We start from the raw sequence: 57,671 nt of genomic DNA, 5'->3' as shown, positions 1-57,671 counted from the left end.
ACCAGCGTCACGCCTGCGCGGGTTTCAAGCGCCCGGCAGATCGCGCTGCCGACCATGCCGCGGTGGCCTGCGACGTAGATTTTCATCGCATCAGCCCTCGACGCTCACCGGGACATCCATGCCGTGTGTTTTAAGCATCGCATGGCGACGGGCTGCCTTGAGGTCCTCGGTCACCATCACCGCACACATTTCCTGGGCGGTTATCTCGGGTACCCAGCCAAGTTTCTATTTGGCTTTTGAGGGATCGGCCAAAAGCGCGTCCACCTCTGCAGGCCGGAAGTGGCACAGGTCGATGCGCATCACGACATCGCCAGGTTTTATGGCTGGGGCCATGTCCGAAGTAACGGCAGAAACGGTCGCGATCTCTTCTACACCTTCGCCGCTGAATTCCAGATCTATTCCCAACTCACGTGCGGACCGGGTGATGAACTCGCGTACGGAGTACTGTTTGCCAGTGCCGATAACAAAATCTTCGGGCATATCTTGTTGCAGCATCATCCATTGCACCCGAACATAGTCTTTCACGTGCCCCCAGTCGCGCAGGCTGTCGATATTGGCTATGTAAATAAAGTCTTCGAGCCCTTGGGCGATATTGGCCAAACCCCGTATAATCTTGCGGGTGACAAAGGTCTCACCGAGGCGCGGGCTTTCGTGATTAAACAGGATGCCATTGCAGGCATACATGCCATACGCGTCGCGATCTTTCACGGTGATCCAAAAGGAATAGAGCTTGGCCACCGCGTAGGGAGAGCGCGGATAAAACGGCGTCGTCTCGCGTTTCGGGGTTACAGTCAAATTCTTTTTTTCTGACCGTCACCCATGCTGGGAACCGCAAGTCAATCAGCCCTGACCTCATGTTATTCCATCTGATTGGTATCACGTATCCGATGAACTATCCGTCAGGCATCCACCCCCCTTTCTGGGGTACATATCTGCCGAACGCCGATTCGACGCAGGTGACGGTGGGCGTCACATGGCAGAGTCTTCAGCGGTTGGAAGCAAATGAACTAAAACCATGGCGGCACCAGCGCTGTTTGCTGAAGAATGCAGCCTTATGGGTCGGGAAGTCCTTCCATACCGACAGCCATTGCTTGTTTGGGCATAAATCATCCCGCTTGGATGAAACGCATACTTTTCCTTTGGAAGTGGCAGCGGGCAGACCCCCCTAGGTCCGCCCGTTAAGGACCGATTATTCGGGTAAATATTTTTCCGACCAACTTGTGCCTGCGGCCCCGGCAGCGATCAGTTTGTCAATCTGCGAGTTTTTAAAGCCCAGCCGCGCCAAAATGTTCCGTGTGTGCTGCCCGTATTTCGGCATGGGCCCTGGTATACTGATCTGCCCAGATTGCGGCCGCACCGCGTTTGGGGCAACCAGATCGCACCAGCGGCCCATAGGGTGTTGATCGTGCCGGATGACGCGGAAGGTCGCGTCTGAAAGATCGATGTCATCCGAGCTTTCAAGCTGCAGAGCTTTGTCGCGTGTTTCGTGCAGGGACGCGAGCGGAACAACCGTGCTCTGACCTGCCGAGAATGCCTTTTCCCAGTACGAGAGGGGCCGCGTTTTGAACCGCTCTGCCAAGGCTTCATGCAGATAGTCCAGCGGTACCTCTTCCAGGCCGGCCAGTTCTGGGACACGGGCAAGCGCAGTCCGCTGTTCTGTTGGTGCGGCGAAGAACAACCACTGGTCCGCCGCTTCGTAGCAGTGATAGAACGGCCCCCAACCTAGCGCCTCGCGGCCCGCGGGTTCGTCAAACGGCGCGCGGCCTTCATAGTCATACATGAACTGCGCCTGAATGAGGTTACCGGCCGCTGCCAGAGACGCGCGCGCAATGCCACCTTTCCCGGTCTCGCGTTGCCGCAGCAATGCACCACCCAGCGCCGCACAGGCGCAGAAACCAGTCAGAACGTCGATGGTTCCGAAATGAGCATGTTCTTCGGGTGTATCCATGCCGCCACCAAAGCGCACCATGACGCCGGTCGCCGCCTGCGCCAGGTCATCATAGCCCAGATGATCGGATTTCGGCCCCCGCATCGGCCCGCCAAACGCGTCCAGTTGAACAAGTATGAGACGCGGATTGATCTCGTTAAGACGTTCGAGGGAAAGCCCCAGCTTGTCGCGCTGCTCATCCGTGCCGTTCATCGTGATCACGTCGGCTTCGGCTATGAGCTTGGCCAGAATCTGCTGCCCTTCGTCACTGCGCAGGTTCAGCAGGATACTTTCCTTGCCGCGTTGTGCGTGGATGCCAAACACGACCGTGTTCCAGGGATCGACCGAGGGCTCAACCGGTTGTACCAGCGTCACTTCTGCCCCATAGCGCGCCAGAGTCGATCCGATGGTCGGGCCTGCAATGACATTGGTCAGATCCAGAACCTTGAGGCCGTCCAGCCAACCGCCGCTGCCGGTGGTGCCGCTGGGGCGCGGTGCCGCGGCCAGCAGCTCGTCCAAATCCGCAGCCGTCGGCCCGCTCTTGTCTGCCGCCGCGTCATCCCCTGACAGCCAAGCCACGTTGCCCATCTGGCGCATCTCGCCGTGGCGGGCATCTTCGACCCGCAGAACCAGACCCGAGGCCAGTGCGTGGGGATCGGCCAGCCATTCCTTGCTGAACCGCTGCGCCGTGGCCGGGGCTTTGGCTGTGCCGAACAGTTCTTCCCACTCGTTTGCGGGGCGGGTCAGAAATGCTTCTTTCATCGCCGAGGATACGCGTGCACGGTCAGAGGCCCCAACCGGGTAGTTTCGCATTGACCATTCAGCGGGCCAGTCCCTGGTGTCCAGATAAGCCGAGAAATCGGGCATCTCATCCGCCAGATCCTTGAGCCCCAGCGTCTCCAGAACGCGACGCGGGTGCGTGGAAACCGAGCCCGAGACCACATAGAACCCCCGCCCGTCGGCGCAGGTATATGTGCGATAGAACGGATCGAGGAATTCGGACAGTTCACCGAACTCGAGATTCATTGGCAAGCCTTCAGCCGCGCGCCGGTCCAGTTCGACCTCGCGCGGAGACTTGTAACGCTCTGGGTAGTCCTCGATCTGTTCGCAATTGTAGATAAGGCCTTCCAGCAATGCAGCGGCAAGCGGGACCTCGATATGATCCCCGCCGTTACGTTCACGCGCATTCAGGGCGAACAGAACCGACATGGCCCCAAAGCTGGCGCCATAGGCCGAGGCCAGCGTTAGCGGCGTGAAGGACGGGTTGATCCCCATCAGCCGCCGGTTCAGGCCCATATCGGTGAATTGCCCGGTATAGGCGGCGATCACGGCTTCCCACGCGGGCAGTTTGGCCAGTTCCGCATCGGTCGAGGCAAAGCCGGGCATGGAGAGATAAATCAGTTGATCATTGGCGGTCCGAAGCACATCTGGCCCCAGACCAAGACGATCCATCACCCCCGGTCGAAAGTTCTCGATCACCACGTCGGCACGTTTGGCCAATTCTATCGCGGTCTCTCGTCCCTGATCTGTTTTCAGATCCAATGTCAGGGTTTTCTTGCCGCGCGAAATCATCTGAAAGGCCGGGTCATCAAAGGCAGGGCCGTTTGGCGGGTCGATCCGAATGACCTCGGCCCCCATGTCGGCCAGCATCATGCCGACAAGAGGGGCGGCCAGATATTGCCCGAAATCAAGGACGCGAATGTGGGACAGGGGACGGTGGGTCATGAGAGCTTCACACAGACTTTTCGTTAGGGACTTACGAATCCGGCTCAGATGAACGGCAAACCCGCTGAAAGTACACTGGTCAAAACATGATGCAACGTATAACAAATTGTTATGGAAAGAGTGATTCGCCCAATCTCTGGCTCACTGAATGCCTTGCTGGTTCTTGAGGTCGCGGTGCGCCATGCCAGCTTGTCCCGCGCGGCCGAGGAACTTGGGCTAAGTCAACCTGCTGTTTCGAGGCACATTTCAACGCTCGAAAGCCGTCTGGGGCAGGCACTGTTCGAACGAAACAACAACCAGATTGTTCCCTCCGCCGCCGCCGCCCGGCTGGCCGACGCTGTGGCTCTGGGCTTTGGCCATCTGGATCAGGTCTGGACCGAGATTTCAGCGCCCCCCGACCGGCAGGAGGTGACGCTGGCCTGCTCTTTCGGCTTTGCCGACCAATGGTTGATGCCGCGATTCTCAGACCTTCGGGAGTATTTGGGTGGATCAAAAGTTCGGGTCGTCACAACCGACCAGTTGGGCGATATCGACCTGAGCCGATTGGACGCCGCCGTGGTCTGGGATACTGACGGATTGCCAGATCGGCCGTTCATTCCGCTGATCAAGTCCGAAGTGTTCCCCATCTGCAGCCCTGATTTTCTGGCCGCCCACCCGGAAGCAAAGGACAACATCTCACAGCTGCCGTCGTCGCTTTTCCTGCATTTTGATGTCAGGGAGTCAGGCTTTTTGACTTGGCAAGGGTGGTTTGAGCGTATGGGCCTGCAGGCACCGTTTTTCGACCGGAAATCCGAATTCGATGCCTATCCTTTCCTGTTGCAATCCGTCCGGCGCGGGGAGGGTGTCGGCTTGGGTTGGCATGGTCTTGTCGATCAAGCACTGGCTAAAGGTGAAATTCTACGGCTCGGGCCAGCCATTTCCGACCGGGACTATTCCTATTTTTTACAGCACCGACCTTTTCGCGATGAAAATGGCGCTTTGGCGCGTCTGACGGCTTGGTTCGAAGCGGAAGTATCCGACGGTTCCTAAATCGAAGCTTAAGGGGATTGCCGGTAAAAAGTCCCTTAAACATCTCTTGAATCCGCCCTTCGCAAGGGTTCCCCACCAATGTATTTGCACTGCCGTCCCAATCTGCAGTGGCCAGTCTACGAAACGTCGCAGGTTTCGTTAACTGTCGAGACACTCACCCGTGGAACTCATCACAGGAAATACTCTGCTCGTTCAACGACCCAGACCATTGCGATCAAACAGGCACAGGCGGCGACTGCAGCGCGAGAGCTGACCCAGATGCGGCCCGGTTGCCTACGCAAAAACAGCACCAGCGGCCAGACCAAGAGTACAATCATCAGCTGCCCAAACTCTACACCAACATTGAACGCCAGAAGGCTGTGCCAAACGTTCGGTGCGTCAACGCGCAGAATCTGATGCAGCATGAAAGAAAAGCCGAACCCGTGCAGCAATCCGATCCCGGAAGTGATGGCAAAGGCCCGCAGGTCTCCGTGGCCACGCTCTGGTGGTCGGACGGCCATCACCGCAGCGTAGATTATCGACAGCGCAATAGCCAATTCGACAGTGGGGATAAACCATGCACCACTTGGTGCGAAACCAAAGAAGCCAAGGATTAGTGTCACCGTGTGGCCAAGGGTAAATCCGGTGACGCGCGCCAGAAGACTGTGCAGGTTCAGAGCCCCGATGATCATGCAGAGTACAAACAGAACATGATCGGGGCCTTCCAGAATGTGGCGTATCCCCTCAACGAAAAACGTCGATGCAGCAGCGGTGACCGACCCGGATATATTTACCGGATCATGCATAAGGCCGGTGGCCCGAAATGTTCGGACGTCCTGTCCGTTGTAATCCAGGATCAGGTTGGCAGTATCCTCCTGTCCCTGCAGACCGGGGTTCGAGTTGTACGACACGCCGTATTCTTGGACTTGCCCCGTTACAAAATGCAGGTGCAGATCCACCATGACAGCACCGACATAGGTTTCTTCGGTCATGGAAAAAATGTCTCCGGCAGCCAATGCCGCGCGTGCTTCGTCCAACGACGCAAAGCCGGGTTCCTGACCCAAAGGATGCAGGCGGAGTGCAACAAGATTTGCGGCCTGTACCTGACCCTGAAACGTTAGTGAAAAGGCCTCGGTGGCAATGCGGGCCAGACCGCTCGGATCACTCCGTACCGCACTCTGATCTACATAATGCATCAGTACGCCGTCTTCGATCTGGTTGTATGTGTACGGCGCGGGCATGGGCAGCCCATCCGGACCTTCGGGGCCGACAAGTTCAGCCAGCAGATAAGGCATCGGCAACCGAAGATAGACGTCAAGACCATCGTCAGAATGAACCACGTGATGGATGCGTACGTTCTGATTCAGGTTGAAATGCGCCGCTGCCTTGTCAGGAGACACGAAGGTAAAGGCCACCAGTATAGCAAGAAGGAGAAACTTCAGGTTTCGCATGGGTTTATCCTTCTGCTTTGGCACTGATGATTGTGAGGCCATCGAGCTTCCACCGATCTCCAGACCTTGAGATGTCGAACATACCGCGGTAGAGCACCGCCCGCCTGTGCAGATGTCCCCAATGTCCTCCGCTAACCTCAGCTGTCCAATTGGCCAGGACTTGGTGCTGGTTATTGCCTGTGTCAGCAGAAAATCTCTCCACTTGCAGATCTGAAATATCGTCGACCCGTGCAAATGCGCCCGATGGGAGAGTGACCGACAGTCCGCGACGCATTTCTGTTCCGACATCGTTGCGATTGCTAACGTCAACAAAGGGCTCAAGCGCGTCTTTGAACTGCACATCCTGAGGTTCCAGCATCGCGGCGCTGATATTGGTCAGGAAACTATGCATCACTTGATGAGACGCGGCTTCGTCCGGGGTGGGTGCAGGTACGAATGGTAAGGGTTGTTTTTGAGGAAAGGTTACAATCGCAGCTGCGCTAGCAGCGCCGCACACGCCAATCAGAAACAGACGTTTTTTTGCCGTGCTCTGACTTGCAAGAGCGGCACAGATGAACGCTGCGATGCCCAATGCCATTGCGATTAGCGGCATCTCGGGTAAGCCTGCCGTTTTCACGATCACCGGACGCGTTTTTGGGTCTTCCCACTTCGTCAGGTGGTTTTGCCAAACCACTGTGGGATCCGAACGGTAAACCTGCGATGGTACGCCGCCTGCCGGGTCACTTAATGTTATTGGAATGACGTCCAAACCCTCGGGGAACAGCTGCCAAGTCATTTCAACGCGATTGGCCAGTGATCGGTTTGGATAGGATAAAACGACACCCAGTAGCATCGTCTTGCGCTTTGCTTCAGCCTCATCCGGTAGAATTCGCAAACCTTCCGCGCCGACTTTGATGCGTGACACTTTCACGGCCTCAGGCAGCACTAATCTCCCGTCGATGGTTACGGGGTTTTTGTTTTTGAAGAATGCAGCGGCTGCGGACTTGATGTTTGCCACATCTTCACGCGTCAATCGGTGCGTTCCACCAAAGTCAAGGCCGGACCACGCCTCAAAATCCTTGAGACGAAAGATGATCTCGTGCCGCACCTCTCTGGGTTCCATGGACAGAAATGACATTAGCGGGGACTTGTGGTGGCGGGTCAGGTTCGGGTTTTCAAATACGGTGAACCAGGGATCATCCCAATCAGGCAACATTGTTTCGGCTTGCGACAGATAACGGTAATCCGTCACCGGTACGCCGAGGTGCTCGGCGACTACGCCAATTGAAGCTAACGGAATCCCATCATTGTTGAGAGGCGGAGTAAATGTGATCCGTTCCGGAGGGCGCTCGAATGGAAACTCCATTTCCACAAAGACAACTTTTTCGCTGCGTGGTCGCGGGGCTACGAATGTGCTGGCCGCAGTTTGGCGCAGGAGCCGAGGGCGAACGTCTATTGTGTTGACTACACGCGGTAATTCAGAGCCATCCGCTTCAACATGGAAGTTTTGCGCTGTACGGTCGGCCAAAGACATGCCGGAACCATCATCGGCCACAACGAACAGAGGGTAGGAATTCAGATCAATTTCGAGGGCAACCCTGACATGGTCCGCTTCAACTGAAAGTTCAACAAAGTTCGGTGCTGTCTCACCACCGTATGGCGAAACAAGGTCAGCCAGGAGGGGCTTCGGGGTGAACGCCAAAAAGATCATGCTCGCGAGACCAAACAGCCCAGCTGAACTGCGCTTGGCAGCGTCAGAAATGAAACGCGACCGCAGCGTATAAACCGTTCTGATCAACATCATAGGCGAACTCCCCATCCGAGCGGTCAGTGGAATAGTCAATTCCATAAAACTGATAACCAAAACGCAGGGACGTGTTTTCCCAACCTTTCCAGTCGAAACCGGCCAGAACCAGGTATTGTAGGTCATCTCCGTTCACACCAAAGCCGCTCAGTTGGGCGCGGCTGGCAAAGCTCCATTTATCGTTGATTTCCACCGCATAACGCAGCGCGATCATTGGTTCGAACCAGTCTTCTGTTCCACCCAGCGTAACACCGGGGCCAGGACCAGTTATGTCGATCTCTTGTTTTAGACGGTTCCACTGAACACCGATTGCGGCGTCTGCTGCATAGCGCCGCCCAGACGCATTAGCCCCATGCGCGAACCGGTAAGCTCCCTGCACGTTGACAAAGGTTTGCCGGACATCAACATCGACGTCCGCCCTGCCGCCGGGCAGAGTTCCGTCATCACCAAGCCGAACATAGTACGCCTCGGAAATGATCCCGAAATCTCCGTTCCAACCCTCGTAACGGACCGAGGCTGCGCCTTGCAGCACGTCAAAAACTTCGCTCAGTTTCAGGTCCAGATCGACACTTGTTCCGGCTATTGTGGACGTGCCCCTAGTGCTGAGCGGCAGGAACAAATAAGGCGTAATCGAATGCCGCCAACTTCCTTCGTCTTCCTGTGAGCGTGCCAAAGACTGAGCACTTGCCATTGGGGCTGCAGTGATAGTCAGCCCAACAACAAACATCTGTAGTGACGCCAATTTCCTATTTGTTTGCATGGGTATATCTCAAACCAGAGTCCGATTGGCCGGCGCGCTTCAAAGTCGCGCGCCGGTTCTTAATCATCTTATTCGTCGCCCGGATACGGAAACTCTTGCCCTACTGCTTCAGAGGCTTCCTCGAAGATCGGGCGAAGGACATCGTCCACGTCATCATATCCTTGTTTCGTAAAGTCTGAAAATTGCATTGCTTCCAAAGAAATGCCTGAACGCTCTGCAAACTCCGCTTTGTCGTCCTGCGACGGTGTTTCTGCGGGGGCGGCCAACGGAGGTGACCAGGTACGCTCTTCAGTTACTGCCATACGAACCGTGATTTCGTCCTTGGTTACGTTCCAGACCATGAAATCGTCGGCCATGCTAAGGGGGCCATCATAGGTCGACCGAATGCGTTCATAGACGCCGGAAGATGTGTCGAAATCGTTGAAGAAGTGATAGGCAACCGCCATACGAGGTTGGATGTCGCTCATCACCTTGCCGAAAGCTTCGGGGGCTGTGTGCACCTGAGTCCCCACAAGCAAAGCGGACTCGGGCGTGAACTTCATCTTAGTAACCAGTTCGGGCACCGCTATAAAACACTCGTGAATCGCAAGGTCAGCGTTCTTCGCATATTCCTTGAACCACTTGTTGGGATAGGTGTCCGAACTGAAGACGAACTTCAAACCATTCCATTCCAGAGCATAGCTGACAGCACCGTCAATTGAGTGAATGGCCGGAAAGGTCCTGATCTGCACCCCATTTTCGTCGTAAATAACCTCGTTTTCCAGCTTGTAGTCAAACTCGGTCACGTCCATCGAATAGCCTCGGAAATCGACATTTCCTGCGCGGCCAGCAAGGTCCCAAGTCAACATTTTCTGCATGTGATCAAGCGCATATGCGGTACCTAGTTCTTCGGCTGGACCGCTCGGTCCCCAGACGCGAAGCGGTACGTTCCGGCCCATCAATGCACCGCCAATGAACAGATCGTGCAGCGCGCCGAAATGGTCGGTGTGCAGGTGACCAATAAAAACCTTGTCCAGATAATTATAGGGAATCTGTAGGGATGAGATCCGTTCGGCCGAACCGGAACCGATATCGAACAGGAACTTGTCTCCATTGCCCAGTTCAACAAGGAAACACGCCGCAGCCTGTGCCGCTCGTGTTGTGGGCATCCCGGTTCCGCATGCAATTACCCGCATCTCGTCTTCGGCGAGATCTTCTGTGTTCGGGTAATAGGCTTCACGCGGACGGTCGCGAACCTTGGTCGGAGAGACCTCTTCGGTCTCTTGTGCATAGGCCGCGCTTGGTGACAAAAGCTCAATAGCAGCCCCGGTGATGGATTGCGGGGCAACAGCCCAAGCGCCAAAAGCCATGCCAATCGCGAAATGTTTGCTGAATACCGGAAAGTGCGAAAGTCGTACCATAGTCTCTTTCCCCCTTTTGGACGAACAAGATGGCGGCATGAGCTTTTGTCGGAAATGTCACACCACCGGTGTAATCTCAGGCGATTGTGCGACTTACCCCGCACACACGTAAGTGACTCACGGTGAAAATTAAGGTGACTCACGCCAGTTTAATTGCAAAAATCAGAATGTGACAGTTTCTGTGAGCCAGTTTTCAGATCAACAAAAACGCGAAGCCCTCGCGCGCCTTTTGGATGATCCGCATTTGGAAGGTGCTGAGCGGCTGCGGGCGTTTTTGACATATATTGTCGAGGAAGAACTGGCCGGGAGAGGCACGGAAATTCGCGGCAAAACCATTGCACAGGATGTATATGGTCGGGACACTGCAGAAGGGGTAGATCCTGAGAATGTTGTCCGCGTTGATGCGCGGCGCCTTCGGCAGCTGCTGGAATTGCACTACGAAGGTATCGGCAAGCACGACCCCGTTCGTCTGCACATAGACACCGGCGGGTATCGTCCCCGGTTTGAAATGGCTCCTGAAAACCGGGAAAAGCCTGAGAAGGCAAACGTCAGGAACCCTTTGCTGCCCTTTGCTGCATTCACTTTGGGTGGGGTCGTTGGCGCAATCTTGGCGGTTTACTTGGTTCAGGACGAGCCAGCCGTGGTTTAGGCGCCTGTGTCGGAATACTCCGCTTCTTCCGAACCGAGCTTGGTTCAAAGAGCGGCGATCTATGAAAAGTCACCCGCGGCGTTACAAGCTTTTAATCTCGCCAATCAGGCGAGGTCGATGATTTTCCCGATCTTTGACCGACCACGCCAGCAACTTGTATTGTCTGTATTCGAGCGCGTGATTGAATTGGACCCTGACTATTTCGGAGGTTACGCGGGCGCCGCGCAGGCGTCGGCGACGCTGGCAGTTTTGTCCGCGCCATCTAATGAAAAGGACACCTATTCAAAGGCCGCCATGGAGTTCGCCGATGAGGCCGTAAGGCTTTCGCCAGATCAAGCCTGGAGCCAATCCGCTAAAAGTTGGGCTTACTTTGCGAACCGTGATTACGAAGCTGCCATCACGCTGGGCAGACGTGCGTCTAAACTGGATGCAACGGACGGTGCCGTTCTGGACTTTCTTGGTGCAGTAGCCCTGTTTTCCGGCGAATTTGAAGAGGCAGTTGAAATCGCGGATCGGCAGTCTTTGCTTGGGTCGAGCAATCAGAGGTTTGCAAACCGAAATCTATCCGGAGCAGCACATTTCCATCTTGGCGACTACCATCAAACAATTGAGAGCTTCGAAGCTGCAAAACAATTCGGAGATCCTTTGAGTGCCCCATCGCTCGCGTACGCTACCGCCGCAATGTCAGCACTTGGTCTAGAAAAGGAGGCCCGCGCAAAGCTTGCCGAACTCGAACGAGCCTGGCCTGGCGCGCCAGTAGACATGATGCTTAAGAACATTCATCGCGAAGAAGCAAACGCCGAAGCTGTCGTCCAACAGTTGATGCAATTGGGTTGGGAGAAATCCTCGGATCCGCGAAGCGACAATCAATAGTTCAGATTTCGCTGCTTGCCATGCATCTGATCAAACAATGACTGATCTCGAATTTGAGCGTTGAGGTAAACGCTCGTGCGACTGTATGAGGACCATTTCCTGTTTCAATATCCTGCTGCATGTGCCTTCTTTGGAGGGTAACTTTAACCGGGCGCAGCGTGGTTTTCGCAGGTTGCATTTCCTCTGACCCGGCTTGGATGACGTATTGCGATGAATAACATAACATCAGAGCACACGAGCTTGCGGGCGAAACTCTACTGGTGGTTAGAACGCCCTGATCGCAGTGCTACCGGTCCATGGCTGCTAGAGCTTGCCTTGATCCTTCTGATTTCGCTCAATGTAACGGCGGTCATTCTTGAGACAGTCGCATCCATATACACGCGCTGGCACACGGCCCTTGACTTGTTTGAAACGGTTTCGCTGGTTGTTTTCGTGTCAGAATATGCAGCGCGCCTCTGGGTTGCGCCGGAAGATCCGAATTACAAATCCCGTCTGGTCTGGATCAGATCTCCACTGGCCGTGATCGACTTGCTGGCGATTTTACCGGCGCTGCTCTACCTGATTTTCCCGATGGACCTTCGCATCCTGCGAACGTTCCGCATGCTGCGGCTGCTCAAGCTGACCCGGTATTCGCCAGCGCTTGGGATGTTGTTTGCGGTATTCGAGGAAGAGGCGGGGTCTTTCTTTGCTGGCTTCTTCATTCTGATGGTCATGCTGATTTTTGCGGCCAGCGGGGCATGGATTGCAGAACATGACGCGCAACCCGAAGCCTTCGGCTCGATCCCTGCAGCCATGTGGTGGGCCATGGCGACCTTGACCACCGTGGGCTATGGCGACGTAACGCCGGTCACAGTGGCGGGCAAAGTGTTCGGGGCTGCTATTACAGTGATCGGTATCGGGATGGCTGCATTACCTGCAGGGATCATCGCCAGCGGTCTCAACGATCAATTGCACCGGCGGCGGGCAAGGCTGGAACGTGAATTTCGAGCAGCCCTTGAAGACGGCGGTATCTGCGAGGATGAAGAAAAGGAAATCGAGACGCTGAGAAAGCAACTGGGTCTTTCGCACCGCGCCGCAAATCACATTCGCGAACATATCCATTCCGAGACGCAATCAGAAACTGGCCGATGCAAAACCTGCGGGCAATCCCTACCGATACCAGAAGAGAGGTAGGAATAATAATCCGGCATCACTTAGTGTCGATATCAACTCAAACGGGCATACCGTCTGATTAATCAAGATGCCCGAGGCGATACTGCGCGAGTGTGGACTGTTCGGATACGCGTGGATCAGAAAGACAAAATCCGCTCCACGAACCAAAAGGTTGCAACCGATCCGATCCCATAGCTGACGACGGTAGCCGTGATATCTCCGGGGCTGCGCCAGTGCGCGGCAAGGCGTGGCAGGGCAAAGCGCAGTGCCGTGGCGGCTGCCAGAACAACACCAACAAAGGCAAGTTGACCGGCCTCGACACCCAGATTGAAGGCAAGAAGGGCGGTGGCAATGTCCTGTTCCGGCAAGCCGATCTCGCGCAGGGCGCCGGCAAAGCCCAGCCCGTGCAACAGGCCGAAGGCAAACGCAATCAGCCATGGGTAGCGTTCGGACAGGCGGATATCACCGGCATTGGATTTGAGCGCCTCGACCGCCAGAAACACGATGGACAGCGCAATGATCGCTTCGACCGGAGGGCCGGGCACAGAAAGATGCCCCAGTGCGGCCAGCGCCAGAGTGATGGAATGCGCGACGGTAAAGGCCGTGATCGCGCCGACCAGACGCCAGAAATCCCGGATCAATACCAGCAGGGCAAACACAAACAGAAGGTGATCCCACCCCTCAAGAATATGTTCAAAACCCAGCGCCAGATAGCTGCCGAAAATTCCCCAACCTCCTGCTTGCTCAGGGATCCGGTGGCCAGGTTGGTCAGGCGTCAAACGGATTGTGTCCGTCGCTCCGCTTTGCATCTGAAGACGCAAAAGAACATCCGTGCGCTGGCTGGAGAGGCCTTCGATAAACACCCTGCTGCCAGCCAACCCCTCGGGACAGTCCGCAACCCAAACTGAAATCCAGGCAGACCCGTCAAATAGGGGCTCGGGACCGGTTTGCGGTGTGCAATTGTCGGGAAGCTGCAGTGCAATGGCCATAGGCTGGCCCGCAACGTCTGGTTTGCGCCAGAAGACCTGCCAGGTTTGAGAGGTCAGCTGACGGATATCCGCAAATCCAGGCTCCAACGCGTGACCAAAGGCCTGAATGGCAGGCAGCAGAACCAGCAATAGGGCCAGCAGCAGGCGTTTCGTCACTGGTTCAGCCTCCGAGTGATGTCTTCCGGCGACGGCGTGATCAGGTCATATTTCTCCTTCAGCGTGTCGAACTGGGCCTCTGATAGATCGGATTTCAGATTACTTCGCCAATCGAACAGAACCTCTTCGCGGATGTCGTCAAAAGCAGGGAGATGGGCCGGTTCACGGCTTTCGATCCACACCAGGTGATAGCCAAAACCGGACGGGACTGGGCCGACCCATTGGCCCTCGGGCATTTCAATCAGCGCGGCATGGAACCCGCGCCCCATTGTTGCATCAACCTTCTGCGGTGAGCTGAGCGGTAATGCGTTCGGTAGCATGCTCGGCCCAGCAAACAGTGCCGGGTCTGCGCCCCCGTTCAAAGCATCCAACACCTCGTTGATCCGTTCGGCATCGGGTGACGGACCCATCGCAACTTGTTGAAACGCCACCCTCTCGGGACGCAGGAAACGTGCGCTGTTTTCCGCCAGATGTGCCTGTAGGGTGGCGTCATCCGGTTCCGAGGCCTGAGCCAGTGAAAGGGACAGAAACTCCATCTTTTGAGCTAGCCGGCTGCGGATTATGCTGTCGCCCCAATCAAGACCAAGTGCGCGCGCTTCGCGGACCAGAACCTCTTGCCGCAGAAACGCCTCTTGTAGTTCCTCCAGTTCTTGCGGCGTGGGCGGGCGTTGCCACGTGGACTGAAACTGGTCGATAAGGCGGTTGATGTCTTGCATATCGACAACAATCTGATCTCCGCTGGCGGGTTCGGATTGCGATGGATTGAGGTAACTGAACCAGCCGAAGATCGCGACTCCCAGCAGGAAAAAGTGGAATAGTGGCTCTTTGAGAATGGACATGCGGAACCGTGTTTTGAGTTGAGGCTTGGGCAGATGAAACTCATCCACCCGCACGGGTTAACTTTGAGTGTACGAGATGGGCGACGTGTAGGCGCGGTCCTGCACCGAAGTCGGAATGTCGTCCGGAACCGAGACTCCAAAAACCTTGGCATCATAAGTTGTCCAGCGCGGCGTCGGAATCTCGGTTACCCGTACGTAATAAAAGGCGTGTTGGTCCGGGTCGAAGTCAGTATCCGACCAAAAGACCTCGAGCATCGGTGCGCCAATCGCATTGGCGTAGGTGGCATTTTCTGGATCGACTGTGTTGCCGACGGGAGCATCGCAGCGATGATCCGCAGCCGGGCCGCGATTGCCTGCGCCGGTGATCGCCTCTTTCATGCGGATGGGGTCGTTGGTGGGCTCCAGAGCGGAAACCTTGCCAAAGAAATTGTCCTCGGTCGATGTCGCAAGACCGGTGTGACTGTCGCTTGACCCAAGCATCCCGAATTTGAACGGGTTCTCGCCCAGATCGTTCTGATAGGCCAGCCCCCGTTTCAGCGCTTTGCGCGCATATTCGCGCGGTAGCATCTCGGGGGTTTTGAGCTGGGTTCCAAAGCTGCCCTTGTCCCAGGTTTCGAAATCCGCGAAGGCATCGTCGGGGGACAGGGTGGCCAGAGCAAGACCGGCATCGGCCGAATAAGCCGTTTGCAGGTGCGTGTCGCCGAACAATACCTGATTGGGAAAATCGTGATCCAAATAGGGCGAATACCCGGCGCTTTCCGGCGGAACCTGGATAAATTCCTGAGCAGTAACCGGCGAAAGCGCAAGAACAAAGGGGACGGTCTTCAGTATAAGTTTTCGACACATTTTGGCCTCCGCTGTCTAGATGTAAGCGCGCTGCACAAGAACACCGCGCTTAACATCCGGGTTCTTTATTATTCGCATGTTAGAATGAACTTAGCACTCTAATACAATGCGCCATTTCCAGCGGCGGGCGAGATTTGTGGCAAAGCCTTGGTCGTTTTATTCCTGCAAACGGTACTGCAGATCGATCAGGCACTGCTCTTCAACGTCTGAGGATGAAGGCCCCTTGCGCCTCCACTAATGGAAGAGTGTATCCCCAGCATCCATTGAGATGGTGGTGCCCTTTTCCCCTCGAACCGCTGCGGGGACATCGGCAAGAGCGCAGATAATAGACCGGCCACCCGTTGCTCGTACGAAATCCTGCGCGGCTTGCACTTTCGGACCCATGGAACCGGCTGGGAAATCGTATGCGTCCAAGGCGTCCGGCGTAATTGACCGGATGCCTTTCTGATCGGGCGACCCCCAGTTCAGGAACACGGCCTCGGCATCTGTTGCGATGACAAAGAAATCGGCGCCAAGGTTCCGGGCCAGCAGACAGGACGCGAAGTCTTTATCGATGACCGCTTCGACGCCCACAAGTTTCCGATCGGCTTCCTTGTCATACATCGTCGGAATGCCACCGCCGCCGGCGGCAATCACCGTGGCGCCTTTTTCCAGAATCCAGCGGATCGGCTCGACCTGAAAGATGCGTTTTGGCCGGGGCGAGGGCACGACACGGCGCCAGTAGTCACCGTCCGGTTTCACCGTCCAGCCTTTCTCGGCGGCTTCCTTTTTGGCATCGGCCTCGGAATAGACCTGACCGATGAACTTGGTTGGATCGTCGAAGGCGGGATCGTTGGGATCGACCTCGATCATCGTCAGCAGGGTGGCGATGTGATGTTCGAAGGGCAGGATGTTTCCCAGCTCCTGCTCGATCATATAGCCGATCATGCCCATGGTTTCACCGACCAGAACGTCCAGCGGGTATTCCTCGACATCTGTGTACATGATTTCCTGCAGGGCTAGCATCCCGACCTGCGGGCCATTGCCATGGGTGATGACGGTCTCATGCGCTTCGCACAGCGGGGCGAGGGCTTTGGCGGCAATCTTTGCGTTCTTGCGTTGATTGTCCGCCGTCATCTCCTCACCCCGTTTGAGAAGCGCGTTGCCGCCTAGGGCTACAACAACGCGTCCCATGGATCAGGCCCCCAGCGTGGCGACGAGGATCGCCTTGATGGTGTGCATCCGGTTTTCAGCCTGCTCGAACGCGATGTTCATATCGCTCTCGAAGACCTCCTCGGTCACCTCCATTTCTGTGATGCCGAACTGTTGGTGAATGTCCTGACCCACCTTGGTTTCCAGATTGTGAAAGGCTGGCAGGCAGTGCATGAATTTGACGCCAGGGTTTCCGGTGTTCTTCATCATGTCCATGTTGACCTGATAGGGGCTTAGCAGCTTGATCCGCTCGGCCCAGACTTCTTTGGGTTCACCCATCGAAACCCAGACATCGGTATGGATGAAATCCGCACCTTCCACGGCCGAGGTGTCGTCGGTGATCGTTACCCGCGCGCCCGATTTCGCCGCGCGTTCCATGGCCAGTTCCCGCACATCGTCATGGGGTTGTGTTTCTTTGGGTGAAATCATGCGGACGTCACAGCCCATGATCGCGCCCAGCATCAGCAGCGAGTTGCCCATGTTCGACCGGCAATCGCCTGAGTAGGCATAGACGATGTCCTTGCGGGGCTTGTCGGCGTGCTCGATCATGGTTTGCATGTCGGCCAGCATTTGGGTCGGGTGCCAGTCATCGGTCAGACCGTTATAGACCGGAACACCGGCGTAGTCCGACAGGGTTTCAACCATGTCCTGGCCGGCGCCGCGGAACTCGATCCCGTCGAACATGCGGCCCAGCACGCGGGCGGTATCCTTCATGGATTCCTTGTGGCCAATCTGCGACCCCGACGGATCCAGATAGGTGATATTTGCGCCCTGATCATAGGCCGCCACCTCAAACGCACAGCGAGTACGGGTCGAGGTTTTCTCGAAGATCAGACAGATGTTCTTGCCCTTCAGCGATTGCTGCTCGGCTCGAGCGTATTTTGCGCGCTTCAGGTCGCGGGCCAGATCCAGCAGGTACAGCATTTCACGCTGACTGAAGTCGGCGATTTTCAGGTAGCTGCGGCCTTTGAGGTTGAATGCCATTTTGTTTCTCCCTAACAAAAAGTCTTTGGACGCAGGGGGTTGCGCCCTTTGTAAATTCAATATGCGGGGTCACGGTCGATCGGGCAGGTCATACAGTGCCCGCCACCGCGTCCGCGCCCAAGCTCCTGACCCGAGATTTCGATGACTTCGATCCCAGCCGCGCGCATCTTGCCGTTTGTGAACGTGTTGCGCGCATAGCCCACCACCACACCGGGTGAGAGGGCCACGACGTTGTTGCCATCGTCCCATTGCTCTCGTTCGGCCTGGAATTCATTACCGCCGGTCGAGATGACATCCAGCGAGTTCAATCCTAAGGTTTCTTGGTAGACATCGAACAGATGTCCTTTTTCCACTCGGATATCCAAATCCCCGCGGTCGCCGGGGCGGATCGAGATGCAGGTGATCTGATCGGCGACCTCTTTGAACGCGGTTACCTTGTCGTGGTCGAGGCAGGTAAAGACGGTATCCAGATGCATGGCTGCGCGGCTTTTGGGCATCGCACAGGCCACCACACGCTCGGCCCCGCCTTTGCGGAACAAGGCTTCAGCAACTTGGGCCACCGCTTGCCGCGTAGTGCGCTCACCCATGCCGATGAATACAGTGCCGTTGCCGACCGGCTGCACGTCGCCACCTTCGACCGAAGCAAGCCCGAAATCCCCGTCACTGTCGCCCCACCAGAACTCGAACTCGGCGTCCTTGAACATCTTGTGGTGCCGGTAGACGGTCCGCATGATAAGGGTTTCCGGCTTGCGCGCGGGCCAATACATCGGGTTCGTTGTAACGCCGTTGAAAATCCAGCAGGATGGGTCGCGCTGAAACTGCGCGTTCGGAATGGCGGGCAGGATGAAATCACCAAGCGTCACCAGATCGCCAAACTGCTCATCGATCATGCCTTTCGGCAGGTCGGCGAAGATGATCCCGCCCAGCATGTGTCGTGCCAGCAATTTGGCGTCCATTTCATCCAGCCACGCGCGCATCTCGACTGAAAAGCCAAGTCCGACCATGTTCGGGGTGATCAGGCGGTCCAGCAGGAAGGCGCGCGCTGCCGGGTCCGTTGCAATCGCATCGGCCAGCAGATCCTGAATGTCATACACCTCAACCCCGCGTTCGCGCATCAGCGAACAGAACTCGGCGTGATCCTTGCAGGCCTGTTCAACCCAGATGACGTCGTCGAACAAAAGCTCTTCGCAATTGCGCGGCGTCAGGCGGTCATGGGCCAGCGACGGGCGCGAAACGATCACCTTGTTCAGCTTTCCAATCTCGGAATGAACGCCAAATTTCATGGCAAATCTCCTTTCGAGGCATCATTTTTCTGAAAGTCTTCTGCTTCTCTGGCTTGGTTCCATCGGACCCAGACATGGATCGGCACACCGGCCAGCAACAGAACCGTGCCGATCAGGACCGTTTCAGCGCCTGACCCGATGAAGGCCCAGACCGAATAGATGAACCCCAGCGCGCCAAGCACGACCACTTTTACCAGTTCAGGGCCGCGCAGCAACTCACCGCCTTTCAGACGGATCATGATCTCGGCAACGGAACATATAGCGTAGGGAAGAAGGCTTGCCACCACCGCCAGCAGAATGACGAAATTGAACGCCGCGACTAGGCCTTGGGCGTAGTTCAGAATGATCAGAACCGAGGCCAGCACGTTTGATAAGATCAGCGCTTTCGCAGGCGTTCCGAACTTTGACTTCTGCGCAAACGTGGCGGGGAAGACCCGATCCAGCGCCGCGCCATACGGGACCTGGCCGCTGAGCAATGTGAACCCATTGAGGGTGCCGAATGTCGAGATCACCGCACCGCAAGCAATGAGAATTGCCCCGAACGGGCCAAACATGACCTCTGCGACCGCCGCCAGAGGGGCCGCCGATTCCGCGAGGAGATGTGGAGGAAGAACCCCCATCGAAACGGCGGTGACCGAGATATAGACCGCCGCGGCGATGATCACGCCGATGACGGTGGCGCGGGGGATAGTCTTTTCCGGCTCGACTACATCGCCCGAGGGCACGGTTGCGGATTCCAGCCCCAGATAAGCCCAGAGTGTCAAAGCCGCCGCCGCCGAGATTGCCGAAAAAGCCGTTGTTCCGCTGTGATTGATCGGAGTGTAGTTCGCGGGCTCGATCCAGAAAACGCCCAGAATGCCGATCAGAAGTAGCGGTGCGAGCTTCAGAACTGTGGTCACGACCTGCACCGCTCCAGCACCTTCGACGCCGCGAATGTTGATTAGCGTCAGCGACCAGATCGCGACCAACGCGGTGGCCAGCCCATACATTGGCACTTCGACGATGATCGGGAACAGGAACCCCAGATACCCCACGAGTGCGACGGCGACGGCCGCATTCCCGGTCCAAAGCGCGATCCAGTACCCCCAGGCAATAATGAATCCGGCGAAATCCCCGAAGGCTTCTTGCGAATAAGCATAGGGACCGCCGGGTTTCGAGACGACGCGGGACAATCGCCCGAAAATGATCGCCAGCACAAGCGCGCCCGCTGAAGTCAGAACCCACCCGCCAATGGCAATCGGTCCAAGCGGCGCCAGTGAGGCTGGCAGCAAAAACACTCCGGACCCGATCATGTTCCCAACGACCAAGGCGATACATGCGGTCAGCCCGAGGGCGCCAGATGTCGTCTTGGCTGAGGTTTGATCGGTCATGGCGAAACCTCAGTTCGCCGTGCTTTCCGAGGTTTCGGTCGCGGGCCCGTCTATGCCCGGGTCGACCATCGCGCCGACCGTCAATGCTGCGCAGATGATCACGGCCAGAATGAGCAGCAGCGGGAACACGAAACGCAGCCAACGGTCATAGGACACGCGCCCGATGGCCAAGCCGCCCATGACGACTGCAAAGGTTGGGTTGAACAGGTTCACCCATCCGTTTGCCGATTGATATGCCGTTACGACCAAATCACGCCCGACACCCGCAAAGTCGGCCAGCGGCGCCATGATCGGCATCGACAACGTCGCCAGCCCCGAGGACGAGGGGACTAGGAACGACATCAGGATCTGAATGCCAAACATGGCATTGATAAAGGCGAACTCGCTGAGCCCAGCAACAAACCCCTCGGCGCTGGCCAGGATCGTGTCCGTGATCTTGCCCGCATCCATGATGACGACCACACCGCGGGCCACACCGATAATCAGCGCAACGGCCAGTAAATCGCGGGCGCCATCGACGAAGGTGTCGACAAAGGTCGCCTCATCCATCCGCGACCCTTCGTCCAGCTTGCCGACCCACCAGACGATGATCGCCATGACGAGAAACAGGCCCGACATCTCAGCCATCCACCACCCCAGCGCGACCACGCCATAGATCATGATAGCAAAGGTCAGACCGAACAGCATCAAGATGACCGACCGGATGCGGGTCATTTCAGGGAAGGCATCGTCGCCTTGAGACCCTTTGAGGAAATGCGCCCGGTTCTCGTCAGCCTGATCCGCCACCACGGACTGCGAAGGATCGGCCTTGACCCGAGACGCATAGCGCATGACGAACGCGATCCCGGCCAGAAGGCACAAGGCAAGGATGATGAACCGCAGCACGATCCCGTTGGTGAAGGGAATTCCCGCACCTTGCGAGGCCACGACGGTCGCAAACGCGTTGAAGGTCGAACCCAGAGTGCCAATGCCCGCGCCCAGCATGATCACGGCGACTCCGGTCAGTGAATCGTATCCCGCCCGGATGAACACCGGAATGATCAGCGCGTAGAAAGCCAGAGACTCTTCGGCCATGCCATAGCTGGTTCCACCAAAGGCAAAGGCTGTCATCAGGATCGGGATCATCAGGATCTCTCGCCCCGCAAGCCGGTGCAGCAACCAACCTATCCCCGCATCGATCGCGCCCGTTTTGGTTACAACCATGAGGAACCCGCCGATAATCAAAACGAAGAACGCAACATCGATCGCCGCGCTGGACGAACTGCCCAGAAGGCCCGGGTCATACATCCCGGCGATGGGGGCCAAAATGACCGAGGTGATGCCCTGCGGGTTAGGGTCAACTTCATGGTATGTGCCCGGAACCGGCGCCTCGCTGCCAAGTGCTTCGTTCATCTGGCGTTCGTATTCACCCGCAGGGATAACCCAGGTCAGGGCTGCGACGACAGCAATCAGGATGAACAGGATCGTGAAAGCAGTAGGGAATTTGAACTTCGACATAGGAAACTCTCGCTGCTTGGGCGTTATGCGATCATTTTTCAAACATTCGAATTTTATGTTCTCAATTTAGTACTAAAATGACAGTTTTCTATTCACGTCAACTGTTTGTAAGGCTGACGTGGGAGTAGTTTGACGGCGGTGACCTCGGCCGTGTGCTCGACCAGTAGGACGGCGCGTTACGACCGAAAGGTGCTGATCGGCTTGCCGAACACTTTGGTGAATGAACGGCCCAGTGCTGACGCGCAGGAAAAACCGCATCTCAGGGCAATTTGCTCGGTGCTCAACCGTGTTTCTTGCGCCAGATATCGCGCGTGTTGCAGGCGATAGAGCTTGTAGTATTTCCCGGTCGTCATCCCCAGCTCTTGCGCGAACGCCCGGTTCAGCGTCCGTTCAGACAATGAAACACGCTTGGCCAGTTCAAACGTGGTCAGCGGGTGTTCGACATTCTCGGCGATAATGTTCAGAGCATTCAACAGTTTAGGCGATCCCCGATCACGCAGCCAGGCCGCGCCGCGCTGTTGGTCTTTTTGGCGGGCCGGATCAAAGAGGAACATGCTCGACGCATCAAATGCCGCGGCCGGACCAAACGTGTCCTGTATGAGTTCCAGAACCATCTCCAATGCGGTACTGGCCCCGCCGCATGTCAAGAACGGTCCGGACCTTACGAATCTCGCTTTGGACACATCCACCTTCGGAAAGGCCTCTTCGAACGCATCCAACTCCTGCCAGTGAATGGTTGCGCTGTGGCCATCCAGAACTCCGGCTTCGGCCAGCAGCCAGGACGCCGTATCCAGCGCCAGCACGCGCCGCGCATTGCGGGACGCCAGCCGGATCAGCGAAACCAGTTCCTTAGTGATCTGTTCGCGCACGCTGTAACCGGCCACGATTACCAACGTGCCTCGCGTTCGTTCCGGATCAAATCGCCTGTCCGGTGAGAACTTCAGCCTGCTGGAACTGGTGACGGTCCGGCCATTCAGGGTTGTCACTTCCCAATCCAGACTGGCGAACATCGCGCGCATTTTGACGTCGCGCAGGGGTTCCAGCGCACTGGCCAGAACCATGTTCGAAAACCCGTCCAACAACAGGAATTCGAATTTTTCATGTGAATCTGACGACAAAAGTATTCCTCCTGACGAAAACTGTATCGTTTTGGCCGGAGAGTTGAAAGTAACTTCGCGTCACTTCGTCACCTGACGACTCACCCCTTTCGCCGAGTGGAGGCCGTTTCACCATGCTGGATGCTGACCTTCTCTGGACACCCAGTGCCGAACACATTTCGCAGACCCGGCTTGCCGCGTTCCACGACCTTGCAAGCCAGCGGGCAGGGGAATCGCTCGACACCCATGTCGATCTGCACCGGTGGTCGGTGGATCAAACCGATGCATTCTGGCGTCTGGCATGGGAGTTCTGTGGTCTGGTCGGTGAGGCCGGGGACACCACACTGATCCCTGATGCCGATCCTCTGAGTATCCGGTTCTTCCCCAAGGCGCGCCTGAACATTGTAGAGACCTTCCTGAAGAACCCCGACGACCGGGACGCTATCATTTTTTACGGCGAAGATGGCCGCCGCCTACGGTGGAGCCGCGCTCAGCTGAAGGACGAGGTTGAGCGTTTGGCCGCCGCCTTGCAAGACGCAGGCATCGTCGCGGGCGACCACGTTGTGGGTTACGTTCCGAACATGCCGCAGACTGTGGCGGCCATGCTGGCGACGGCGTCACTGGGGGCTGTGTGGTCTTCTTGTGCGCCGGAAAGCGGGCCGGATGTGGTTGTGGACCGGTTTGGTCAGATCGCACCCAAGCTGATGTTCGCGGCGGACGGCTATTTTTACAATGGCAAGGTCTTTGATACCCGTGAGGCCATCGCCACAGTTGCATCGCGCGTGCCGACGATCGAACAGGTCATCGTCTGGCCCTATGCACAGGACGGTGCCGACCTGCCCGAGGGCATGACTGTCTATGACAGCTTCATACCGGCTGAGGCCCCGGCACTGGAGTGCCGCCCGTTGGGGTTCCGCGATCCGCTTTACGTGATGTTCTCGTCAGGCACGACTGGCAAACCAAAATGCATCGAACATTCGGGCGGTGGCACCTTGCTGCGTATGCTGGTCGAGCAACAGCTGCACTGCGACCTGCGCGCGGGCGACCGGATGTTCTATTACACCACCTGCAACTGGATGATGTGGAACTGGCAAGTTGCCGCGCTGGCCTCCGAGGCCGCGATCATCCTGTTTGACGGCAACCCTGCCTATCCGGGCATCACCCGACTGTTCGATCTGGTCGAGGCAGAGCAGGTCACCCATTTCGGAATCTCGGCGAAATTCATTGATGCCGCGTTCAAACGCGGTGTTCGGCCGGTCGACAGCCACTCTCTTCCCTTCCTTCGTGTTGTGCTGTCGACCGGCTCTCCCTTATCACCGGACGGGTTTGAATATGTGTATCGGGACTGGAAAGCGGATGTGCAGCTGTCCTCGATCTGCGGGGGCACGGATATTCTGGGCTGCTTCATCGGCGGCTGTCCGACATTGCCGGTGCATAAGGGTGAGATTCAGGCCCCGATGTTGGGGCTGGACGTGGCCACTCTGGACAGTGACGGCAACCCGGTGGCAGGCGTGGCAGGTGAGCTGGTATGCCGCAATGCGCATCCGTCGATGCCGACCCGTTTCCTGAACGATCCGGGGCAGGCGCGTTATCGCTCCAGCTATTTCGAGACCTACCCGAATATCTGGCGTCAGGGCGATTTTACCATCCAGACGGGCCAAGGCGGCTATGTCGTTCTGGGCCGGTCGGATGCGACGCTGAACCCCGGTGGCATCCGGATCGGCACGGCCGAGATTTACCGGCAGTTGGACAAGATCGAACAGGTCGAGGATTCGGTCGTTGTCGGCCAGAACATCAATAACGATGTGCGTGTCGTTCTGTTCGTGACCACACCCGAGGATGTGCCGCTGGATGGCGATCTGATCGCGCGGATCAAGTCCGATATCCGCACCAATGCCTCACCGCGGCACGTTCCGGCGAAAATTATCAAAGTCGCGGATATCCCGCGTACGAAATCCGGCAAAACCGCCGAACTGGCCGTTCGGGATGCCGTCAACAATCAACCCATCCGTGACCTGACCGGCCTGATCAATCCCGGCGCGCTGGCCCAGTTCACCGACCACCCTGAACTTAAATGCTGATCGAAGGATACTTATCATGCCTCTCGCAATGAATCGTGAAGTTTTCATCACCTGTGCCGTCACCGGTTCGGGTGGTACGCAAGACAAATCTCCGCACGTGCCGCGCTCGCCCGAGCAGATCGCCAACTCGGCCATTGACGCGGCCAAGGCGGGTGCTGCCGTTGTGCACTGCCACGTGCGTGACCCTGAAACCGGCGCGCCCTCGCGTGATCTGGGCCTGTATCGTGAGTTGACCGAGCGTGTTCGCGACGCCGAGGTCGACGTGGTTCTGAACCTGACCGCAGGTATGGGCGGTGACATCGTGTTCGGCTCGACCGAGAGCCCGTTCCCGGTCAACGAAGCTGCGACCGACATGATCGGCGCGACCGAGCGGATGGCGCATATCGCGGAATGTCTGCCCGAGATCTGCACCCTGGACTGCGGCACTATGAATTTTGCCGAGGCCGATTATGTGATGACCAACACTCCCGGCATGCTGCGGGCGATGGGTCAGATGATGACCGATCTGGGTGTGAAGCCTGAAATCGAAGCCTTCGACACCGGCCACCTGTGGTTTGCCAAGCAACTGGTGAAAGAAGGCATCCTGGAGCCCAACGCGCTGGTTCAGCTGTGCATGGGTGTTCCTTGGGGTGCCCCGAACGACATCAACACCCTGATGGCGATGGTCAACGCGGTACCGTCCGACTGGACCTGGTCGGCCTTCTCGCTGGGCCGTGACCAGATGCCGTACGCGGCACAAGCGGTTCTGGCAGGCGGCAACGTCCGCGTCGGTCTGGAGGACAACCTGTTCTTGGACAAAGGCGTTCTGGCCACCAACGCACAACTGGTCGAGCGCGCCGTGACCGTGATCGAGAACATGGGCGCCAAGATCATCGGCCCCGATGCGGTACGTGAAAAGTTGGGCCTAACCAAGCGCGCACCCGTTGCAAAAGGCGCCGCAGCATGAGCGCGCTGCAAAAAGCAACCATCGTCGGCGGTGGCGTAATTGGCGGGGGCTGGGTTGCCCGGTTCCTGCTGAATGGCTGGAACGTATCGGTTTTTGATCCCGATCCCGAAGCGGAACGCAAGATCGGTGAAGTGCTGGCAAACGCCCGCCGCGCCCTGCCTGCGCTCTATGACAAGGCGATGCCCGCCGAGGGGACGCTGACCTTTCATGATGATATCGCCGAGGCTCTGGCCGGTGCTGCATGGGTTCAGGAAAGCGTACCCGAACGTCTGGACCTCAAGCACAAGATCCACGCGCAGATCGACGAACTGTCGCCTGCGGATGCGGTGATCGGGTCCTCGACCTCGGGGTTCAAGCCGTCCGAACTGAACGAACACGGCGGTCGTGTTGTCGTGGCGCACCCGTTCAACCCAGTCTACCTGCTGCCGCTGGCGGAATTGGTGGGCGACGCGGACACCTGCGCCAAGGCGTCGGACATTTTGCGCTCGATCGGGATGTACCCGCTGACCGTCCGCAAAGAGATCGACGCCCATATTGGCGACCGTCTGCTGGAAGCCGTCTGGCGCGAAGGTCTGTGGCTGATCAAGGACGGCATCTGCACCACCGAAGAGCTGGACGAAGTCATCCGCATGGGCTTTGGCCTGCGTTGGGCGCAGATGGGCCTGTTCGAGACCTACCGGATCGCCGGTGGTGAAGCGGGTATGAAGCACTTTATGGCTCAGTTCGGCCCGGCCTTGCAGTGGCCCTGGACCAAGCTGATGGACGTGCCCGAATTCACCGACGAGCTGGTTGACCTGATCGCCGGTCAATCGGATGCGCAATCCGGCCACATGTCGATCCGCGAACTGGAACGGCTGCGTGATGACAACCTGATCGGCATGATGCGCGCGCTGAAGAAAACCGGCAGCGGCGCCGGCGGCGTGCTGAACACGCACGAAGCCACCATGCCCGAACCGGCGGTTGATGATCTGCCTGTTACCGTGGATCGCACCATCCCACAAAGCTGGACCGACTATAACGGCCACATGAACGAGGCCCACTACCTTGAGGCTTCGGCTCAGGCGACCGACCGGTTCATGGAGATGATCGGCGCGGATGCGGACTATGTCGCGGCAGGCAACAGCTATTTCACCGTCGAAAATCACATGCAGTTCCTGGACGAACTGCACGCGGGCGACCGGCTGAAAATCACCACGCATGTGCTGCAGGGTGAGGGCAAGAAGATGCAGCTGTTCCATTGCCTCTATGGCGAGAACGACCAACTGGCCGCCACTGTCGAAACCCTGTTGATCCACATGGACCTGAACGCGCGCAAAACGTCGCTGCCGTCCGAGGCTGTGGCTGCAAATCTCGCAACCTACGCACAGGAACACGCGAAAATGCCTGCGCCTCAGGGCGTCGGCCGTCACGTGGGCCTGAAGGGCTAAGAAACGCATGTGCCGCCTCTTCCTCTCCCCGAATTAGAGGCGGCATTCACTGGCGGATCGGGTCAACAGAACCCGATCCGTTTTTTAGGAGAACCTGTTCACCACGGCATAGCTTGGTCAGAAAGGGAGGGCTCGATGGACGAGCAACATCAAAACTCACATCTTGTGGCGAAGGAGGGGTTCTTCACCGGCCTTCACCCGGGAATGGGCATCGCGGCGAAAGGCATGATCGCAGCCTTTGTCATTTTCACGGTCATGAACGTGGAATTTGCAGGCGGTCTGTATAAATCAATCCGCAGCTGGATCGAAAACGGCCTGAGCTTTTACTACATCACCCTGTTTGCCATCGCGTTCTTCTTCTGCCTCTGGCTGATGTTCTCGAAATTCGGAACCCTGCGTCTGGGTGACGATGACTCACGCCCCGAGTTTGGCAACTTCAGCTGGGTCGCCATGCTGTTCTCGGCCGGTATCGGTATCGGTATCCTGTTCTTCGGGGTGGCGGAACCGATCTTCTATTTCGACAACTCTCAGGTCTGGGGTTATCCGAACAACCCCCACGCCGATCTGGCGGGCCACTCGGAAATGGATATGCAGCGCGCCATTGACGCGATGCGTGTCACCTATTTCCACTGGGGTCTGCATGGCTGGGCGTTGTATGTTCTGGTTGGCCTGAGCCTCGCCTATTTCGGCTTTCGAAAGAAGCTGCCACTGACCATGCGCTCGGCTCTGTACCCGCTTATCGGTGAACGCATTTACGGCCCCTGGGGTCACGCTGTGGACCTGCTGGCGGTGTTCGGTTCGGTCTTCGGGATTGCCACCTCGCTTGGCCTAGGGTCAAGCCAGATGGTGACGGGCCTCAACGTTCTGTTCGGTATCGAAGGATCGACGGCGCTGCAAATCGGTCTGATCGTTCTGGTCAGCATCATCGCCATCGTCTCGACCGTATCGGGCGTGGGCAAGGGCATCCGTATCATCTCGGAATGGAACATCTGGCTGTCGATCCTGCTGCTGGCGATGTTTGTCATCATTGGTCCCTTCCAGTGGCTGATGGGCTTTTTCGTGACGTCCATGGGGGATTACCTGTGGAATTTCGTCCCGATGGGTTTTTGGGCGGCGTCCTCTGACGAACATATCGCCTGGCAGGGTGGCTGGACCATTTTCTACTGGGGCTGGTGGATCGCATGGGCACCGATGGTAGGCATGTTCATCGCGCGTATCTCGCGCGGTCGCACCATTCGCGAATTCATGGTGGGCGTGCTGTTTGTACCGACCGTTATGGTGTTCTTCTGGCTGTGCATGTTCGGCGGCAATGCCATTTGGCAAGAGCTGCACATGGGCGCGGGTCCGGCTTCGGAAAACGGTGCAGGTGTGATCGAAACCGTGCGGAACTGGGATCTGCCAGCTGCGCTCTATGGCACCATCGGAAATCTGGGTGCCACCTCGTGGATGGGTGCTCTGGACTGGATGGCGTGGCCGATGTCGGCTCTGGCAACCATCCTGCTGTTCTCGTGGTTCGTGACTTCGGCGGATTCGGGCACTCTGGTCATCACCACCATGCTTTCGATGGGTGACGATAACCCACCGAAAAAGTTCCGCATCATCTGGGGTGTCGGGATCGGTGCCACCGCGATTGCCTTGCTGTTGGCAGGCGGTCTGAGCGCATTGCAGACAGCCTCGATCGCTGCGGCCTTCCCGATCTCATTCGTGCTGATCGCAATGGTCTGGGGCCTGATGAAGTCGCTGAACGACGATCCGTCGGCCGCTCCGATCCAGACACAGAGTGTTGCGCCTGACGGAACAAGGCTGAAACAAGACCTTCACGCGTAAAAGCCTGAAGAATTATGCAACTCCACTGGGCGGTTTCGCCCAGTGGCCCAAAGCAAGGAACTGACCCATCGGGATGCCCACAATCACCGATCGGTCCGTTCTTTGCTCATTATGAATTCTAAACAAGTTAGATCGCATCTCCGGCCTTTGTGGCTCGATCTGTCACGGATTAGGGGCGAAACCGATTGGTTTACAGCCCTCTATGGTAAGTCGGGATTTTTTGCCTGAGGTCCGGTTTTCCGTCAGTGCGTTTATCTTTCTTCGCCTGCAACGTAGTGCGAAAGAAACATGTCCACACAGTCTTCCATGATGCCGACTGTATCCTGACGTTCGCCAAGCAAATACACTGGCCAAAAGAAAAAGGTCTTGACCAACGCCAGAAGTTGGCTGGCCGCATACGAAGGATCAGCTTTGCGAATGGTCCCCGCTTCCATGGCATCGGCGATGAGCTGAGTTATGGGGTAATCATGACACATCAGCTCGGCGTAGAACGCCTTTGATCGATCAAGATCACGAAGAAGTTCCGCATTGACCATGCGGTTCAATCCCAAGGTTTCGTTGTCTGTAATAACCACAACGTACTTCTCAAGCGCGTCTACAAGTTGTTCTTTCAGGTCGCGATCAGGATCATAGGGAACTGGCGCCATGACTCTGTTTCTGTCGATCATGATTTGGGCAATCGCCTCAAACAACGCATCCTTGCTTTCGAAGTGGTTATACAGCGTTCGGCTCGACACACCGGCGCGTTTTGCAATTCTTGTCGTATTGGCACCATGAAACCCATGCTCGCGGAATTCTTTGACCGCGGCTTCAATGATGTTTTGTCTTTTTATTTCTGTCAGCTTCATTTGGCGGCCTGGAGGATGCGCTTGTATTTGCTGTCACCATGCGCCGATTACGTGAAGTGCGCAACTCCCTGATACACTGTATGGAAACGACTAACCGTAAAGTCTCTTGTTGACTGACGTACGGGTCAAAACTGCGTAAATGCTTTTGGCAGTGGGGTAAGTCGCATCAATGCGGCATACGTATCCTTGCAGCTACCTGACAGTCGACAATCACCTCACAGCAGTGCGCGTGGTGCCTGTTGCTGCACTTTGACTGTCGCGCGTGCTGGAAGCGCGAATGGCCCCCAGCACTTTCGATTTGAGCGTGGCTGCTGCAACCTACCAGAGGTTACAGAAATTCAACGCCGCTGTTGATCATCGGCAAGGCGTTGACGCGTGGGCCGTTTGCGGCGATGGCATTGGCCAGAGCGGGTGCGGACGGGGGTGTACCCGGCTCACCGACCCCCGAAGGCGCCTCGGCCGACGGCACGATATGAACGTCGATCGCTGCAATGTCGCCAATCCGAAGGGGTTCGTAGTCGGGGAAATTGGATTGATCCACGACTCCATCCGTCAGAGTAATTTCGTTGCGCATGGCGTGGCCCATACCGTACCCGATACCGCCTTCCATCTGAGCTTTGACGACGTCCGGGTTGACGGCGAGGCCGCAATCAACGGCACAGGTCACGCGCTCGACCTGAATGCCGTTTTCAGCCGTGCCTGAGACTTCGACAACTTCAGCCACATAGGAGCCAAAGCTTTTGTGAACGGCCAGTCCCTGGCTGCGGCCCTCAGCTACCTGCCCCCAATTTGCTTTTTCGGCAGCCAGTTTCAGAACCCCGGCAAGACGCGCCTGATCCTTGTCGCCACCCTCCAGCAGCTCCAGACGGAATTCCAGCGGATCACGCCCTGCTGCTTTGGCAACAACGTCGATCATGCTCTCCATGACATAAGCTGTGTGTGTATGCCCAACCGAACGCCACCACAGAACGGTTGTGGTTTTGGGCGCGTCGCTTAGACCGACATACAGGTTGGGAACCATGTAGTGTGTGTCGTTCACACCTTCGACCGAGGTGGCATCAATCCCGTCCTTGATGACGAAGTCCTCAAAAACGGTGCCTTTGATCAACGATTGCGCCGCAATACGGTGATCCCAACCCAGGACGTTGCCTTCGGCATCAAGTCCGACCTTGACGCGGTGCGCGACGGCGGGGCGATAGAAGCCACCCGTGATGTCGTCTTCACGCGACCAGACCAGCTTGACCGGACGGGTACGATCAGTTGCAGCAAAGGCTAGCGCGGCTTCTACTTGATAGTCACTGTCTGATGTGGTGCGGCGACCGAAAGAGCCACCTGCCAGTGTGACGTTGATCTTGATTTTCTCCCACGGCAGTCCCAGCGCCTGAGACAGCGAATTGTGGACGATTGTGGTGCCTTGGGCCGCATCGTGTAGAATAACGCCGCCATCTTCGCCGGGCTCGATGATGCAGTTCAGCGGCTCCATTGGCGCATGGGCTAGCAGCGGGAAGTAGAAGGTTTCTTCAACTACCGTCGTCGCCTCGTCGATTTTGGAAGTCGCACTGCCGGCATCGCCGGTAACATCATATGTTGGTTTAGCATCCAAAAGCGCCATCATTTCGGATTGAATTTGGTCCGAGCTGCGAGTTTCGGCTTCGGAATCGTCCCAAGTGACTTCAATCGCGTCGCGGGCCTGGAAAGCGGCCCATGTGTTTTCGGCGTAGATAGCCACCGAATTGATCGCAGGCAGTGCTTCGGTACCGATGAAACCGCGAATGCCTTCCGCTCCGCTTGCATCAAAATCGACAAGTTTTCCACCCATGCGCGGGCTGCGCAGAACCGTTGCAAAAATCTGGTTGTCCAGATGCAGGTCCATCGCGAATTTCGCGCTGCCGTTGGTTTTGGCTGCGCCATCCTTTCGGCGCAGGTCAGAGCGACCGATCAGTTTGAATTCGGACGGATCTTTGAGTTTCGGCTCGGCGGGCGCCTCGAGTTGAGACGCCGCGACCACATAGTCGCCCAACGGAGCAGCGTGGCCTGCTCCTGCAATGGTGCCGTTTTCGATGCTCAGGTCAGCGGCAGAAACACCCCAATCACTTGCGGCGGCATTGATCAGCATGTCACGGGCGGCAGCACCAGCGGTGCGATACTGAACATATGAGTTTGCTATCGCGGTCGAGCCACCAGTACCCTGAAGCGTGCCCAGATGCAGGTTGTTGTATAACTGCGGGTTGGATGGCGCGAATTCGAAATCGATCTGGTCCATCTGAACGCCCAATTCTTCGGCGATCAGTGTTGTCAGGCCCGTGGCCGCACCCTGACCAATTTCTGCGTGCTTAACGATTGCCGTCACGCGCCCATCTGTGGCCAGTTTGAGGAACGGGTTCATGACAGCCGGTTCGGCACCTGCGGCTACTGCACCATTCGGACGAACGCCAACGGCCAGAACGGCACCTGCGGCAGCGGCTGACTTCAGAAAACCTCGGCGGGAAAGAGTCGTCATGATCAGGCCTCCAGAATTTCTGATGCGCGCTGGACGGCGGCGCGGATACGTTGGTAGGTGGCACAACGGCAGGCGTTGCCGTGCATATAGTCGTTGATCTCTTCGATGGTTGGCTTGGCGTTTTCGCTCAGCAGGCCAACGGCCGACATGATCTGTCCCGACTGGCAGTATCCGCATTGCGCTACGTCCAGCTCGACCCAGGCTTGCTGAACCGCGGCGCCAACCTTGTCTTCCGCCATGGCTTCGATTGTCGAGACCTCAGCGTCTTCAACGTCTTCGATGAAGGTCTGGCACGAGCGCACTGGCTCTCCGTTCAAATGCACGGTGCAGGCCCCGCACGAAGCTACACCACAGCCGAATTTAGTGCCGGTCATCTTCAGTTCGTCCCGGATTACCCACAACAAAGGTGTCCCGGCTTCGGCTTCAACCTCTCGGGTTGCGCCGTTGATTTTCAATGAATAGGCCATAAGCCACTCTCCCCTCTGCCAAAGGTGTCGCGTTTCTGGGAACCCTGCAGACGCATCATGCAAGGCCTGGATATCGAACTCCTGCCAAGCACCGAGCGAACGACCAATCCATCCTCACGAAGATTCGTCGAATTGTTCGGGAGATGTGCAAAAGAACATTTAAATGTTTACTATTGGGTTTCGCACATTTTGTAAACTTTTAGTTGTACTATTTTGCGCGCATGCTGTGATGCTCTGGGTCACTTTTGAGTGACTATGTCTGATACCAAGGTGTACGGGGCAGGGGCATTCTGGTCGCAATACTGGCCTGAAGCTGCGAAGCAGTTGTTTTTAGTGCCTCGATTACCAAGTCACGCCGATTATCAATGAGAGCACTGGCAAAATGTGGAATGGTCAGAGATGCGATCACGGATTGACCCATGCCATGCCGAATGGGGGCCGAAATCTCATTGATTGCGTTGCTCTCAGGGCTACTGAGCGAGATAAACCCCTGATCCGCACAAGTTTCAGCTTGGTCGGAGAATTCCTTCTGTCCATCCGCGCTTTGGTCCGGGGCAATGCGTTGCAGAAACGCTAAACGTTCTGCTTCCAATTCAATTTCCGACAAGAAACAGGCCCCGGCCGAAGTTGGAAAGATCGGGTTCGTATATCCGACCTGCACCGTGACTCCATAGTTTTGCGACGACGAAACGCTGTTGATCACAACCAGATCGCCCGTGCCGCTAGGTACCCAGAGATGGTTGGACAACTCGGTTTCCTCAGCCAAGCGCTCCATATATGGTTCCGCCAGTTCCGCCAGTTTGCTGTTGTCTGTGCGTTCGCCTCCCAGCAAGGCGAGCTTCCCGGTCAGTTTGAAAAGATCACCTTCCTGCCGCTCAATATAGCCTCGCTCTTCCAGCACGATCATCATACGGAAGATTTCGTTCTTCGACCGACCGATGCCATTGGCGAGTTGCGAAAGGGTGGGGGCCACGTCCGAAAGCGACAAAAACTCGAGAATATCCAGACCCTTTTCCAATGCGGGCGCTGAATATTTCTGAAGCTTTGTCTTTGGCTCGGTCATGCAATTCACCTCGTTTCATCTGCTTTCTCAAAAAAGAGGGCAGGGGCGCAAGCCCCTGCCTGCCCGGCCGACCATCCCGACAGGGAGGAGAAAGATCGTCGGCCTTGCCTGATTATTTCAGACCATTCTTTTTCAGGACGTCATCAGCGTTTTCCGAAGTGATTGCCTCGGTGCCCATGACAACCTCCTTCGGAACTTCCTCACCCTTCAGATGCTTAAGCGCCTGACGCAGGCCTTCGGCGCCAGGAGTAGGGTACAGGAAGGTGGCCGACAGTTCGCCATTGGCAACCCAAGTCACACCTTCGCCCGGAAGCGCGTCAACACCGATGAAAATGATGTCATCCGCCCGGCCTGCATCCTTGGCTGCCAGATATGCCCCATAGGCCATCGGATCGTTGTGGCCATAGACCATGGTGATGTCTTCAAAGTTACGCAGAGCGGTCGACATGATGTCGTAAGCCTGATCCTGCTTCCAGTCGCCGGATTGCTGGTCCAAGAGGAAGCTTACACCGTCTTCACCTTCGAATGCTTCATGGAAACCATTGGCCCTGTCATGTGCGGCTTGGGTGCCCAAACCGCCCCAGATTTCGACGATAGTGCCTTTCGCGGCTCCCGTTCCGCCTAGCTGATCGAGCGCGAACTTGCCAGCTTCCCGACCGATCAGTTCATTGTCGCCACCGACCCATTGGACGAACTTGTCGGTGTCCACGTTGCGGTCCAGAACGAAGACGGGGATGCCCGCGTCGGTCGCTTGCTCGACCACACCGGTCAGACCAGCGGATTCCTTCGGCGAGATCAGGATCGCGTCGACTTCCTGACGAATGAAGTTCTCAACATCGGCCACCTGTTTTTCAGTGCGGTCATTCGCGTCGGCGATGATCAGTTCGACATTTGCATGTTCGTCCGCCTCGGCACGCAGGTCCTTGTTGAACTGAACACGCCATGGCTCAACCGTGGTGACTTGCGAAAAACCGATTACATAATTGTCAGCCGCCAGCACCATCGAGGCCGAAAACGAGGTTGAGAGCGCGGTGGCAGCCATCAGGCTCTTGCCAAATGTTCTTCTTTTCATAGTTTACTCCTTAGTCATGATGCGGGTTTCTCCAAATTCCCGCGTACTGATTGCTCTGACCTTGGTCCGCCAAGATCTGAGGTCAGAGCCTCCTCCCTCTGCCCAGGCGCTCTTTCGCCATGACAAAGATCTCTTCAAATCGCCCTTCCTGAAGCAGGACGGCGACCACGATGATGATGCCCTTCAGCACCAGCTGCGTGTTGCTGTCGATGTTGTTGAGTTGCAGGATGTTGCTGAGGAACCCGAAAATCAGCACACCCACGAACGTCCCCATGATCGCGCCGCGCCCGCCCATCAGGCTGGTTCCACCAATCACAACAGCCGCAATTGCCTCCAGTTCCAGGCCCAGACCAGCATCCGGTTTGCCTTGCCGAAACTGCGCGACATAGAGAACACCTGCCAACGCGGACAGCGAGCCTGCGATGGCATAGGTGACAATCTTGTTGCGGCCTACATTGATGCCCGCCAAACGTGCGGCTTCTTCATTGCCGCCGATAGCCATCAGGTAGCTACCGAAAGTCGTGAACCGGGTGATCAGAAAAAACACCAGCAAAACACCCAGAAAGAACAGGCCGGGCACTGGCACCACGCCCCATAGCAATTCGCGAAGAACTTCGAAGTTCTCGGTGGCATTGCTACCCGTATAGACCGGATACACAGCCGTATCCTGTCCGGCGATGACACGGGCCAGACCCAAGGCCCCGACCATCATTGCCAGCGTCACAATAAAGGGCTGCAACCGGCCATAAACGATCAAGGCACCGTTCACCGTACCCATAACGGCCCCGATACAGGGCACCACGATCAGGACGGCCAGAACGCCGAATTTTGGCATGACCTGACCTGCCAGCCAGATCATGACGCCAATCGCTATTGCTGCTGCCACAACCCGGCTGAGCATCCGCGAGGGCGCGCTTGTCATTGCCGCCGTCTCAGATTCACGGTTCAGGTTGTTTTGGACAAAGTGGATCAGCGCGCCGATGACGACGAACAGAACGATGCCGGTGGCTGGAACACCGAAATAGCTGGCGGCCGTCCAGCCCTCCTGCGTCAGCAACATGGCGCAGATCACCGTCCCCAGTGCCATGACCGACCCAACCGAAAGATCGATTCCAGCAATGAAGATCACCATCGTCATGCCGACGGCTACAATCCCGGTGACCGAGACCTGTCGAAGAACATCCGTCAGGTTACCCAGCGACAGGAAGATATTGTTGCCTTTCGACGACAGCGGAGAGGTCAACGCTCCGAACAGGATCAGGGCAAACAAACCCCAGTAGAGTTTCGTCTTGTTCAGCAAGTGTATCAACACCGAACTGGTCTGGTGTTCTTTCTTTACTGTATGGCTGTTGGGTTCCATAACGGTCATGTCTTTTCTCATATCCGGATCGGTCAGCGAAATTGCATCGCCAGGGCTTTGATTGCATCCACACTCATCTCGTCACGCGACAACTCTCCGGCCAATTGTCCCTCGCACAGGACAATCATCCGGTCGCACACGGCCATGAATTCGGAGAGTTCGAAACTGGCAAACAGCACCGAGATGCCTTGATCCGCCAGCCGTCCGACGAGATCGTAAATTTCATCCTTTGCGCCGATATCGATGCCGCGTGTCGGTTCATCCAAAAGCAAGACGCGAGGCTGCGTCGCCAGCCATTTGCCCAGCACAACCTTTTGCTGGTTACCGCCGCTGAGCTTTCCGACCGGATGCTCGGGGCCGGTGGCCGCAACCTTGAGCGTTTCGATTGCCATGAGAGCCTGTTTGCGCTGTTCGGCCTCGGAAAATCGTCCAAAACGGGACTGCAAAGGCATCAGCGGCAACGCCACGTTTGCTGAGATTGAGCGATCAAGGATCAGACCGTTCCCTTTGCGGTCCTCGGTGATCAAAGCCAATCCGTTTCGTACCCCATCCTGAGGTTTAACAGGTCGTAGCTGACTACCTGCCAGCGTTATCTCACCCTGATAACTGGCACCTCTTGCGCCGAATAATGTTTCCAGCAACTCAGTCCGGCCGGCCCCCAAAAGACCGCCGATACCCAGAATTTCTCCGCGCTTCAGATCAAACGAAACGTCGTCCAGCACTCTACGCTTGCCGTCCCACGCCGACAGGTTCGCAACCTGCAATACGGTTTCATCCGTTGCCGGGTTCTGCCGTTTGACCGCATTGATCTCGACCGTGCGTCCCACCATCATTCGGATCAGTTCGGCCGAGGTCGTCTCGGTTGCAAGTCGAGTGCCGATCAGGTCGCCATCACGCAAAACCGTAACCCGATCCGAGATTTCAAACACCTCATCCATGCGGTGAGAGATATAGACAACGGCAACACCCTGCAGGGCCAGGTCACGCACGACTTCCATCAGAATGTCAGCCTCGGCCTGTGACAAGGCGGACGTGGGCTCATCCATGATCAGCAGCCGCGCGTTCATCAGCAAGGCGCGAGCGATCTCAACCAGTTGCTGCTCGCCGACACGCAAGTCTTTGACAGGTGTATCGATGTCCAGCGTGAACCCAAAGCGGGCCAGAGCCTTACTGGCCTTGTCCCGCAGCGCTCTGCGGTCGATGAAAGCGCCAAACTTCTTAGGCTCATGACCTAACAGCACGTTCTCGGCCACGGTCATCTCGGGGATCAGGCTCAATTCCTGATGCATGATGACGATGCCATGTTTCTCGGCATCCCGGGGCGCATCGAATTCAACGGTTTCTCCGTCAATCTGAAACGTTCCGAAGGTCGGTTTCTGCACGCCGCTGATGATTTTCACCAGCGTGCTTTTACCAGCCCCATTCTCGCCCATCAGCGTGTGAATTTCACCGCCTTCGAATTCTAGCGTCACATCACGGAGGACGGAAACACCTGAAAAGGACATTCTGATCCCATCCAGGGATAACGTAATCTGGCTTTCTGTACCCTGCCTCGCCCGCAAGGCAGATTGGTGTGTCGTCATCACGGCGCCTCCCCACGCTGTGCAAACGAGTCCCTCAGGATCGTTTCATATACGAAACCACGTGTACCAGTGAAGCGTCAAGTGTTTTTTGGACTGGTTATTGGACAGTGGAAACAGCTGCAATTTACTAGCCTGCAAAGTCGATAGGTATCGCAGGCTTTAACTAGGCGGCTATGTCTGCGGGGAACTGATGTGGATGGTTGAGGAGCGTGCAATTTGAGTGGCTTAACCAGAAACTCATAAGTCACGAGATTGAGAAACGCCGTGTCTTCTAAAACGCCGGGCATAACGTAGCAGGCCATATCCTAGAAAAACACCAGACGTTTTTTTGCGCGGGACAGCAACATGTCGCGAAGGTTCGCATACCGCGTGGCGCAGTCCATGTCACGGTGCTTCCACACAATCCGTTCACGGCCAGAAGCTCAACATCCGACAGTTCAATTTTGGCCGAGCGCATGAAAGAGAAATCCTCGGTCGCCAGTGACGCGTTGGTCAGGCTTTGCAGAATCTCACGCGAATTCGCAAATTTTTGTTTTGCGTGTTTTCGTGTCGTTGGGTTTCTTTCACGAACCGGGCACTGTCGACAATGTCCACATTATTCCTGGTGAGGTGAGGGGAACTAAACCCTGGGGTTGACGGAAGCAAAACGGGTGCATTGCATCAGAGCGCAGTTTTTAAGCTGCTGCGGGCTCAAAACTCCAAACGATGCGCGCGGCCGCGTTCAAAGAGTTTTTGGTTCAATTCATCCACTTCGGGTGCGCCGTATTCCAGCGCAAAGACAAAAGCATGGGTCAGGTAGAAACAGGCGGCGTCATGATCCTGACGCTGCTCTGCCTGATTTGCCGCCTCGTGATAGAGGCGGATCAAGGCAGGCAAATCATGGTCCGCATGTGCTTGCAACAATTGTTTATCCAGCGCGTCCTGATCCACGGTCAGCCTTTCAGCGAGATCGAAATGTTCTTGATGAGGACGTAGTTAAAAAGCGCCTCAAGCCCTTGCCCCCTTCAAACCACGATCCGGCCAGAAAGCTCCTGGCCAGACCGTCGTTCAGGAATTCGCTCATGCTTCGGCGCGACCTTTTTCGACCTGCGTCGCGACCCAATGGTGAAAGCAATGTGTTGGCCCATCCATCACTGGCGAGAAACGGCCGCCGTCGAACAGAACGCCGTGGCGTCCCTTTTGCATCCCTTCGACCACGAACACGTCTTCCTGAAACACGGTGTTCCACAACGCCGAGTTCTTTGCGCGCAGCGCCTCATGCTGTGGTGCATCTTCAGGTTTCTTGGCGTAATAAAGTTCGATATGCTCGATCGTCTTTTCCTGCGTCACTGGCTCGAGGATAAAGGCAAAGCCGTGGTCGCGCTGCACGCCCAGCATGACGTTCGGATAGACTACGATATACTCTGCGCCTTCGGTCCACTTTTCGCTGAGATTGTCAAAATCGTTAAGCTTCTCGCCGTCCTGACCTTCGAACTGTCGATAGACATAGGTGCCCTGACCGGAATATTTGCCCAGTTCGTTGATGTTGTAGTGATCCTCAAGACGGGAATAGCTGTTCAGACCGGGGTGTACCCAGGGCAGGTGATAGCTTTCGCAGAAGTTTTCGACGGCCAGTTTCCAGTTCGCGTCCAGTTCCAGACGCACCGAGGCACCGGCGCCGCCGTGATACATCGGCTGCTCGAACTCTTTCCAGCGCTCCATTAACTCGCCATGGACCTCTTCGAACTCTGGTGCGTTGCCGTCTACGTTGACGAACACAACGTCGCGCCAGACGTATGATCGAATGCGCATCAGACCAAGTTCAGAAAAATCCAGATCCTCGTGGGTGTTCTGGCCTGGGCCACCGACATGGGGGGCAGTGCGCAGCTCACCATTCAGGCCATAGCACCAGCTGTGGTAGGGACAGCGGATCGCGCCGCGGATTTTCTGAGGTTTGTCAACCAGGATCATGCCACGATGACGGCAGGTGTTCTGGAACACACCGATCTCGCCATTGCGGTCGCGGACCATCAGGATGGGCATTCCCATGAAATCAACGGGTTTCGCATCACCTGCCTCGGGGATGTCCTTGCCAAATCCGATACCGGACCAGTTGGCAAACAAGACGGCCTCACGTTCCTCGGCAAAAACGGTGGGGTCGATATAATGCGCGTTCGGCAGCCCCTTCGCTGTGTTTACCGGGGTCAGAACGGACGAAAGCGATGCGTGCTTATTCATCAGTCACTCCTGAGTTTTTCAATGGCTGTGGCGTCATCTCCCATTGGCAGCGCGACAGGTACGTCTTCAATACTAAAAATCCTAACCGATAAGTGAGGCTGGCTAAACCGACCCCTCCTGCACTTCGTCCAGCAGCCAATTTTTCAGGGCCAGCGCACCCTCGGAAAGGTGCTCATCCTCGCGCCCCACCAGATAGAAGTTGTTCGGGGCGGGAATGCTGAACTCTTCAAGTGCCACCAGTTTACCCGAGCTGAGCATCGGTTGAACCAGACGCTTCCACCCCAGCGCCAGACCGGCGCCTTTGCGCGCGACCTGCAGGGCCAGCGCATAACTATTGACCCGAGATTGCGCCGGTATATTGCCGGTAAACCCAAGTTCGTGAAACCATTCTGGCCAAGTGGTCCATGTGTTGTCCTTGGTTTCCAGATGGATCAGCCGATGCTGCGTCAGATCGCTGAGGCTGGCCCCCTTCAGCTCAGTGGCCATTTCGGGGCTGCACACAGGGGTCAGAGTGTCGCGAAAAAGCTTTGTATGCGGCAGTGAGGAATTAGGGTCCTGTCCGTAGCGGATGAAGAAATCCAGATCGGGGCGATCCACAAAGGCTGTGTCCTGCGCCATCTGGTTCACTTTCACCTGCGGATGGTCCTGCCAGAACCGGATGACGGAGGGCGACAACCATAAGGCGGCAACTGCGGTGGTCGACCCGACGGTTGCATGGTTTTCGGAATCACCGGTGCGAATTTGCTCCAGCACTTTGGAGACCTTGAGGAAGGATGTGCCCAGAACCTTATGCAGCGCCGCGCCATCTTCGGTCAGTTCAACACCCCGATGTTTGCGAACAAAAAGCGGCGCGCTCAGTTCGGTCTCCAGCGCCTTGATCTGGTGGCTGACCGCGCCGGGGGTAACGGAAAGCTCGCTTGCGGCTTCCTTAAAGCTCAGATGGCGTGCGGCTGCTTCAAAGGCGGACAGGGTCGCAAGAGGGGGCAGGTTGTAGTGGCGTCGTGACATAGATGCTGCGTTGCCTTGGGCTTAACTTGAGCTTGCTTCAACCGAATATGAGAAATTTTGCAATTGAAAACCATGTTTTTTTCTGCAGCTTTGACCATGGTTTCGAAACCGGCAAATCACAATGATGGGAAGCCAGATGAACACACAAGTCGCGCGCCTTGTCAGAAAAACGGAACTGAGCCCGGACACCTCGGATTTTTGTTTCGAAATTCTCAATGGCCGGTTCACCAGCCTTGAGCCCGGCGCGCATGTGGATGTCCATCTGAGTGACGATCTGGTGCGCCAATACTCGCTGTGGAGCTGGAGCCAGGATGGCCGCATGCTCAACGTCGCTGTCAAACGCGAGGATGACGGGCGTGGAGGGTCTCGGACCATGCACGAATTGGAGGAGGGCGTCGAGCTTGCCATTGGCGGGCCGCGAAATCACTTCCCGCTGGAAAACCATGACCGACACGTCACCCTGATCGCAGGCGGGATCGGTGCCACCCCACTGGTGGCAATGGCGCGCGAGTTGCTCAACAGCGGACAGGATTTTCGGGTCTACTATCTTGTGCGGTCCCGGGCTTACGCCGCGATGGACAAACAGTTCCGGGCATTGGGATTGGATGAATGGTATCACTTGCATTGCGACGATACCGACGGCCCGTTCGATCTGGCAGGGGTGATGCAATCCATGCCGATGGGGGCTGACGTCTATACCTGCGGCCCCGAACCGATGCTAAACGCTGTGTTGGAAGCTGGCACCGCTCTGCGCGGCGGCGCGATCCATTTCGAACGGTTTGCCCCCGCATCGGATATCGAACACGCGCCCAATGACAGCTTTGAAGTTGAGGTTCAGTCCACCGGAACCGTTTACACGGTATCAAAGGATGAAACGATCCTTGAGGTCCTCAAAACCAACGGCGTCCATGTGGATTTCGGATGCTCTGAAGGGCTCTGCGGCTCTTGCATGGTCGACGTGATCGAAGGTGAAGTGGATCATCGCGATGGCATTTTGACACCCGAAGAACAGGCCACAAACAGCTATCTTTGTACTTGTGTATCGCGCGCAAAATCCAATCGCCTGGTGCTAGCGCTGTAGTAAAAGGCACGCTCCGGACGCGCATCGTTTCGACATTTTGGGTCAGACCCGCCACAGCAATCTGCTTCTCACAGACATTGCCGTCCAACTCCTTGGGCGCAGACAGATCCAGTACTAAGCTCGCATCGTCGATTGTGCCTTTTCTGTCGAGGCCACCATTAGCGGAACGATGAGCCGAGTAAGCAGGTGATGCGGATACTTTGCCCTTCTTCATCGTTAGCGCTGTTAATAGCCGACAACCGCTCAGTAGGCGGGTTGGGCGACGCGCTTGCCTTGGAAGGCAATATGGCGACCCCACTTCTCAAACGGATGGAAAGTGCTGACCTTCTACGACGGCTTCGCAACCCGCGAGACGAACGCGGCAAGACCATGCCGAGTTAAGTGTGCTGCGAAATCGGATTCTGACGCTCGTGGCGCGTTTGTGTTCAAGCGTCTGATCGGAGAAAAGCCGAACGCTCAATCGGTTCTTTTTTTATTTCTAAGTTGATAGGGGGTTTCACCGAATTCCGCCTTGAAACACCTTGAGAAATGGCTTGGCGTTTCAAATCCTGTGGCCAAGGCGACGTCGATGATCGGCTGCGACGACTGAATGAGCAGCCGATATGCTTCTCTCAATCGAATTTTCCGATAATGCTGTTTTGGAGTGATACCTAGATACTTCTTGAACAACCGCTCGATTTGCCTTCTCGAAATACCGGCCTGATCCGCCAGAACGGCTGGCGACACGGGTTCTTCGATCTGTTCTTCCATCGCGGCGATTACGCGCGACACGGTGCGGTTTGGTACAGTCAGACTGTTGGGGATGCTTGTGTCCACGGACTTCTGAAGCTGCCTCAGCGGCGTATAGCACATGCATTCCGCGACACTGCTGGCAAAGTCCGTGCCATGCTCCTGCTCGATGAAGTCCAGAAATAGGTCGATGGCGGAAACGCCGCCTGAGCTGGAGCAGCGCAGGGTATCAGAAACATGGGTCTGCCGGCTTAGTTCCACCCGCGGATGAGTTTCCTTGAAACCGACTCGATACCAGGAGTGAATTGCAGCGGTTGCGCCGTCCATCAACCCTGCCTCAGCCATCAGTATAGCCCCGGTGCCTAGCCCGGTTACGCGCACGTTGCCACGTGCCAGACGCGCAAGGCCGACTTCTAGCTCGAAACTGTCCAGCCCAAAGACGTGCTCGCCAGAAACTACGACAATGTCCCGGGCTGATGGGACATCCTTCAGCGCAACATCAACATCGACTTCGCATCCAACACTGGACCGAACAGCCTGTTTCGTGGTGCCACAAAGCGTCCAGTCAAAAATCCTCTGATCCGCAACAAGGTTCGCGTTTTGCAGCGTCTCAATAGCGGAAATCAGCGACAAATGCGAAAAATGCGGCAGCAAAACAAAGTGAAACAGATGCGGTTTCGGGCCGGAATCTGTAGCTGGGCGGTCATGTGAAACAGACGGTTTCATTCAGGTCAAGAGCGTGATTTGTTGTTTTTCTTCAATACTGATCGATCCTGTCAGCTTAGTCCAGCGAGTGTTACCTGATCCATCCGCTCAACTACCGGCTCTATAGCGGGACAGAAAAGTTTTGACGCAATCCTCAATCGTTTCCCGCTGACTGGAATATCTTGGATCAGGTTCTCCCATCAGAAGAATGGGCCAAAAGATCAACCCATACAGCATAGAGAGGAGCTGAATTGAGGCCTGGTCGGCATTTCCAGTCGCCAATGCTCCGTTTTCCATCGCACCTTCGATAAGCTCGTAGACCTGCTGCGTTTGTTCCAGTGCGATGTGAATGACTCTTTTGGCAAGTTCGCGGTCGTGAAGGTACTCGGGCAACAGAATTGTCATCAGGTCCAGAAACTCGCGGTCTGTAACGGTTCTGAAATGTATTTCCACCGCCTCGATCAACTGGGTTTCGATCGGCACATCGGGCTGGAAAGGCGTCGATGGGATATCGGACAGTTTGCCAAGAGCTGTTTCAATTATGGATTCAAAAAGTGCCTCTTTGCCAGCGAAGTGCTTATAAAGCGTTCGGGTCGAGACTTTTGCCCGCTGTGCGATTCGCTCAATCCGCGCGCCGTCATAGCCCTTTTGAACAAACTCCTCCATTGATGCACGGAGAATGTCCTTTTTTTTCCTATCGCTAAGTGTCTCGCCCATTCCGTTCTCGAGTAAAGTAAAAATTTTCTTTTTCTGCGTATGTTTTTTTGGTATGCGTGTGCATACCGTAGTGCACATACGGTTAACCTAAACTGCATGTGGGGTGCTGTTTAGCCAAGTCCCGGTATCGGTTCTCTGTTCCTTTTTTCCCGACATTCGCATGAGCCATCACGCAACGAAAGGGGAGAGTGCGCCGTTTTTTTGGAGGAAACCGGGTGAATGGCTTGGATTCGAAGGATTCCACCTGCGGAAACTGGAGGAGAAGAACTAGATGAGCAACTTTCAAACCGATAGCATTGTCTTTTTCGGAGATAGCTACACGGATGGTGGGCGACTGACACAATTGGTGTCAGCGGCAACGGGTCTTGGCTTTAACCCACTTTTGAATCCGGAGATATTTACCGAAGGTCAGGCAAATAACGGGTTCAACTATGCCAATTTTTTGCCCGCAGAACTGGGGCTGGATGACAGCAACGTACAGAATTTCGCGGTCAGCGGAGCGCGCGCTTTGGTTGACCGCGATGTGGCAGAATTCCTTAGTGCAGTTGGTTTAGAAACCGATCCGGATGCACCGGAATCGTCCGTCAGGGTTGATCTGGACGCTCAGGTTTCGGACTATCTGGCTTCGTTGCCGGAGGGTGAGGCCCCGGAAAATGCGACGGCGTCCCTTTTCATGGGCATCAATGACGTGAACGCGCCGGATTACCCTGTCATCGGTGATTCAGTGGAAGCTGATGCCAAGGCGTATGGTGACCGGTTGTTTGATGAGGTCCAACGCCAGGCCGAGCGTCTTGCGGACGCGGGCGTCGATAACCTGATCCTCTACACTATACCCAAACAGGGCGATCTGCCGCTACAGTTTGGCTTTTTCCCAGCCGATGTTCTCGCCGCATCTGACATCGCATCTGCGCATTTCAATGACCGACTGTTGAACGAGGTTAACACCTTCGAAGATCTTGGACTGAACGTAAAGTTGATTGATTTCGCTGAACTGTTTGACGAGGTGCGTGGGGACTCTACCACGTTCGGCTTCCAGACATTCGACGATCCGCAAACTCTGGACTTTGCAAACTTCCATCCCGCAGTGGATGGTATCCCCGAAGATCAGATCGCTATGACGGATGTCATCCACCCGGCAGAAAAGTTCAACGAGGCTATGCTGAAGTTCGAGTTGGGCGTGCTGAACGGCAACAGCGAGATCGGCACTTCTGGCTCGGACTTCCTGAAAGGTACGAAAAGCAAGGACATGATCCTTGGTCGCGACGGTAGCGACTTCATCAATCTGGGCCGCGGTGACGATGTCGGTCTGGGCGGTCTGGGTGCTGACATCATTAAGGGTGACCGTGGCGACGATCTGATCTCTGGCGGCAGTGGTGCTGACCTGTTGAAAGGCGGTCGTGGCGACGACGTGATCGCGGATGGGGCCGGTGACGACCGTACTATAGGTGGCCGCGGCGACGACGTTCTGATTGATGGACTGGGGTCAGACGTACATTTGGGTTGTCGCGGCAACGACGTGTTCATCTTTACCGAACAGTCGCTGTATGGTGCTGATAACTCAGCGGATAGCAATCTGTTCGTCGGCGGCAGAGGAGACGATCATCTGTTGCTGCGCCTGGAAGAGGACACGGCAGCCGCCTACGAGGCCGGTGACATCAGCCTTGAGGATCTCGGTATCAAGGCACGCGGCATCGAGAGTGTCGAAATCGTTGTCGGTCTGGACCTTCCGGAATACCTCGTGGACAACGCGCTTGTCGCAGACGCGCAGGACTGGGGTTTCGTATAAAACTCGACACGTCAAAAGCGGAGCCCTACCTAATTGGGGCCCCGTAACTTTTTGGGCATTGGACTGTACTAAATTGCATCTCGCTTGAACGAGATATGTTAAGGTGTTCGAAAATGCACAAGGACATGTGAAGACGGGAAAATGGACATGTTCTTGGTAAAATGCTTATTGCAAATTTAAATCTGGAACTTCATGAAAGCAGAGTGCCGCGGAGTGTCAGTTCGACATATGCGCTCTCTGTAGTGCCCCACCAGACCAAAAACGCCATGGATCCTGCACGGTTCGAAACGCCAACCAACGCACGACCCTAATTTAAGACACAAGACACCGAGCGGAGACGCAAAAGATGCTCAGAACCCGAGGCTTCCTGTTTACGTCATTGGCTGTATTGCTTTCCGGATTAACATCATTGGCGGCTGCGCAATCAAGCAACCCCGTGCCGGTGACAGTTGTTACGCTGGAAGCGCAAGATGTGACGCTGTTTTCCGAACTGCCAGGCCGTGTTGCCGCGTTGGGAGTGGCCGAGGTTAGGCCGCAAGTTTCCGGGATTGTCGTTGAGCGCCTGTTCCAGGAGGGGGGGACGGTCGAGGAAGGCGATGCGATGTATCGCATCGACGACGGCGTCTATGATGCTCAGGTTCAGCAGGCCAGCGCGAGTGTCGCTCAGGCTGAGGCCCGTTTGACGGCGGCTGAAAAGGAAGAAAAACGCGTGGCAGAGTTGCTCTCGCGCAATGTGGCCAGCCAACAGGCAGTCGATAGCGCCGTGGCCGAGAGGGACGCAGCACGGGCCGCGTTGCTGGTGGCTAAGGCGCAGCTTCAAACCGCAAAAATCGACCTCCAGCATACAGTTGTTCGCGCGCCACTTTCAGGCCGCGTCGGTCGGGCTCTGGCAACGCAAGGCGCGCTTGTCACTGCGCAACAGGCGGAACCGCTGGCGGTTATCCGGCAGATTGAACAGGTGTACGTGGACGTCGCCGTCTCGACTCAGGATGTGCTGCGATTCAACAGAGCCATTGCATCGCAAACAGCAGCGCTGCAGTCGATCGACCCGACAGTGACAGTGTCGCTGGCGGACGGGTCGACCTTTGATCAGACCGGAACGGTTCTTGCAGCCGAGCCGCAAGTTGATCCGCAGACGGGTGTTTCAGTTCTGCGGATCGAATTCCCCAACCCCAATCAGATTGTTCTGCCGGGCATGTATGTCACGGCGCATCTTCCGGTCGAAGTTCTGCGGGGCGCGGTACTTGCCCCCCAGCAGGGTGTTGCGCGCAACAGGCGCGGGCAGCCAACAGCGATGGTTGTGGACGAGAACAATACCGTGACCGAGCGAATTCTGACTGTTCGAGGAACCGAGGGCAACAAATGGATCGTAACTGACGGTCTTGAGGCCGGTGACAAACTGATTGTTGCGGGACTGCAAAAGATCGGGGTCGGTGTGACGGTTGCGCCAACTGAGGAACCCGATTCCTGAACCGCCCTGCCGGATTGAAACGCTCAGTGACCCGCAAACAGATGTGAAAGCTCCCCATGGCACGTTTCTTTATCGACCGACCTGTTTTCGCATGGGTCATCTCTATCCTGCTAATGGGCATCGGCACATTGGCTGTCTTCAACTTGCCCGTTGCGCAATATCCGCAGATCGCCCCTCCGACGGTTGAGGTCACCGCGTCGTATTCCGGAGCGTCCGCCGAAACCGTAAACAACACCGTGACGCAGGTGATCGAAGAGCAGATGACCGGGCTGGATGGGTTGCGATACATCAACTCGTCTTCGACATCGACCGGATCATCGACGGTGACGCTGACCTTTGAAACCGGTACCGACCCGGACATTGCGCAGGTGCAGGTGCAGAACAAGCTGAGCCAGGCAACCCCGCTGTTGCCGGAAACTGTTCAACGGCAAGGGGTTACCGTTGAGAAATCCTCGGGCGGGTTCCTTCTGGTCGCGGCGCTTGTTTCAACCGATGATCGGCTCGATGCGGTGGATTTGTCTGACTACATGGTGTCGAACATGGTCGACGAATTCAGCCGTTTGGAGGGTGTCGGCAACGTTCAGGTTTTTGGTGCGCAATATGCGATGCGGATCTGGCTGAACCCCGAACAGTTGGCGGCATTCGAACTGACACCTACGGACATCGTGCAGGCTGTGTCGGAAGAAAACGCCCAAGTCTCGGCCGGGTCTTTCGGTGCATTGCCTGCTGTCGAAGGGCAGGCCCTGAACGCCACGATCACGGCCCAATCGCTGCTGTCCACGCCTGAGGATTTTGAACAGATCGTGGTGCGGGCAGAAACCGACGGTGGTCTTGTATTGCTGCGTGACGTGGCGCGGGTCGAGATCGGGGCCGAAAGCTATACCACATCCGCGTGGTTCAACGGGAAGCCCACTGCAGGCATGGCCATCCGGCTTGCCTCGGGCGCAAACGCGCTGGATACGGCCGAGCGGGTGAAGCACAAGCTGGACGAGGTTTCGGCCTTTTTCCCCGACGGTGTGGAATACGTCGTGCCCTACGACACGACACCGTTTGTCGAGATTTCGATCGAAGAAGTGGTCCACACTCTGATCGAGGCGATCGTTCTGGTCTTCCTCGTCATGTTCCTGTTCCTGCAAAGCCTGCGCGCAACAATCATTCCGACCCTCGCTGTGCCGGTCGTGCTGTTGGGAACGTTTGCGATCATCTCGGCCTTTGGCTTCACGATCAACACGTTGACCATGCTCGCAATGGTTCTGGCCATCGGTCTGCTGGTGGATGACGCCATCGTCGTGGTCGAAAACGTCGAACGGATTATGGAGGAAGAGGGGCTGTCCCCCTATGAGGCCACCAAGAAATCCATGGGTCAGATCACCGGCGCACTGGTCGGGATCGCCCTGGTGCTGTCCGCCGTGTTCATCCCGATGGCGTTTTTTGGCGGCTCTACCGGGGTCATATACCAACAATTCTCGATCACCATCGTCTCGGCCATGATGCTGTCGGTTGTGGTGGCGCTGACCCTGACGCCTGCCCTGTGCGCGACGCTGCTGCGCAAACCAGATCATGACAAACGCAATCGGGGCTTGTTCGGATGGTTCAACCGCGGCTTCGACAAACTGACCGAGAGCTATTCGTCTCTGGTCGGGTTTTCGATCCGGCGTCCGCTGCGCGTGGGGCTGATCTATCTGCTGATCGGTGCCGCCATGGTGTTCCTGTTTGCCCGCACGCCGACCGGCTTTTTGCCTGAAGAGGATCAAGGCATCCTGTTCACTCTGGTTCAGGGCCCAACCGGGTCCACCGCTGAGGCCACCGAGGCCGTGCTGGAAGAGATCGAACAATACTACATGGAAAACGAGGCGGAGAATGTTGCCTCGGTCTTTACCGTGCGCGGTTTCAGCTTTTCCGGTTTGGGCCAGAACATGGGTCTGGCCTTTATCAGCCTGAAGGATTGGGACGAGCGAAAGACCCCGGATCGCAGCGCTCAGGCCATTGCGGGCCGGGCTTTTGGAGCATTTTCACAGATTCAGGAAGCCTTCGTGTTTCCTGTCGTGCCTCCAGCGGTGATTGAACTTGGTAACGTCAGCGGCTTCGATTTCTACCTGCAGGCCCGTGATGGCCAAAGCCATGAGGAACTGATGCAGGCGCGAAATCAACTGATGGGTCTTGCCGCGCAAAGCGAGACCATCGGCTCCATCCGCCCAAACGGGCTTGAGGACGCAGCCCAGTTCAACATCAATCTGGACTGGCGCGCCGCTGGTGCGATGGGACTGTCCGCACAGGAAGTCGGCGAGCTTCTGTCTGTAGCATGGGCCGGTCGTTACGTGAACGACTTCCTCGATCGAGGTCGGATCAAGCGCGTCTACGTTCAGGGCGATGCCCCCTATCGCATGGTCCCCGAGGATATCGAGGCCTGGCGGGTCCGCAACGATTCAGGCGGGCTGGTACCGCTGTCGAACTTCTCTTCTGCGAACTGGCAATTCGGTCCGCAGGGGCTGTATCGTTATAACGGCTTGTCGGCCATTCAGCTGCAGGGCAGCCCTGCACCAGGGTTCACCACTGGTGAAGCCATGGCCGAGATCGAAGCGCTGGCGCAGCAATTGCCGCCAGGCTACCAAATCGCCTGGACGGGCCTGTCGCTAGAGGAACGGGAATCCGGGGATCAGGCGGGGATGCTTTATGCATTGTCCCTTGCTGCCGTGTTCCTGTGTCTTGCGGCGCTATATGAAAGTTGGACCATTCCATTTGCGGTGATGCTGGCGATGCCAATTGGTGTCACCGGATCACTGGTCGGGGCCTGGCTCGGTGGGTTCGAAAACGGCGTGTATTTTCAGGTCGCGCTACTGACGGTAATCGGCCTGACCGGCAAGAACGCAATCCTGATCGTCGAGTTCGCCCGCGACAAGGTCGCCGCCGGAGAGCCGTTGCTGCAGGGGGTAAAGGACGCCGCGCATCAGAGGTTCAGGCCAATCCTTATGACCTCGATGGCGTTCTCATTGGGGGTTCTGCCGCTGGTCCTGTCCTCGGGCGCGGGGGCAGGGGGACGCACGGCGATGGGGTCTGGCGTGATGGGCGGTGTCATTTCGGCCACTGTCCTTGGCGTTGTCTTTGTGCCGGTCTTCTTTGTGATGATCTACCGCGTGGCCAGACGCGTAACGGCTGACTGAAAAAAGGCGCTACCCGAAGTCTTGGGCAGCGCCAGTAAGTCACAACTGACAGGGAGACAGTTGTTCAGTTCGGAGGGAGCTCAGATGCGAGTCGTCAGATGTGGACGTAAAGCTCGTCCCCTTCCTGCGAGACGTCAAAGCGGCGCGTCTTGATGGACGAGTCCACCAGAAACTCGCCGCTGCGGATGTCGAATTCCCAGCCGTGCCAGGCACAGCGGACGATTTCACCAGCGCGGTCATAGACGAACTCGGTCGAGTCGGTTTCACGGGTGGTGCCGCAAACCGGCCCTTCGCACAGGGCGGCACCCTTGTGGGGACAGATGTTCAGCAGGGCGTGATAGCCGTCATCCAGTTTGAACACTCCGATGGGCATGTTCGATACGGTCACGATTTTGGCCGCGTCGGTGGGAACCTCATCGGTTTTGCAGGCGAAATGCTTGTTTGCCATGGTCGAAGGCTCCTTCTTTATTCAGCAGCGTGCGCCATCGGGCGCGGCAGGCGGGTGTAGACGTCCAGAGCGTTGAGCCCGAAAATCTTCTCGCGCCATGCAGGCGGGACGTGCAGTTTGTTGACGTCGTCGTAATCCCAGTGCGGATAGTCCGACGCAAACATCAAGGTGTTTTCGCCATCCATCGCCTCAAGCGTAGCCCACAGGTGCTGGATGTTTTGGGGCTGCTCCAGCGGTTGGGTCGACATACGGATGTTCGACTTGAAGTACTCGGACGGCAGACGCTTGAGCCACGGCGTTTCTTTGCGCAGCGCCTTGTAGTTCGCGTCCAGACGCCACAGAACCGACGGCACCCAGGCGACGCCACATTCGATGATCACCACTTTCAACTCGGGCCATTTCTCGAACACGCCATGAGCGATCAGGCTGGCCATGTGGGTCATTGCCGTCTGTGGCAGGATCGCGTGGGTTTCCCAGAAGAAGGTCGAAGGCCCGGCCCCAACAGGGTTTGAGTTGATGCCACCCTGTCCACCAAGGTGCATGGCAAACGGCAGGCCCATTTCGGCACAGGCTTCGTAGATCGGGTGATAGAACGGGTCGCCATAGGGGCGCGCGGCGCCGTGGCTCACCAAGACTTGAACAATGCGAGGATGACCGCCAACGCGGCGAATTTCAGCAGCGGCGAGGTGCGGATCCTGCGGTGCAACCACGATTGAACCCCAGAACCGCTCGTCCTTGGGCAGCCAGTAATCGATCATGTAGTCGTTATAGGCTTTGCACAGCGCATTAGCGTAATAGGGGTTGGCCAGTGTCGAGGCTTCGATCGGCTCGTCGCCGGTCAGAATCGCAACGTCGATATTGTATTTATCAAGATGCTTTTCTTTCATGATCAGATAGTTATCATCTTCCTCAACCGGGTTCACATCATGGCGGGCAAAGCCCTCGGGGTGGAACCAGGGACGGTGGCCGTGGGGGAAGGCGCCGCGCGGGCCGGTCCGCTCGCCACGGACGAACATGTCCTTGAAAAGGCCTTCCATATAGGGTTCCAGAACCGTGGCGCTGCACCAATAATTGTGGCAGTCGCAATCGACGATGAACATGAACTTCTCCTGTTGCTGGCGCCAAAAGGGCGGGCTTTTTAGCTTGTTCAACGACGCTTGATATCTGCGAATTTTTGACAAATAAATACAATTGAAACTCATCTATCAATCGAGATTTCCGATTAAATGAACCGTCAGTTGTTAGTGACCTACATGGATGTTCTGGAGACGCGGAACTTCAACCGCACCGCCGAACGTCTGAATGTGACCCAATCTACGGTCAGCGCCCGCATCCGCCAGTTGGAGCAAGAGTTGGACACGCGCCTGTTCGAGCGCGGGCGGGGCGGGGCCGAACCCACGGCTGCGGGGCGGCGTTTTGAAACCCATTGCCGGTCACTGCTGGCGGCGTGGAGCCTGGCGCGGCGCGATGTCGAGGCTGGTGGCGGTGGCAACAGGCAGCGTTTGCGGATTTCGGTTCAGTTTAGCCTCGCACGATCCGTGCTGATCGACTGGACCAAAGTGGTCCGGGAACGCACCCCGCATCTGGACCTGTATCTCGAGGCGAACTTCTCGCAGCAGATTCAGCGGGATGTTCTGACTGGCGAGACCGATATCGGCATCGTTTTTGTCCCGCAGCAGGCACCGGACATGTTTGTCAGTGAATTGGGCAGCGAAAGCTATGTCATGCTGTCCACCGATTGTAACCAGGTCCAGGATGTCCCCTGGTCGCGCTACATCCAAGTCGCCTACACATCCTATTTCGACCGCCAGCATGACGAGGCCTTTTCGGATCAGCCTCAAAGCTCGACCCTGGTGGGCAGTGATGATCTTGCGCTGGATTTCCTGAAAGCCAACGGTGGAACCGCCTATTTCCCGGGCTTTGCCGCCCCGGGTCTGTGCGCCGAGTATCCGACATTGCAACGGGTAACGGATGCTCCGGTGATCCCGCAGCCCATCTATTCCATCGTACATGTGCGCAAACGCCACGACCCGCTTGTGGCGCAGGCCGTCACGCTGTTCAAAGAACTGATCCAGTACCGATCAATCGTTTTAACCGATTAATACCGCAATTCTGCGCCGTTTTTCAGTTCCACCGCACCATTATCCTCGCGCGAACCCTATTCTGGAGGTTTCCGCAAGATGCTCGTCGCGACGGACAGTCCGTTTTCCCTGAGTTCAGCCAATAACCAGCCCTGCTACGCGGGCGGGCCAGCCACTTTGACCTGCAAAGCGGTGATCGACGAAACGCATGACAGCAAGACATTCGTTTTCGAAGACACACAAAGCCGCAGTTTCGACTTCAAGCCCGGCCAGTACGTGACCTTCTGTTTTGAGATTGAGGGCAAGCAGCATGTGCGCGCCTATTCGATCTCGTCCACGCCGACCCGGCCCCACAACATTCAGGTCACCGTCAAACGCGTTCCGGGCGGGGTGGTGTCCAACTATTTGAATGACCAGATGAAACCGGGGATGGAGCTTGAGATCGCCGACATCACCGGCGGCTTCAACTGGGTGGATATCCCCAGCGACAAACCTCTGTTCCTGTCCGGTGGATCGGGCGTCACTCCGGTCATGTCGATGCTGCAATACGTCACTGACGTGACCCTGCCCAAAGACATCGTCTTTGTGCATTTCGCGCGCTCACCGAAAGACATCATTTTCCGCGATCAGCTGGAGTTTCTTGACCGACGTTTTGCCAATGTGGCCGTCCACATGATCGTGGATGAGGCCGAAGACGGGTTCGTGGGCGAAACCGGTCAGATTTCGTCTGATCTGCTTCAGCGCCTTGTGCCCGATCACGCCGAGCGCAGCATTTTCATGTGCGGCCCCGAAGGTTTCATGAGAGCGGCCCGCGACGTGGCCTCGGTCATCCCGTTTGCTGCGGTGCACGAGGAAAGCTTTGGCGAGAAGATCACCATCGAAGAAAGCACCGGTACCGGGGGTGAGGTCTATTTCTCGCTTAGCGGTCTGCATGGTCACGCCGCCGAAGGCGAAACCCTGCTTGAAGCCGCGCTGAATGCCGGGGTTTGGATCGATTCCGCCTGTCAGCAGGGTGTTTGCGGCAACTGCAAAGTGCGCCTGACCCAGGGCGATGTCGAAATGCAGGACATGGGCGGGCTGCAGCCCGGCGATACCGAACAGGGCTACGTTCTGGCCTGTTGCAGTTGGCCTAAAGGACCGGTTGCGCTGGACGCGTGACCGGCAAGAAACGCAACAAAAACAAAAGAAAGCGGAACAAACCGTTTCCTCGGAAAATAGGCAATCCAAAGGGAGAACTTAGGATGTCAAACGACGACAATAAAATCGCGGAGCCGTTGACGGATCTGCCGATTAAAACCGCAGATACCGGGTTTTATTCGGGGTTCAGCGTTGACGTGACCGTAACGGCAAAGCTCGCGGTAGGCGGCCTTGTAATTTGGGCGGTCGCCTTCCCCGAGCAGGCCGGAACGGTCCTGTCCGGGTTCAACAGCTTCATCCTGTCCAACTTTGCCAGCTGGTACATCTATGTGATGGCGCTGTTCGTGCTGGTCTGTATCGGATTGGCGATCTGGCCCGCAGCGGGCCGGTTGAAAATCGGCATGGATGACGATGTGCCAGAGTTTTCGAACTTCTCTTGGTTTTCCATGATGTTCGGGGCCGGGATCGGCGTCGGGATGCTGACGTGGGCCGTGGCTGAGCCAGTCTATCACTTCAAGAACAACCCGGATGTGATTCAGGGGCTTGCGACCGGGGCAGGGGCGGACAACGTGCTGAACGCCTATAAATGGTCCTATCTGCACTGGGGCTTCTCGGCCTGGGCGTCTTATGCAATTGCCGGGCTTGGGCTAGGCTACTTTGCCTATCGTCGTGGACTGCCGCTGACCATCCGCTCGTCTCTGACGCCGCTGTTCGGCTCCAGCCTGTCGGGCTGGCTGGGTCATGCCATCGACATCGTTGCGGTAATCGCCACCATTTTGGGTGTCGCGCAAACGTTGGGATTTGGTGTCGAGCAGTTCGTGGCTGGCATGGCACGGATCGGGATCGGCGACTGGCTGCTGAATGACCAAGGCACCGCCTCGTCGGTCGGGATTATCTTTGCCATCGTCGTCATCATGGGTGCATCGACCTTGTCTGCCCTGTCCGGTGTGGGCAAAGGTATCAAGTGGTTGTCGAACCTGAATATGGTTCTGTCCATCTTCCTACTGTCTTTCTTCCTGATCTTCGGCTCGACCTTCTTTGGCCTGCACGCGCTGTTTGTTGGCGTCTGGGAATACCTCCTTGCACTGCCAGGTATGCTGTTCACCGTTTTCCGTGGCGATGGGGCCGGAGGCGTTGCAGATAGTCTCGAAGGCTGGCAGGGTGGCTGGTCGGTATTCTACTGGGCCTGGTGGGTCGCATTCGCACCGTTTGTCGGTCTGTTCCTGGCCCGCATCTCGCGCGGCCGTACCATCCGCGAGTTCGTATTGGGTGCAGTGATCGTGCCCGCGATCATGTGCTTTGTCTGGTTCTCTTTCGCAGGCGGTACAGCAATTGATCTGGAACTGAATGGCGGCGCCAATGACGTCATCTTCAGTGCCTCGGATGGCGACAAGATCTTTGCGATGACAGGCTTCATGCTGGGCGAACTGATGGGCTGGATGATGGCGATCGTGATCGTTGTGCTGCTGATGACCTATCTGGTGACGTCGGCGGACTCGGCGGTGCTGATCGTCAACACCATCAACGCAGCAGGCGATGAAGGCCCGAAAGCGCGGCCTCACATCATCTTCTGGGGTGTAGCCTTGGGCATGGTTGTGGCTGCCCTTCTGCTGGTTGGAGGCCTGAAGGCGATCCAGACCGCGATGGTGATTGGCGCGTTGCCGTTCTCGCTGGTGATGGTCCTGATGTGCATTGCCCTGATCAAGGCGATCTGGCGCGACAGCATTCGGTCTTCGCATGGTGTACAGAGCACCTTTGCTGAAACCGAAGAAGTCAATTAACGAAACAAGGCCAGCCCCCGACGGGCTGGCCAAATCCACGCGGTTAACCGCACAAAAAAACTGCGAGGGCGCATACCCTCGCAGTTTCTGTTTTTCAGGCTGATACGGTTCAGGCTGCCGCGATCTGGCCTGCTTTTTCCACCAGCACCTCGGCCTGACGGATCGAGGCATAGTCGATCAGGCGACCATCCAGTGACACCGCGCCTTTGCCTGCGGCTTCGGCTTCGGCCATGGCAACGAGAATGCGCTGAGCCTTGTTAACCTCGGCATCCGACGGCGACATCACCTCGTTCGCAAGCACGATCTGGCTGGGGTGGATCGCCCATTTGCCTTCGCATCCCAGAACCGCCGCACGTTTGGCTGCGGCGCGATAGCCGTCCGGATCCTGGAAATCACCGAATGGACCGTCAATCGGGCGCAGACCGTTGGCGCGGGCCGCAACCACCATACGCGCCAGCGCATAGTGCCACATGTCACCCCAATGGGTCATACGACCACCATCCGCATCCGCGTCGGTCAGAACCGAATAATCGGGGTTCACGCCACCGATTATGGTCGTCCGCGCGCGGGTCGACGCCGCATAGTCGGCAACGCCGAAATGCAGGCTTTCATTGCGCTTCGAAGCAGCTGCGATCTCGCTGACATTCTGCATACCCAGTGCGGTTTCGATGATGTGCTCGAACCCGATGCGTTTCTTGTATCCCTTGGCGTCCTCGATCTGAGTGACCAGCATATCGACGGCATAGACGTCGGCGGCAGTGCCGACTTTGGGGATCATGATCAGGTCGAGGCCCTCTCCGGCCTGTTCGACCACGTCCACCACATCGCGGTACATATAGTGGGTGTCCAGACCGTTGATCCGCACCGACATGGTCTTGTTACCCCAGTCGATATCGTTCAGCGCTTCGATGATGTTCTTGCGCGCCTGTTCCTTTTCATCTGGCGCAACAGCGTCTTCCAGATCGAGGAAAATGACGTCCACATCCGATTGCGCGGCTTTTTCGAACATACCGGGCTGGCTGCCCGGAACGGCCAGCTCGCTGCGGTTCAGGCGGGCAGGGGCTTGTTCAATGGGATGAAAGCTCATGGTTCGGGTCCTTCAACTTACAGGTTAGGATAGATCGGGAATTTGGCGCAGAGGTCTGCGACCTCGGCTTTGACCTTGGCTTCGACGTCGGCGTTGCCGTCCTCGCCA

At 56.7% G+C, this 57,671-nt stretch carries 43 protein-coding genes and 2 pseudogenes (1 of these 45 running past the window's edge); 15 read left to right on the top strand and 30 right to left on the bottom strand.

All coding sequences use genetic code 11. The annotated features are described in order from the left end of the window. The 3 genes and pseudogenes from ACR0ER_RS20745 to ACR0ER_RS20735 form a co-directional block, all read right to left on the bottom strand. A pseudogene (locus tag ACR0ER_RS20745) lies at positions 1–86 on the bottom strand (GDP-L-fucose synthase family protein) (it extends 713 nt beyond the left edge of the window). A gap of 4 nt (positions 87–90) precedes the next feature. After that, positions 91–786 (bottom strand): annotated as a pseudogene (locus ACR0ER_RS20740) (GDP-mannose 4,6-dehydratase); the annotation flags it as partial. A gap of 403 nt (positions 787–1,189) precedes the next feature. After that, entirely contained in the window at positions 1,190–3,652 is a 2,463-nt protein-coding gene (locus tag ACR0ER_RS20735; protein WP_480770573.1) for a CoA transferase, read from the bottom strand. A gap of 111 nt (positions 3,653–3,763) precedes the next feature. Between ACR0ER_RS20735 and ACR0ER_RS20730 the strand changes: the two genes are divergently transcribed. Continuing rightward, positions 3,764–4,681 carry a LysR family transcriptional regulator gene (locus tag ACR0ER_RS20730; protein WP_480770572.1) on the top strand — a complete coding sequence of 306 codons (918 nt, stop codon included), beginning with the start codon at positions 3,764–3,766 and terminating at the stop codon, positions 4,679–4,681. Between the two features lie 170 nt (positions 4,682–4,851). Here the strand turns inward: ACR0ER_RS20730 and ACR0ER_RS20725 are convergent, their stop codons facing one another. From ACR0ER_RS20725 to gntH, 3 genes are all read right to left on the bottom strand, one after another. Next, positions 4,852–6,111, bottom strand: a complete 1,260-nt coding sequence (locus tag ACR0ER_RS20725; protein WP_480770571.1) for a HupE/UreJ family protein — start codon at positions 6,109–6,111, stop codon at positions 4,852–4,854. Between the two features lie 4 nt (positions 6,112–6,115). Then, positions 6,116–8,020, bottom strand: coding sequence for a hypothetical protein (locus tag ACR0ER_RS20720; protein WP_480770570.1), 1,905 nt, complete (start codon positions 8,018–8,020; stop codon positions 6,116–6,118). 702 nt (positions 8,021–8,722) lie between these two features. Further along, a complete protein-coding gene (gntH, locus tag ACR0ER_RS20715; RefSeq protein ID WP_480770569.1) occupies positions 8,723–10,054 on the bottom strand; it encodes a guanitoxin biosynthesis MBL fold metallo-hydrolase GntH in 1,332 nt (443 codons plus the stop codon). 181 nt (positions 10,055–10,235) lie between these two features. Between gntH and ACR0ER_RS20710 the strand changes: the two genes are divergently transcribed. The 3 genes from ACR0ER_RS20710 to ACR0ER_RS20700 all read left to right on the top strand — a co-directional run bounded on the left by ACR0ER_RS20710 (position 10,236) and on the right by ACR0ER_RS20700 (position 12,749). Continuing rightward, positions 10,236–10,703, top strand: coding sequence for a hypothetical protein (locus tag ACR0ER_RS20710; RefSeq protein WP_480770568.1), 468 nt, complete (start codon positions 10,236–10,238; stop codon positions 10,701–10,703). A gap of 117 nt (positions 10,704–10,820) precedes the next feature. Then, positions 10,821–11,576 carry a tetratricopeptide repeat protein gene (locus tag ACR0ER_RS20705; protein ID WP_480770567.1) on the top strand — a complete coding sequence of 252 codons (756 nt, stop codon included), beginning with the start codon at positions 10,821–10,823 and terminating at the stop codon, positions 11,574–11,576. 210 nt (positions 11,577–11,786) lie between these two features. Continuing rightward, positions 11,787–12,749 carry an ion transporter gene (locus tag ACR0ER_RS20700; protein ID WP_480770566.1) on the top strand — a complete coding sequence of 321 codons (963 nt, stop codon included), beginning with the start codon at positions 11,787–11,789 and terminating at the stop codon, positions 12,747–12,749. Positions 12,750–12,865: 116 nt separating this feature from the next. Here ACR0ER_RS20700 and ACR0ER_RS20695 read toward each other — a convergent pair whose 3' ends face one another. From ACR0ER_RS20695 to ACR0ER_RS20655, 9 genes are all read right to left on the bottom strand, one after another. Further along, complete coding sequence (locus ACR0ER_RS20695; protein WP_480770565.1) at positions 12,866–13,873, bottom strand: HupE/UreJ family protein; 1,008 nt, start codon at positions 13,871–13,873, stop codon at positions 12,866–12,868. After that, positions 13,870–14,712, bottom strand: coding sequence for a peptidyl-prolyl cis-trans isomerase (locus ACR0ER_RS20690; RefSeq protein ID WP_480770564.1), 843 nt, complete (start codon positions 14,710–14,712; stop codon positions 13,870–13,872). The genes ACR0ER_RS20695 and ACR0ER_RS20690 overlap by 4 nt, the downstream gene beginning before the upstream one ends. A gap of 57 nt (positions 14,713–14,769) precedes the next feature. Continuing rightward, on the bottom strand, positions 14,770–15,558 hold the full coding sequence (locus ACR0ER_RS20685) for a DUF3604 domain-containing protein (protein ID WP_170335510.1): 789 nt from the start codon (positions 15,556–15,558) through the stop codon (positions 14,770–14,772). Between the two features lie 234 nt (positions 15,559–15,792). Further along, a complete protein-coding gene (arcC, locus tag ACR0ER_RS20680) occupies positions 15,793–16,731 on the bottom strand; it encodes a carbamate kinase (RefSeq protein WP_480770563.1) in 939 nt (312 codons plus the stop codon). Positions 16,732–16,734: 3 nt separating this feature from the next. Next, the gene (argF, locus tag ACR0ER_RS20675) at positions 16,735–17,733 is read right to left on the bottom strand and encodes an ornithine carbamoyltransferase (RefSeq protein ID WP_480770562.1); all 999 of its coding nucleotides are present in this window, start codon (positions 17,731–17,733) and stop codon (positions 16,735–16,737) included. A gap of 56 nt (positions 17,734–17,789) precedes the next feature. After that, positions 17,790–19,016: an arginine deiminase gene (locus tag ACR0ER_RS20670; protein WP_480770561.1), complete on the bottom strand. Its 1,227-nt coding sequence runs from the start codon at positions 19,014–19,016 to the stop codon at positions 17,790–17,792. Continuing rightward, positions 19,013–20,386: an amino acid permease gene (locus tag ACR0ER_RS20665; protein ID WP_480770560.1), complete on the bottom strand. Its 1,374-nt coding sequence runs from the start codon at positions 20,384–20,386 to the stop codon at positions 19,013–19,015. Before ACR0ER_RS20665 ends, ACR0ER_RS20670 begins: the two co-directional genes overlap by 4 nt. A gap of 9 nt (positions 20,387–20,395) precedes the next feature. After that, positions 20,396–21,883 (bottom strand): YfcC family protein, encoded by a 1,488-nt coding sequence (locus tag ACR0ER_RS20660; RefSeq protein ID WP_480770559.1) that lies wholly within the window; start codon positions 21,881–21,883, stop codon positions 20,396–20,398. A 176-nt stretch (positions 21,884–22,059) separates the two neighbouring features. Then, positions 22,060–23,001, bottom strand: coding sequence for a GlxA family transcriptional regulator (locus ACR0ER_RS20655; RefSeq protein WP_480770558.1), 942 nt, complete (start codon positions 22,999–23,001; stop codon positions 22,060–22,062). A gap of 113 nt (positions 23,002–23,114) precedes the next feature. Between ACR0ER_RS20655 and ACR0ER_RS20650 the strand changes: the two genes are divergently transcribed. The 4 genes from ACR0ER_RS20650 (at position 23,115) to ACR0ER_RS20635 (ending at position 29,261) form a co-directional block, all read left to right on the top strand. Next, positions 23,115–25,061 carry an acetoacetate--CoA ligase gene (locus ACR0ER_RS20650; protein ID WP_480770557.1) on the top strand — a complete coding sequence of 649 codons (1,947 nt, stop codon included), beginning with the start codon at positions 23,115–23,117 and terminating at the stop codon, positions 25,059–25,061. Positions 25,062–25,077: 16 nt separating this feature from the next. Beyond that, the gene (bcoG, locus tag ACR0ER_RS20645; RefSeq protein ID WP_480770556.1) at positions 25,078–26,007 is read left to right on the top strand and encodes a 3-dehydrocarnitine:acetyl-CoA trimethylamine transferase BcoG; all 930 of its coding nucleotides are present in this window, start codon (positions 25,078–25,080) and stop codon (positions 26,005–26,007) included. Further along, positions 26,004–27,434 (top strand): carnitine 3-dehydrogenase, encoded by a 1,431-nt coding sequence (locus tag ACR0ER_RS20640; RefSeq protein WP_480770555.1) that lies wholly within the window; start codon positions 26,004–26,006, stop codon positions 27,432–27,434. The genes bcoG and ACR0ER_RS20640 overlap by 4 nt, the downstream gene beginning before the upstream one ends. A gap of 135 nt (positions 27,435–27,569) precedes the next feature. Beyond that, positions 27,570–29,261: a BCCT family transporter gene (locus tag ACR0ER_RS20635; RefSeq protein WP_480770554.1), complete on the top strand. Its 1,692-nt coding sequence runs from the start codon at positions 27,570–27,572 to the stop codon at positions 29,259–29,261. A gap of 251 nt (positions 29,262–29,512) precedes the next feature. Here the strand turns inward: ACR0ER_RS20635 and ACR0ER_RS20630 are convergent, their stop codons facing one another. The 10 genes from ACR0ER_RS20630 to ACR0ER_RS20585 all read right to left on the bottom strand — a co-directional run bounded on the left by ACR0ER_RS20630 (position 29,513) and on the right by ACR0ER_RS20585 (position 41,379). Beyond that, positions 29,513–30,109, bottom strand: a complete 597-nt coding sequence (locus ACR0ER_RS20630; RefSeq protein ID WP_480770553.1) for a TetR/AcrR family transcriptional regulator — start codon at positions 30,107–30,109, stop codon at positions 29,513–29,515. 328 nt (positions 30,110–30,437) lie between these two features. Beyond that, positions 30,438–32,612, bottom strand: a complete 2,175-nt coding sequence (locus tag ACR0ER_RS20625) for a xanthine dehydrogenase family protein molybdopterin-binding subunit (protein ID WP_480770577.1) — start codon at positions 32,610–32,612, stop codon at positions 30,438–30,440. Beyond that, complete coding sequence (locus tag ACR0ER_RS20620; protein ID WP_480770552.1) at positions 32,612–33,076, bottom strand: (2Fe-2S)-binding protein; 465 nt, start codon at positions 33,074–33,076, stop codon at positions 32,612–32,614. The genes ACR0ER_RS20625 and ACR0ER_RS20620 overlap by 1 nt, the downstream gene beginning before the upstream one ends. Before the next feature lie 253 nt (positions 33,077–33,329). Next, on the bottom strand, positions 33,330–34,139 hold the full coding sequence (locus tag ACR0ER_RS20615; protein ID WP_480770551.1) for an IclR family transcriptional regulator: 810 nt from the start codon (positions 34,137–34,139) through the stop codon (positions 33,330–33,332). A gap of 112 nt (positions 34,140–34,251) precedes the next feature. After that, positions 34,252–35,211 (bottom strand): substrate-binding domain-containing protein, encoded by a 960-nt coding sequence (locus tag ACR0ER_RS20610; RefSeq protein ID WP_480770550.1) that lies wholly within the window; start codon positions 35,209–35,211, stop codon positions 34,252–34,254. 82 nt (positions 35,212–35,293) lie between these two features. Next, on the bottom strand, positions 35,294–36,580 hold the full coding sequence (locus ACR0ER_RS20605) for an ABC transporter permease (protein WP_480770549.1): 1,287 nt from the start codon (positions 36,578–36,580) through the stop codon (positions 35,294–35,296). A gap of 23 nt (positions 36,581–36,603) precedes the next feature. Next, positions 36,604–38,154: a sugar ABC transporter ATP-binding protein gene (locus tag ACR0ER_RS20600; RefSeq protein ID WP_480770548.1), complete on the bottom strand. Its 1,551-nt coding sequence runs from the start codon at positions 38,152–38,154 to the stop codon at positions 36,604–36,606. 690 nt (positions 38,155–38,844) lie between these two features. Next, complete coding sequence (locus tag ACR0ER_RS20595; protein WP_480770547.1) at positions 38,845–39,084, bottom strand: hypothetical protein; 240 nt, start codon at positions 39,082–39,084, stop codon at positions 38,845–38,847. Positions 39,085–39,213: 129 nt separating this feature from the next. Then, positions 39,214–40,371, bottom strand: a complete 1,158-nt coding sequence (locus tag ACR0ER_RS20590) for an aromatic ring-hydroxylating oxygenase subunit alpha (RefSeq protein ID WP_480770546.1) — start codon at positions 40,369–40,371, stop codon at positions 39,214–39,216. Between the two features lie 102 nt (positions 40,372–40,473). Beyond that, positions 40,474–41,379 carry a LysR substrate-binding domain-containing protein gene (locus tag ACR0ER_RS20585; protein WP_480770545.1) on the bottom strand — a complete coding sequence of 302 codons (906 nt, stop codon included), beginning with the start codon at positions 41,377–41,379 and terminating at the stop codon, positions 40,474–40,476. A 136-nt stretch (positions 41,380–41,515) separates the two neighbouring features. On the opposite strand from ACR0ER_RS20585, the gene ACR0ER_RS20580 reads away from it, so the two are divergent. Beyond that, entirely contained in the window at positions 41,516–42,460 is a 945-nt protein-coding gene (locus tag ACR0ER_RS20580) for a PDR/VanB family oxidoreductase (protein WP_480770544.1), read from the top strand. A gap of 456 nt (positions 42,461–42,916) precedes the next feature. Here the strand turns inward: ACR0ER_RS20580 and ACR0ER_RS20575 are convergent, their stop codons facing one another. Further along, positions 42,917–43,534, bottom strand: a complete 618-nt coding sequence (locus ACR0ER_RS20575; protein WP_480770543.1) for a GlxA family transcriptional regulator — start codon at positions 43,532–43,534, stop codon at positions 42,917–42,919. Positions 43,535–44,002: 468 nt separating this feature from the next. Further along, the gene (locus tag ACR0ER_RS20570; protein WP_480770542.1) at positions 44,003–44,689 is read right to left on the bottom strand and encodes a TetR/AcrR family transcriptional regulator; all 687 of its coding nucleotides are present in this window, start codon (positions 44,687–44,689) and stop codon (positions 44,003–44,005) included. Positions 44,690–44,882: 193 nt separating this feature from the next. On the opposite strand from ACR0ER_RS20570, the gene ACR0ER_RS20565 reads away from it, so the two are divergent. The 3 genes from ACR0ER_RS20565 to ACR0ER_RS20555 all read left to right on the top strand — a co-directional run bounded on the left by ACR0ER_RS20565 (position 44,883) and on the right by ACR0ER_RS20555 (position 51,029). Then, positions 44,883–46,397 (top strand): SGNH/GDSL hydrolase family protein, encoded by a 1,515-nt coding sequence (locus tag ACR0ER_RS20565; RefSeq protein ID WP_480770541.1) that lies wholly within the window; start codon positions 44,883–44,885, stop codon positions 46,395–46,397. A gap of 346 nt (positions 46,398–46,743) precedes the next feature. Continuing rightward, positions 46,744–47,868: an efflux RND transporter periplasmic adaptor subunit gene (locus tag ACR0ER_RS20560; RefSeq protein WP_480770540.1), complete on the top strand. Its 1,125-nt coding sequence runs from the start codon at positions 46,744–46,746 to the stop codon at positions 47,866–47,868. Between the two features lie 56 nt (positions 47,869–47,924). Then, a complete protein-coding gene (locus ACR0ER_RS20555) occupies positions 47,925–51,029 on the top strand; it encodes an efflux RND transporter permease subunit (protein WP_480770539.1) in 3,105 nt (1,034 codons plus the stop codon). A 94-nt stretch (positions 51,030–51,123) separates the two neighbouring features. Here ACR0ER_RS20555 and ACR0ER_RS20550 read toward each other — a convergent pair whose 3' ends face one another. Then, positions 51,124–51,477 carry a Rieske (2Fe-2S) protein gene (locus tag ACR0ER_RS20550; RefSeq protein ID WP_480770538.1) on the bottom strand — a complete coding sequence of 118 codons (354 nt, stop codon included), beginning with the start codon at positions 51,475–51,477 and terminating at the stop codon, positions 51,124–51,126. A gap of 17 nt (positions 51,478–51,494) precedes the next feature. After that, positions 51,495–52,577: an amidohydrolase family protein gene (locus ACR0ER_RS20545; protein ID WP_480770537.1), complete on the bottom strand. Its 1,083-nt coding sequence runs from the start codon at positions 52,575–52,577 to the stop codon at positions 51,495–51,497. 126 nt (positions 52,578–52,703) lie between these two features. Here ACR0ER_RS20545 and ACR0ER_RS20540 point away from each other — a divergent pair, with 126 nt between their 5' ends. From ACR0ER_RS20540 to ACR0ER_RS20530, 3 genes are all read left to right on the top strand, one after another. Continuing rightward, on the top strand, positions 52,704–53,579 hold the full coding sequence (locus tag ACR0ER_RS20540) for a LysR family transcriptional regulator (RefSeq protein WP_480770536.1): 876 nt from the start codon (positions 52,704–52,706) through the stop codon (positions 53,577–53,579). A 78-nt stretch (positions 53,580–53,657) separates the two neighbouring features. Continuing rightward, complete coding sequence (locus tag ACR0ER_RS20535; protein ID WP_480770535.1) at positions 53,658–54,716, top strand: FAD-binding oxidoreductase; 1,059 nt, start codon at positions 53,658–53,660, stop codon at positions 54,714–54,716. Between the two features lie 83 nt (positions 54,717–54,799). After that, positions 54,800–56,476 carry a BCCT family transporter gene (locus ACR0ER_RS20530; protein ID WP_480770534.1) on the top strand — a complete coding sequence of 559 codons (1,677 nt, stop codon included), beginning with the start codon at positions 54,800–54,802 and terminating at the stop codon, positions 56,474–56,476. A 109-nt stretch (positions 56,477–56,585) separates the two neighbouring features. Here the strand turns inward: ACR0ER_RS20530 and ACR0ER_RS20525 are convergent, their stop codons facing one another. Next, positions 56,586–57,563 (bottom strand): HpcH/HpaI aldolase/citrate lyase family protein, encoded by a 978-nt coding sequence (locus ACR0ER_RS20525; protein ID WP_480770533.1) that lies wholly within the window; start codon positions 57,561–57,563, stop codon positions 56,586–56,588. Between the last annotated feature and the right edge of the window lie 108 nt (positions 57,564–57,671).

It is taken from the genome of Ruegeria sp. CH8 (genome assembly GCF_056536985.1).
The sequence above is the reverse complement of the archived record's forward strand: the minus strand, read 5'-3'. Positions and strand labels throughout refer to the sequence as shown.

Bases quoted from the DNA above. Each gene is read 5' to 3' on its own strand.
- ACR0ER_RS20735 (WP_480770573.1), bottom strand. From the start codon at position 3,652: ATGACCCACCGTCCCCTGTCCCACATTCGCGTCCTTGATTTCGGGCAA.
- ACR0ER_RS20730 (WP_480770572.1), top strand. From the start codon at position 3,764: ATGGAAAGAGTGATTCGCCCAATCTCTGGCTCACTGAATGCCTTGCTG.
- ACR0ER_RS20725 (WP_480770571.1), bottom strand. From the start codon at position 6,111: ATGCGAAACCTGAAGTTTCTCCTTCTTGCTATACTGGTGGCCTTTACC.
- ACR0ER_RS20720 (WP_480770570.1), bottom strand. From the start codon at position 8,020: ATGACCTACAATACCTGGTTCTGGCCGGTTTCGACTGGAAAGGTTGGG.
- gntH (WP_480770569.1), bottom strand. From the start codon at position 10,054: ATGGTACGACTTTCGCACTTTCCGGTATTCAGCAAACATTTCGCGATT.
- ACR0ER_RS20705 (WP_480770567.1), top strand. From the start codon at position 10,821: ATGATTTTCCCGATCTTTGACCGACCACGCCAGCAACTTGTATTGTCT.
- ACR0ER_RS20700 (WP_480770566.1), top strand. From the start codon at position 11,787: ATGAATAACATAACATCAGAGCACACGAGCTTGCGGGCGAAACTCTAC.
- ACR0ER_RS20690 (WP_480770564.1), bottom strand. From the start codon at position 14,712: ATGTCCATTCTCAAAGAGCCACTATTCCACTTTTTCCTGCTGGGAGTC.
- ACR0ER_RS20685 (WP_170335510.1), bottom strand. From the start codon at position 15,558: ATGTGTCGAAAACTTATACTGAAGACCGTCCCCTTTGTTCTTGCGCTT.
- arcC (WP_480770563.1), bottom strand. From the start codon at position 16,731: ATGGGACGCGTTGTTGTAGCCCTAGGCGGCAACGCGCTTCTCAAACGG.
- argF (WP_480770562.1), bottom strand. From the start codon at position 17,733: ATGGCATTCAACCTCAAAGGCCGCAGCTACCTGAAAATCGCCGACTTC.
- ACR0ER_RS20670 (WP_480770561.1), bottom strand. From the start codon at position 19,016: ATGAAATTTGGCGTTCATTCCGAGATTGGAAAGCTGAACAAGGTGATC.
- ACR0ER_RS20665 (WP_480770560.1), bottom strand. From the start codon at position 20,386: ATGACCGATCAAACCTCAGCCAAGACGACATCTGGCGCCCTCGGGCTG.
- ACR0ER_RS20660 (WP_480770559.1), bottom strand. From the start codon at position 21,883: ATGTCGAAGTTCAAATTCCCTACTGCTTTCACGATCCTGTTCATCCTG.
- ACR0ER_RS20650 (WP_480770557.1), top strand. From the start codon at position 23,115: ATGCTGGATGCTGACCTTCTCTGGACACCCAGTGCCGAACACATTTCG.
- bcoG (WP_480770556.1), top strand. From the start codon at position 25,078: ATGCCTCTCGCAATGAATCGTGAAGTTTTCATCACCTGTGCCGTCACC.
- ACR0ER_RS20640 (WP_480770555.1), top strand. From the start codon at position 26,004: ATGAGCGCGCTGCAAAAAGCAACCATCGTCGGCGGTGGCGTAATTGGC.
- ACR0ER_RS20635 (WP_480770554.1), top strand. From the start codon at position 27,570: ATGGACGAGCAACATCAAAACTCACATCTTGTGGCGAAGGAGGGGTTC.
- ACR0ER_RS20630 (WP_480770553.1), bottom strand. From the start codon at position 30,109: ATGAAGCTGACAGAAATAAAAAGACAAAACATCATTGAAGCCGCGGTC.
- ACR0ER_RS20620 (WP_480770552.1), bottom strand. From the start codon at position 33,076: ATGGCCTATTCATTGAAAATCAACGGCGCAACCCGAGAGGTTGAAGCC.
- ACR0ER_RS20615 (WP_480770551.1), bottom strand. From the start codon at position 34,139: ATGACCGAGCCAAAGACAAAGCTTCAGAAATATTCAGCGCCCGCATTG.
- ACR0ER_RS20610 (WP_480770550.1), bottom strand. From the start codon at position 35,211: ATGAAAAGAAGAACATTTGGCAAGAGCCTGATGGCTGCCACCGCGCTC.
- ACR0ER_RS20605 (WP_480770549.1), bottom strand. From the start codon at position 36,580: ATGACCGTTATGGAACCCAACAGCCATACAGTAAAGAAAGAACACCAG.
- ACR0ER_RS20600 (WP_480770548.1), bottom strand. From the start codon at position 38,154: ATGACGACACACCAATCTGCCTTGCGGGCGAGGCAGGGTACAGAAAGC.
- ACR0ER_RS20590 (WP_480770546.1), bottom strand. From the start codon at position 40,371: ATGAATAAGCACGCATCGCTTTCGTCCGTTCTGACCCCGGTAAACACA.
- ACR0ER_RS20585 (WP_480770545.1), bottom strand. From the start codon at position 41,379: ATGTCACGACGCCACTACAACCTGCCCCCTCTTGCGACCCTGTCCGCC.
- ACR0ER_RS20580 (WP_480770544.1), top strand. From the start codon at position 41,516: ATGAACACACAAGTCGCGCGCCTTGTCAGAAAAACGGAACTGAGCCCG.
- ACR0ER_RS20575 (WP_480770543.1), bottom strand. From the start codon at position 43,534: ATGGCTGAGGCAGGGTTGATGGACGGCGCAACCGCTGCAATTCACTCC.
- ACR0ER_RS20570 (WP_480770542.1), bottom strand. From the start codon at position 44,689: ATGTGCACTACGGTATGCACACGCATACCAAAAAAACATACGCAGAAA.
- ACR0ER_RS20565 (WP_480770541.1), top strand. From the start codon at position 44,883: ATGAGCAACTTTCAAACCGATAGCATTGTCTTTTTCGGAGATAGCTAC.
- ACR0ER_RS20560 (WP_480770540.1), top strand. From the start codon at position 46,744: ATGCTCAGAACCCGAGGCTTCCTGTTTACGTCATTGGCTGTATTGCTT.
- ACR0ER_RS20555 (WP_480770539.1), top strand. From the start codon at position 47,925: ATGGCACGTTTCTTTATCGACCGACCTGTTTTCGCATGGGTCATCTCT.
- ACR0ER_RS20550 (WP_480770538.1), bottom strand. From the start codon at position 51,477: ATGGCAAACAAGCATTTCGCCTGCAAAACCGATGAGGTTCCCACCGAC.
- ACR0ER_RS20545 (WP_480770537.1), bottom strand. From the start codon at position 52,577: ATGTTCATCGTCGATTGCGACTGCCACAATTATTGGTGCAGCGCCACG.
- ACR0ER_RS20540 (WP_480770536.1), top strand. From the start codon at position 52,704: ATGAACCGTCAGTTGTTAGTGACCTACATGGATGTTCTGGAGACGCGG.
- ACR0ER_RS20535 (WP_480770535.1), top strand. From the start codon at position 53,658: ATGCTCGTCGCGACGGACAGTCCGTTTTCCCTGAGTTCAGCCAATAAC.
- ACR0ER_RS20530 (WP_480770534.1), top strand. From the start codon at position 54,800: ATGTCAAACGACGACAATAAAATCGCGGAGCCGTTGACGGATCTGCCG.
- ACR0ER_RS20525 (WP_480770533.1), bottom strand. From the start codon at position 57,563: ATGAGCTTTCATCCCATTGAACAAGCCCCTGCCCGCCTGAACCGCAGC.